Raw genomic sequence first — 57,671 nt, forward strand, 5'->3', positions numbered from 1 at the left:
GATCTGGGGGCCACGGAACTGTATACCTTCCGGAAGATCATCTTCCCTCTCAGCCTTCCCGGCGTGGTGAGCGGTGTCATCATGGTATTTGTGCCTGCTCTCACCACATTTGTCATCTCCGATCTGTTGGGCGGAAGCAAGATCCTGCTCATCGGAAATGTCATTGAACAGAAGTTCAAACAGGGCAGCAACTGGCATGTGGGAAGCGGACTTTCTCTGGTTCTGATGGTCTTTATCCTGATCAGCATGGTGGTCACCACCAAGTATGACAAAGACGGACAAGGAGGTATGTTCTGATGAAGAAGACAGCCAGAAATATATATTTGGCGCTTATTCTGATCCTCATGTACGCGCCGATCGTGACACTTATGATCCTCTCCTTCAATGCCTCCAAATCGCGCTCCAAATGGGGCGGATTTACCCTGCAGTGGTATAGCTCCCTGTTCCGGGATGATGCCATTATGAGTGCCCTTTACAACACCCTTGTCATTGCATTTTTATCGGCAATACTGGCGACTCTCATCGGAACCTGTGCTTCCATCGGCATTAATTCCATGAAGAGCAGATGGCGTACGGTATTTATGGGAGTCACCAATATTCCCATACTGAATTCTGACATTGTGACCGGTATTTCCCTCATGCTTCTGTTTATTGCATGCAGGTTTACCCTGGGCTTTTCCACCATTTTAATGGCACACATAACCTTCAATATCCCCTATGTGATCCTGAGCGTTATGCCGAAGCTGAAGCAGACCAACAAGAGCACTTATGAGGCCGCCAGAGACCTGGGCGCAGGCCCTTTCCAGGCATTTATGAAGGTAGTGTTCCCGGATATCCTTCCCGGTGTGCTGTCAGGATTTCTCATGGCTTTTACCATGTCCCTGGATGATTTTATCATCACGCATTTTACCAAGGGACCCGGGGTGGATACCCTGTCCACCAAGATATATTCCGAGGTGCGGAAGGGCATCCGGCCGGAGATGTACGCGCTCTCCACTCTGCTCTTTTTATCTGTCATGGTCATTATGATCCTGGTAAATTCAGCCCCCAAAGAGCCGGATAAAAAGCTCAGCTTAGAGCTTGAAAATGAAAAGAAGAAGCTCCCTCTGCGCCAGGTCATTCCGGCAGCACTTGTCATCCTTGTGGCAGGCGCAGGATTTCTTTTCCATCTGGGAAGCAAAGGAAGCGTGTCAGACGAAAAGCTGATCGTGTATAACTGGGGGGAATATCTGGACCCTGAGGTCATAGATATCTTCGAGGAGGAGACCGGTATAACCGTCACCTATGAGGAGTACGAGACCAATGAGATCATGTATCCGAAAATCATGTCAAAGGCCATTGCCTACGATGTGGTCTGCCCCTCTGATTATATGATCCAGCGTATGCGGGAGAACGATCTGCTGGCCAAGATCAACTGGGACAATGTGCCCAACATTAAGAACATTGACCCCACCTATATGGAACAGTCCAGGAGCTTTGACCCGGAAAACGAATACTCAGTGCCCTACTGTGTCGGCACTGTGGGCATTCTCTACAACAAGACCATGGTCAAAGAAAAGGTGGATAGCTGGGATATCCTCTGGGATGAAAAATACAGGGACAGTATCCTCATGCAGGATTCCGTCCGGGATGCCTTCGCGGTTGCCCTGAAGCGCAGGGGATATTCCCTGAACTCCGTAGTCGTGGACGAGCTGATCCAGGCCACGGATGATCTGATCGCCCAGAAACCTCTGGTCCAGGCCTATGTGGTAGACCAGGTCAGGGATAAGATGATCGGAAATGAGGCTGCGCTGGGCGTTATCTATTCCGGCGAAGCCCTCTATACCCAAAGGGAGAACCCGAATCTGGAATATGTGATTCCCAAAGAGGGGACTAACGTATGGATTGATTCCTGGGTGATCCCATCCAATGCGCAGAATAAGGAAAACGCGGAAAAATTCATCAATTTCCTCTGCCGCCCGGATATTGCGCTGATGAACTTTGAGTACATCACCTACGCAACACCAAACAAAGCTGCCAGAAATCTGATCGAGGATGACAGCATCCGAAACAGCAGAGTGCTCTTCCCCGAAGCAGAAGATCTGAAGGGAAGCGAGACCTTCCAGTTCCTGGGCGATGAAGCAGACTCATACTACAATGAACTGTGGAACAAGGTAAAATCCAAGTAACCGGGAAGGCATTGCCGTACGGCTTATGCGGAACCTTTTCTGCAGCCAAACAGGAGTTTTTATGAATCGGACATTGATCTACAAGATAGAAGAAAAGGATTCCCCCTGCACGGTGGAATCCTTTTTAAAAGCCAGGGGATATTCCCGGCAGATTATCATTCAATTGAAAAAAAACGATGACGGCATAACGGTAAACGGCAGATGGGCCTATGTCAAGACCATGCTCCGTACCGGGGATGAGCTGAAGATCTTTCTGAAGGAAACGCAGTCCTCAGAGCATATCCGGCCGGTTTTGCTGCCCTTAACGAACGTCTGGGAGGATGAGGATATTCTGGTTCTCAATAAGCCCGCCGATATGCCGGTACATCCCTCCGTCAACAATTATGACAATACCCTCGCCAATGCAGTAGCGCATTATTACCGGTCGGCCGGAGAAGAATTTATCTTTCGCTGCATCAACCGCCTGGACCGGGATACCACCGGCCTATTGATCGTGGCTAAAAATGCTCTGAGCGCCTCCGTATTGTCCTCGCAGATGAAAAAGCGGCAGATCCACAGGACTTATCTGGCACTCTGCGACGGTATCCTCCCGTCGTCTCAGGGGACCATAGACGCTCCCATTGCCAGAAAGGAAGGTTCGGCCATTGAGCGGTGTGTGGATCTTGAAAGAGGAGAACGGGCAGTCACACACTACAAAGTGCTGGAAACACGCCGCCATGTAACACTGGCCGAGCTTCATCTGGAGACAGGGCGCACCCACCAGATCCGGGTGCACATGCAGTATCTGGGCGCCCCGCTGCTTGGGGATTATCTCTATCATCCGGATTTCACCTGCATATCCAGGGTTGCCCTGCACTCCTCTGCGCTTGCGTTTACCCATCCCATTACCCGGGAACCCATGCAGTTTCGTGTACCGCTGCCCAAGGACATGGCAGAGGCATTTTATCAAGCCGGATATGGCAGCATCTGAAAAACCGTTCCCGACATGTAACTTTCTGTTTCATTCTCTTCCAGAAGTGCTATAATGAGAATTATAAACTATATCATGTATTTATAACGGTAAACTGTTCTTCCGTCAAAAGCCTGAACAGTCTCACCGGCATCTATCAAGGGAGGAATTCAAATGACTAAAGTTAAGATTGAACCGGGAATCTGTAAATTTTCCACTCTCGTCACTGCCACTGCATCAGAGGATGAAGAGACGGAAGTCACCATCAAAGTCGCAAGCGGCTGTCCCAGTGTGAAGAAAATGATGGAAGAACTGGGAAGTACCTTTGATGCCTACGAAGTCTGTCTTGTAAAACCAGGATCCGGACCCTTCTTCGAGTATGCCAACAAAAACTTTCCGGTACACTCGGGATGCCCGATCATTGCGGGAATCACCAAATGCATTGAGGCTGAGGCCAATCTTGCATTGAAGGCAGATGCCTCCATCAAGTTCCTGGACAACGAATAAAAGGAAATCTCCTGGCGCCAATGGATACCAAATAGGATACCGCACATAGATATCCTATGGCGCACAAAAGCCGGGCGGAACACAATATTCCGCCCGGCTTTTACACGATAACAGCCTGTTGCCGCTGTCACTTTACAGCATTCTGATTCTCGGCACCTCATCAATATGAAGATATCTTCCCAGAGTCTTCACAATGATATCATGATTGATATAGTGGTTCTGGTTGGTCACCATAACAGCACCCACAACACCCACTTCCTCCACGCGTACCGGGAAGCCTCCGCCCATGCAGGAAAATTCTTTTGGGTCCAGAGCAATGTCAACCATGGTCTCCTCGCTTTTCTGCAGTTCAGTGTACACCAGAAGACTGCTCTTCTCCAGTGTGCGGACCGTGTTGAACGTTCTGTCCATCCAGCGGTCATTGTTCAGATTGGTTGTATTCCCCGCGTATTTGAATACTGTGTATCCGTTATTTCTGCGGATGGATACAGCACAGTCCAGACCTCTTCGTCTGCTCTCTGCCACAAGCATCAGCCCCAATTCCCATGCGTCCTCGTTGGTAAAATGTGAAAACTGGAGTATCTCCTCCTGCATACTGAGTACGGTGATCACTTCATCCATTGTCATATACATTCCCTCCTGTACAATTTTCAATTATATGCCGCCGTGTGTCCCCGGCGCGGCTTAACGGATCCTATCCGGAAATCCCACTTTTCTCTGTACCTTGCGCAGGGTTTTATTGGCAAAGTAGCTGGCTTTCTCAGCATTTTCCTTGATAATGGAATCAATGTATGACTTATCTTTTTCCAGTCTTGCAACCTCATCCTGCAGAGGTTTCAGAACACTTACCACGGCCTCACCCACAGCCATTTTCAAGTCACCGTATCCTTTTCCTTCAAACTCGCGCAGCGCTTCATCGGTGGTCTTTTCTGTACATGCGCAGTAGATATCCAGCAGGTTTTTCAGCCCCGGCTGCTCATCCCTGTAGGCGATACATGCCTCAGAATCTGTCACGGCACGTTTGCATTTGCGCATGATGGTGTCCGGGTCATCCATGAGGTAGATGCTTCCGTTTGGATTCTCATCTGACTTGGACATCTTCTTGGACGGCTCCTGAAGGCTCATGATCTTGGCCCCCACTTTGCCGATATATGCCTCCGGAACTGTGAACACATCCCCGTAAATGTTGTTAAATCGGATGGCAATGTCACGTGTCAATTCCAGATGCTGCATCTGGTCAATTCCCACCGGAACCACATCTGCCTGATACAGCAGGATATCAGCCGCCATCAGTACCGGGTAGGTGAAAAGTCCTGCGTTGATATTGTCCGCATGTTTGGCGGATTTGTCCTTAAACTGTGTCATACGGCTCAGCTCACCCATATAGGTAAAGCAGTTTAAGATCCATGAAAGCTCTGCATGTCCTGATACATGGGACTGGTAATAAATACAGTTTTTCTTCGGGTCCAATCCTGCCGCAATATATAAAGTCAGAAGCGCACGGGCTCTCTTGCGAAGAGTAGCCGGGTCCTGGCGCACTGTGATGGAATGCATGTCCACTACACTGTAAAAGCACTCATATTCATCACTCAATGTCACCCAGTTTTTCAGCGCTCCCAGATAATTTCCAAGTGTCAGGTTTCCGGTTGCCTGCATACCGCTGAATAATACTTTTTTATCGTTAATCATTTTAATGTCCTCCAGAAATTTACTACGATAAATTGTATCATTCTGCCCGTACAAAGTCAAATCTTTATAATCAAATCCCTATAAAATGGTCCACTGGGAGGGAGAATATCAGTCCTTTTGCCTCTGTCTTCAGACCGCATGCTGTGTTGACAGCCTGCATGATCCTGGTATACGCGTCAATACCGGACAAAATCATGACCACATCCTTCTCTCCCTGCAGTCTTATCCCCAGAAAGGAAGAGGCATCCTCATCGTGCAGGGAACGGGCATGAAATACCGTACCCCCTGTGGCATCCGCCGCTTTTGCGGCAACCATCACCTGATCCTGAAAGCCGTGGTCCACCACTGCAACCACCAGTTCATATTTTCTTTCCGCCTGCTCCATATACTCCTCCTTTTCCGCGCCCCGGAACAAAACTTTCTGCTGGAATAATGTACTGATACCGCTCAATGGAATTGTGAACATAATACCATGTCCAGGTTTCTTGATATTGATTTTCGCGGCTATTTCATTCATGATATCACGTTCCATACAGGCCGGCAGGAAGCAGAACAGCAATTCCTTGTCTGTCTCCCCGATTCCCAGATAATCCAGAAGCTCACTTCCCGCAGTTCCAAGCGCCAGTGTCCCGCATGTAAAGCAGATCTGACGGCTTCTGCAGATATCAGCTACTAGCCTGCCCTTTCCACGGTTAACAATAGCGACCAAACATTTTACTTTTTGTTTACTCATCTGAAACCTCCTCAAAGGCAAGAATCCCATCCTCTTCCTGAGCTGAAGATACTGCCCTTTTCTTTCTCCTCATCATCAATCCCAGAATTTGAATGGTAACAAGCGGTGTCATGGCAACCATTGCCACGATTCCAAAGGCATCCATCATCACATCCCCGCCCAGGCTTTCACACGCCCCCATTGCCAGAGGCAGCAGAAAGGTTGCCGTCATGGGCCCGCTGGCCACTCCGCCGGAATCAAAGGCGATGCCGGTAAACACCTTCGGCACAAAAAAGCTCAGCAGCAGAGCAGTGAAATAGCCCGGAATAAGAAAATACATGATGCTGATTCCCGTCAGCACACGAAGCATGGCGATTCCCAGTGAAATCCCCACACCCACAGAGAGGGAATAGAGCATCCCCTTAGAGGAAATAGCACCGGATGACACCTCCTCCACCTGGCGGTTCAGCACATGTACCGCAGGCTCTGCCTTTACAATGTAAAACCCTATAACCATGCCCACAGGCACCAAAACCCAGTTATAGGACAGGGCCGCCAGCTCGGAACCGATAAAATATCCCGCCGGCATAAATCCCACATTGACACCGCACAAAAACAGGATCAGCCCCATATAAGTATACAGAGTTCCCACCAGTATTTTAATGACCGATTTCTTTTTAAAGTACCTGGTTATCATCTGGAAGAAAAAGAAAAAGCAGAGAATGGGAAACAATGCCTTACTCACCTCCCTGACATACCGGGGCATCTCTGCCAGGAATGTCTTAGCCACGTCCTTTGTGGTCTCAACATGCACCATCTGAAAAGGCGTATAGGAAGCCCCTTTAGGGTGATACAGAATTCCCAAAAGCAGAACTGCAAGAATAGGACCGATACTGCCCAGAGCAACCAGACCAAAACTGTCCTCCTCCGCGTGGCTGTTCCTCATATGAGCCATGCCGATCCCCAGCGCCATGATGAACGGAACGGTAATAGGTCCGGTGGTAACGCCCCCGCTGTCAAAAGCCACTGCCATAAAGCTGTCCATAGAAAAAAACGCCAGGATAAAGACAACTATGTAAAAGAAGATCAGCATATACTTCAAATCCACGCCAAAGGTAATACGTATCCATGAAAACATCAGAAAGAGTCCCACACCGCAGGCCACAGTCCAGATAAGTATCTGATCCGGTATGCCGGGAACCTGATGTGCCAGAACAGTCAGGTCAGGCTCTGCAATGGTAACTATAAATCCGATTGCAAAGGTAACAAGAAACATAACCAGCTTTTTCTTTGATGACACAAGAGCATTACCAATACCGTCCCCCATAGGCATCATGGACATATCCGCTCCCAGTGAAAAAAATCCCATACCCACCACAAGCAGAACCGCCCCCAGCACAAACAGCAGAATGGTCCCTATGGGCATGGGCGTGATCGTGATACTTAACAAAAATACAATGCAGGTGATAGGCAGTACAGAGGATAATGCCTCATTGATCTTCTCTTTTAATTTTGTCATCCATTCACCTCTTTTCTAATAAATATTATGCGCGTGCGGCTCTCTGTGACTTTACGCAGATGCATTCATTTCATACTTAATTTCAGGGTTTCATTGATTCAGATAAGATGAATAGCAAAAGAATGTTAAGAATATAAGAAAAACAGAATTTATAGATAAAGTTTAGCATAAATACTTTCTCATTTCAATTGTTTATTTCAATGAAGTAAAAAAGCGGGTTACAATTCAGTCTTTCTGCTTCACAGCGGCAAAAGGATGCTGCCCTCAAAAGGCATGCATCCTGTCCGCCGCGTACCCGCCGGTCAGCCAGAAGCATGCCCAGAACCAGACACGTTTCTCCCCCGCCAGGTAAAGGCCGCTGTCCCCCAAAAAGCAGATGACCCCCAGCAGTAAGATCCAGGACAATAATATCCCCGCCAAAACTTCCGCTGTACCTGCATTTTTTTCCCATCTGTACCCCACAGCATATAGCAGCCAGGCCATAACACAGTATTTCAGGCAGGAAAAGAACGGGCGGAGTACAAGCAGATCCAGACTTGTCTTTTTCGTCTGAAGCAGCAGTTCCAGATTATTCTGTATCTGCTGTATGGTCTGTCTCCAAAAGTTAAAATCCGACCATTTTGTAGGCATCATATCCCTGGTCACTCCAAGAGAGGGCCGAAAAAGCCAGTAAAACAGAACTGCCATAAGAACGGGCACTGCATACATGCCTGCTGTCCGTATTCTGGTGTTTCTCTGCCTCCCGTCTTTCCCGGCGCGTGTCCGCAGACTGCGGGAATGCATTTTCCGGCATGCATCTGCCGTCCTGCCGGCCATTCTCAAAAATATGATCAGAGGAAGAAGAAATACCAGAAGCTCTGCGCACACTGCAAAATACCTCCACGGCTGGACTTTTCCCTGTATCCCATGGCGCATCAGAAATGCCTGCACCGGACTTTCCAGGGAATCTCCCTCCGTGTTCGCCTCATACGCTATGGTGTCCAGAACGCTGTCCCCCTCCTTTTCTGCCTGTACGGCGGCAGTCCCCTCCATCCCTCTCAAGATCCCACGGACCGTCAGGGTCCTTCCCCGATAGGAAATCTCTTCCCCCATCACATATTTACTTCCGAAAAGTCTGCAGGCCAAATCCTCGGACAAAAGACAGCCATCCTCATCCTCCTCATACAGAGGTGCCGTGGCCGCAAGAAGCCCCTGTGTATCTCCCAGAACCTCTATGACAGAAGCCTGCTCCATTCTGTCCAGTTTCTCATTTTCCAGAACCTCCTCTTCCCGCTCTCCCCAAAATATACAGGAATCGGGGAACTCCTGCTCTGACTCCTCCTGCCGGATGGAATCCGCCTCCGCCGGGGACCAGGTACCCTTCGTCTTTCTTACGGAAACCCCTTCGCTGTATTTTTCTGTACCGGCTGCAGCGGCTTTTGCCAAAAAACAGCATAAAAGCAGCAGCCCTAAAATCCCAAGTCTGCAGACAGCCTTCCTTCCCCCTCTCATGGTTCCCGCAGGCGCACTCTGCTGCCCGCATCTATGGTCCTGTCAGATTCTGTGATCACCCGGTCATCCGGCAGAAGACTGCCGCTTTCCAGGGCAGCATAGGAACTGTTTTTGTCCTTCACCGCCACATCCTTTCTCACGGCTGTCAGCTCTGTTCCCAGGACCGTCTTTTTTTCCTCCGCCACCAGAACATAATATTTTGAATTTTCCACATGCAGAGCCTCCACGGGAATACAGTTATCCTGTACCTTTGTTCTGCGCATACAGGTCATGGTGGCTGCCGTGCCAATCTCCATGGAATCTGCGGGGAGCAGAACCGTCACATTGAGTTTTGTCTTGTCCTCCGCATCCGGTGTAATGCTCTCCACCTCCAGATTTTCTATGTCCTTTTTACTGCCCTCCGCGGACAGCTTAACAGGATCTTTTCTGGCTATATATTTTTCCAGACTCTTGTCGATCTGCGCCACAAACCTGCATCCGGAGCTTACATCCGCCAGTGTCATAAGCGCCGTATCCGGTGTATTGTCACCTGCCCCCACTCTCACTTCCGTCACAACCCCCTTCACCGGTGACAGAATCTGCCCCTGATCCTCTTTCAGCTTCTCCAGCTTCTCAAGACTCTTTTTCTTAGCGTCCAGATCCAGCGCATTGATCTTCTCCGTACTGTCACTGCCATCCGAAGCCTCCGCATCCTCCAGCGCTCTCTGGGCCTGTGTCTGGCTGTCCTCTTTTGCCTTTTCCGCCTCCTGGCAGGCCTGTCTTTTCGCCTCGATGTCAGCCAGAAGCTGCTCTTCCCGGGCTTTGGCACTCTGTTCCCCGGCAGTCTGCCCCAGACTTTCGGCCTCTGCAAGGGCACTTCGTGCCTCCTCAAGAGCCTGCTTTGCTGCCTCCGCGTCCTCTCTTGCCGCTGCAAGCTCCCGGGCATTCTCCTCTTCTATGCGTGTCCTGATCTCTTCTTTCTGTGCCTCAGTCAGAGAACCGTTTTCTTCCTCCGCGGCGCCAATCTCTTTTAAGATCTCTTCCTCAATTTTCTCCCACAGGGCGTCTGCTTTGGCTTCAAGGACGGAGAGTGCTTCCTCCCTCTCCTTACACAGCTCCTGCAGAGTGGAAACCGTCAGCTCCTCACCGCCGCTCTCTTCCTGCCCGGCCTGATAAAATTCCTCCAGCTCTGCCTCCGCCCGGGCAAGCGATGCCTGTGCCTGGGCCACGCGGTTTCCGCCTTCCGTCTCGGCCCTGTCGTAATCCTCTCTGGCCCTCTGGGCCTGTACGGATTTTTTCTGCTGTTCGGATTGCTTCCTGCTTCCGAGATCCTGGTTGTTCAGCTCCAGCTTCTTTATCTCCGTATTCAGATTCTCAATCTGTTCCTCAATATCTGCCATCCTAAGCTGCATGAGAAGCTCCCCTTCTTCCACCTGGCTGCCCTGTGCCGCATACAGCGTCTCCACCATGATATTTGGCTCTGTGCTTATGGCCTTCTCCAGATTCTCTTTTACCGTCCCCTCACCCACCACAGGGTGCTCAATCGCCTTTGAGGACATATTCTCCACATCCACCTGCGCTATGGTCACACTGTCGGCAGCTCTTGATATGACCGTAAATGCCATCATCATGACCAGAAAAACGGCAAGCATAAAAAATGCTTTTTGTCTCAGGCTTTTTCTCCCTTTTCCTCGTATCATCTCTCCACCTCTATTCCTTCACTGCCGCTGCCACGATCCCCTGTTCCAGATAATCCTGCCCGCCCAAAAAAATGAAAAGAGCCGGCAGAAGAACCACCACGGAAGCCGCAAACGCTGCCGGCGCTTCCAAAAGCCCGATATCCGGCAGATACAGGGAAAGGGGCCATAATTCTTTATTTTTCAAAAATGTAAGGGGCTGTTCAATGAGATTCCAGCACTCCAGAAATCCCAGTACCATGGCGGAACAGATACCCCCGGATCCCAAGGGAAGCCCCAGATGCAGGAATATCTTCCACTCTCCTGCCCCGTCTATCCTTGCAGATTCCACCACAGCCTCCGGTATGCCCGTAAAGAACCGGTACATGATAAACACCGGAAATGTGGAGAACGCCCCCGGAAGGATCACTGCCCAGAGGGTATCCATAAGCCCCATCTGATCTAGCACCAGATAATTGGAGAGCATGGTCACCTGGAAGGGCATCATCATCAGTGTCACATACACGGTGAACACTGCTCTCTTAAACGGAAATTCAAATCTGGCAAATCCCCATGCCGCAGGCACACCTGCCAGGAGCTGTCCCAAAAGGATTCCTGCTGTAATACGAACGGAATTCCAAAACATTATAAAATATCCGGGAGAATCCAGCAAAAGTTCCACATATGCCCGCAGGGTGGGATACATGGGAAAGAGACGAAATGCCGCGTACCCATCCCCTTTTGCCAGAACCGGCGCCAGATATCCGGCCAGCTCCTGCTTTCCCATCAGGGAACCTGCCGCAAGAAACAACACCGGATACGCTGCCAGCAGTGCAAAGAATCCCAGAATAACCAAAATAACTTTCTTCATTCCTCCATCAACCCTCTCTCCAGGCTCTCTGCAGAAGCAGGATAAGTATCAGAACAGCCAGAAACGTAAGCACTGCCCCGGCTGCCATCTTATCAAGCGAAAGCTCCCTGAACCAGTTGTTAAACACATGCTGCAGCAGATACATACTGTCATGGGGATAATCCCCGGCCACCAGATATGCCTCCCGGAACACCTTAAAGGAATTCAGGAAAGAGAGCACCGTGATGGTATAGAATACAGGCAGAAGATTCGGCAGTGTGATCCTGAAAAAGCAGTCCAGACTGCCGGCACCATCCACCCTTGCCGCCTCATACAGATTGTCCGGTATAGCAGCCAGACCTGCACTCCACAGTATAATGTCATACCCCATATTCTTCCACAGATAACTGACAACCAGCACCCAGAACGCTGCGCTGCTGTTCATCCAGTCCATTGACGGCAGGCGCACCATACTGCAGAAGGCACTCAAAAACCCCTGGCTGTGAAATAAAAACTTCCATAAAAGTACTATGGACGCCACCGGGACCGCCATGGGAATCAGATAAAAGTTTTTCAAAAGCTTCCCCCTTTTCCCTGCGCCTGTGAGCAGCACCGCGATTCCCAGGGAGAGAAGCAGCAGAACCGGAATACAGATAAACGCAAACCGCATGGTATTCTTCACTGCCAGCAGAAAGGCTGAATTGCGAAACAGCTCCAGATAATTGCCGATTCCTTTAAACTCCATCCCCATGGCATCCAGAAAGGACCGCCTGATCACATCCGCAAAGGGTATCAGGACAAACAGCGCCACACCGCCGAGGCTTGGCAGCAGAAAGACTGCTGCCACCCTGTTCTTTTTCCTTATTCCCGCTTTCTTTCTGCCGTGACGCCTCATTGCCTTCTCCCCTTTACTCAGCCAGATAGAGATTGACCTTCTGTATGATATTGCTGCATGCCTCGTCCAGGCCCAGGCCTTCATTCAGGTATTTTTCCCCCTGCTCTTTGACCGCGTTCCATATGGTATCATCCGTGGAAGCCGGTACCTCCGCCTGTTCAAGAAGCGCTTTCAGCCCGTCCAGTTCTTCTTCGCCGGGCCATCCTAAGTTTACGGATGACATACTGCCTGAACTGTCAGACATCGTGATGGACGCACCTCCTGCTGCGTCATCCCCTCCGCCGCCGTAGGTGGTTTTCGCAAATTCCATTGCCTTCTCATACCCCTTCTGATTGATGGGGAAGGCTGCGTTTAAGGTGCCCTGTACCTCCACGCCCAGCAGGGCTTTCAGGAAATCGGAGGCAAGCTCTTTCTCCTTGCTCTTGCTGCTGATTCCCACACTCTGGTAGGGAAGAAATACACTTTTACCCTCTGATTTCAGTTCTGTGTAGTCCAGACCACAGGCTTCATTTACCCCCAGGATCTCCACAAGCTGTGACACGGAGCCGATCCACCCCGCGCCCGCCTTGGACTGCTGGGAGAGCAGCACCATAGACTGCAGGCGCAGTCCGTCCAAGTTTGACGCGACCCCTTCTGCTGCACTGAAGTACCCTATGGTATTTTCCTGTTCTTCCTGGGTGATGGGTTCCCCATATAGTTTTTTCATGTTTTCCAGAAAAGCTTTCAGCGCCTCTTCATTCAGAGTGCCGTCCTCATTTCTCATAGCCGCGTTCTCCAGGTTGTAGAATATCTCCAGAAAATCAGAGGAATCTGTGGGAATCATAATGCGCCCTGTATGGGGATTTTCTTCCCTTATCTCTGCGATCTGCTCTGCCAGTGTATTCATGCTTTCGGCTGCATTTACAACGGCTTCGTCACCCTGGACAACAGGGAGTAAGAAGCCCAGCGGCACTGCGTAGATCTTGTCATCCTTCTCAAAGGTCCTCATGATATTTTCAAACAGTCCGTCTTCCCGGCTGACTGCTTCCACAGTGTCTGTAATATCCTCCAGAAGCCCCTTCTGAATATAATTCTCCACAGGCATGCCGTCCAGGATCAGGATATCCGGTCCCTTTCCTGCCATGATATCGGTATTCAGGGTGCGCAGGGCATCGGAAGCTGTGACGGAATCCTCGCCGCTCATACCAATCTCCAGGTCCACATACACATCCGGATTCTGCTTCTGGTATACGGAGATTGCCTGTCTCAGCACAGAGCAGTCTTCCAGAGAATACACCTTGATCTCCTTTTCCGGCACAGAAGACGTGTCAGCGGAGTAAGAATAGCGGTAAATCTTGTACTCCGCGTCCACGGAGCAGGCCACAAGGAAGCTGTCATCATCCATAACGGCCAGGGAAATGAGCATGGTCTTTGGATTTCCGATGGATGTCAGGCTTCCGTTCACTGCCTGCTCTACCACCGTGCCGCCCAAAATGTGCCGGTAAATGCCGCTCCCTGCACAGTAGAACAGCTTATCTTCCTCTTTCCCATACCCAAAGACCACGCTGTTTCTCAACTTTTTCTGTTCGGTCTCCATCTCTTTTAAAAGCTCATCAGAAAGCGCCTGATCTGCCTCCGCGGATTCCCCGGTGTTCATATCATAGGCTTTCAGCCCCTTGTCTGTGAGCAGCAGCAGCGTATCTTCTGTATTGGTAACCTGTTGGATTGTCTCACCCGGCTGGATGTTCTGCTCCACATGTCCGCTTTCCGGGTCGATCACGCACACCGTTCCATATGTATATGTGGCGATCAGCTTTCCGCTGTCAGAAAATGCGATCCCGGTGATGACTTTCATGTCATCTGTCTTTTCCCCATCAAGGTTCAGGGCTTTCAGGGATTCCCCCTTCTTTGCATACAGAAGGGAAAAGCTCTGGGATACCATTACCTCAGACGCCTCAGGCATGGCAGATACGGCTATATCTCCCTCTTTACTGATGCAGGCCCAGTCTATGTAAGCACAGTCGGCAAGTCCCAGTCCTCCCGGCAGCGTATCCTCCTCCCAGCTTTTGCCCAAATCCGCTGACTTCCACAGACAGCGCTCACCCGTCTCCTTATCCTCTGTCAAAAGTGACAGGCTGTTGTCATTCAGTCTCTCCATTGCCAGGACCCTGCCTGTATTTCCCGGAAGGGATATCTCCTCCTCCAGATAACGGCCCATGGCGCCTTTCCCGCTCTCATCCTCTGTTTGTTTTCCGCACCCTGCAAGCCCTGCCACGGCAATGGCAAGAGCTGCTGTCAGACAGACTGCTTTTTTGATATATCGGTTCATGTTTCTCCTCCTGTCTTTCATTTGCGCTTATCTTATCATTCCATTCTCTAAACATTCTCTAAGATTCCCTCTAATTTTTCTTTCATTTTTAGAGATAACTTAAAGATTCCTGTGTTATACTTCTAAATAAAATGAAAGACCGGAGGATATTTTTCTCATGAGAATATTGATAATAGAAGACGACCGCAAGCTCTGTGACTCCCTGAAATTCCAGTTGGAAAAGGAGGGGATACTGACGGATCTGTGTTACGACGGGGAAGATGGCCTGGATTATATCAGGCAGCGCACCCATGATCTGGTCCTTCTGGACCGAATGCTCCCCTCTATGGACGGCCTTACTGTCCTGGAAAAAATACGCGCGGAGGGTATTTCCACTCCTGTCATCCTTGTCACCGCACTGGGAGAACTCTCCGATAAGATCACAGGACTCAACCGGGGGGCAGATGATTATCTGGTAAAACCCTATGATTTCCAGGAACTTCTGGCGCGCATCCGCTGTATTGCCCGCCGTCCGGTCAACCTGGAGCTGTCCGATGAGATCACCTTTGGGGATGTGACATACCGCCCTGCTCCAAAACAGCTCCTCTGCGGTTCCAAGGTTCTGGTACTGTCAAAACGTGAAGGCGCGCTTCTTGAGTTTCTGCTCCGTAATCCGGGACAGACGCTTCCCAGGCTCACCATCCTGTCCCGCGTCTGGGGCCCCAACGCGGAGGTGGAGGAGGGCAATCTGGATAACTATATCCACTTTATCCGCCGCCGTCTCCGGACAGTCGGAAGCGCACTCACTCTGCGCACAGTCCGGGGCATCGGCTACTGCCTGGAGGTAACCCATGAATAAAAAAGAAGACCGTCCCCCCCATCCCCTGCTGTTCCGCAAAATGCGGATACGCCTCACCCTTCTCTGCCTTGCGGTCACAGGCGTTATTCTGGCTGCCGCCACCTGTCTGTGTCTCTATTTCTCCGAGTCAGGCATTGCGAAAAACGGCAGCACTTCCTTTACCAACAGCCTGAATTCCATGCTCACCCAGTTGGAAAGCCAGAACACCATTACCCTTCAGTGGATCGCCGGTATCGAGAAGAACCACAATACCATTCTCTCCCTGTTCGACAACGGCCAGCCCCTCTTTTACCAGGAGCTGCGCAGAACCCGGGAGGAAAAGGATGTCATATCCCTTGCAAAAGAAACCGCCTCCCGGGACTACGGGCTGGATCTGGATGCCGCGAATGCCTCCTCCCTTTTGTCCAAACATGTGGAATTCCGGTTAAAACCAAAGGGCGGGCAGGAGTATTACGCCTCCGTCATACTGCTTCCCAGGACAAACGGCCATTTAAGCGCTGTCATCCTGCAGTCTCTGGAGGCACAGAAAACCCAGATTTATGGACAGCGCCTTGTCTTTCTGGGGGCAGACAGCGCTGCGCTTCTCCTCCTCGCCGTCTTTTTCTGGTTCTTCACAGGAAGGACCCTGGCTCCTCTGGAAGAAAACCGCAGACAGCAGGCACAGTTCATAGCCTCTGCCTCCCATGAACTCCGCTCCCCCCTGGCAGTTATACTCTCCTGCCTGACTGCCTCCCAGAAAGCTGCACCTGAGGAGGCCGCCCGCTTTACAGAGACTATCCAGCTTGAGGGAAAGCGTATGTCACGCCTGATTGATGACATGCTGCAGCTTGCCGGTGCGGATGCCTGCTCCTGGAATCTGGAGCCGGCTCCGGTACCGCCCGACACCCTGCTCCTGGAGACGTATGAAAAATATGAGTATCTTGCCAGGGAAAAGGGACTCTGCCTAAGTATCCGTCTGCCTGAGGAGGAATGCCCGCCTGTTCTCTGCGACGAAGAACGGATCTCCCAGGTACTCTCCATCCTCATGGACAATGCCCTCAGTTACACACCTGCGTCCGGCCATATCACCCTTACACTGTCCTTTACTGCCAATCATGTCTCCCTGTCTGTTGCCGATGACGGCCCCGGTATTCCGGACTCGTTTAAAAAGCAGGTGTTCCAGCGTTTTTTCCGCCAGGACAAGGCCCACACCAGCAAAGAACATTTCGGACTTGGCTTAAGCATTGCCAGGGAGATCATAAAGATTCACAGAGGACGGCTGATCCTGTCCGATACACCGGGCGGAGGGGCCACCTTTACCATTATTTTAAGGACAGCACCATCCTGATTCTGCTTGCATCCTGCCGGCATACGGATTATAATTATTTTACCGGAAAAAGAATGAGATAAGTAAAAGGAGAAAACAAATGGAAAAAATCGCAAGCTTTACCATTGACCATATAAAACTGCAGCCGGGCATCTATGTTTCCCGGAAAGATTACGTGGGACAGGAAGTCATCACCACCTTTGACATCCGCATGACCTCCCCCAATGAGGAGCCTGTCATGAACACAGCGGAAGTCCACACGATCGAACACCTGGCCGCCACCTTCCTGAGAAATCACGGGGAATTCGGAAGCAAGATCATCTATTTCGGTCCTATGGGCTGCCGCACAGGTTTTTATCTGCTGTTGGCAGGAGATTATGAGTCTTCTGATATTGTGGAGCTTTTAAAAGAAATGTTTGCATTTATCCGCGATTTTAAAGATGAGGTTCCCGGAGCGTCCCCAAAAGACTGCGGCAATTATCTGGATATGAATCTGGGTATGGCCAATTATCTGGCGAAAAAATATCTGGATGAGGTGCTGGACCATATCGGCCCTGACCGTCTTGTATATCCCAATTAAATAAGAGTCCGCATCGGACTCCACATTCTAACCCTTCCGGCCACGGTGTCTCACCTGACCGGAAGGGCTGCTGTTTTCACTGCGTACCCGGCAGCACGCTTCGCGATGTTTTCAAAACTCCCCCATCTCGTCACAGTAAAAGCAGTAGCTGTCCTTACCGGATTCCTTAGCCTTATAGAGGGCCACATCTGCATATTTTCCTATGGAATTCTTATCCCCTGTGCGGTGCTTTGGATAAAAAGCCACCCCCACGGACAAGGAAAGCTGCATTCCCCCGTACTCTTCCTTCTTTACATGCGCCAGAATCTCTTTCAGAATGGGTTCCAGTTGTTCTTCCCTGTCCATCCCCGGCAGAAACATGCAGAATTCATCGCCTCCGTATCTGGCGGTGATGGTTCCTTCCGGAACAGATTCCGTGAGTATTTTGGCTATCTTCATCAGAGCGATATCCCCATAAGCATGGCCTCTTGTGTCATTGATCCGTTTAAAATCATCCACATCCATCAGGCAGTACGCGCCGCATTTTCCTCCCTGCATAAAATAGGAAAACACTGCCCGCTCAAACGCCTGGCGGTTCAGCAGATTTGTCATGGCATCATGAGACGCCTGATGCTGCATCTCCAGTTCATGCATTTTTTTATCGTGGATATCCAGAATCGCTCCCACCGCGCCGCCTGCCCCGTGTGGCAGCATGAGGCTCATGGTAAACCAGCGATATTCCTGGTTTCCTTCCGGCCTGAGGCGGAAATCACATGTGATATTCTCTCTCTTATTTACGGAAGCGCTTCTGAGCGCCTCGATATTAAAATTCTGGTAGAGGTCTATCTTCTCCTCTTCATAGACATTATCCAGAATAAACTGTTCCAGGAATTTCTCGTAATCGTACAGGATTCCCGCTTTCAGCTTTACCGACAGGGAGCCTGTATGAAAAAATAATATCTGGTTATTCTTTATGTCCACCTCAAAAATCACGGTATAGACCAATCCTGTCACCACCTTTCAAATCAACATATCTCGTAACTGCTCTTATGCACGGCCGGCGCATGTGTTGTGCCGGCCTGTCCGGACAATCACCGAATATCTATTATAATACAACAATATAACACTATTGTAAACAACAATTGTTGGCTTATAATTTTATACCCATTGGAGCATAATATAGTGCATATACTGGTATATGAATGATCCGAACAGTGTCATAAATGGCATGTGCCATATTTACCATATTTTATGCAATGCTGTATATGTATCTCATAGAAAAGGGAGGTTTCTTATGAACATTGGTGAAAATCTGGCCCGGCTGCGCAAAGATAAACAGATAAGTGTCTATAAGCTCTCTCAATTAAGCGATGTCTCCATTAACTATATCAGGAGAGTGGAAAAGGGTGAGAGTGTACCCAGCATAGAAATTCTAACCGCACTGCTGTCTCCCCTTGGAATGCGTCTCTCGGAATTTTTCAATGAGGAATCTGAAAAATCCAATATTCTTTACCCCTCACCCTGTGAAGCGGAACTGGTTCGTCTCTATCGCCAGTTAAACAAAGAACAGGCAGGGGTACTTCTCAATCTGGCAAAGCTTCTCGCACAAAAATGAGCAGAAAGTATGCTGTGCACACTTTCTGCCCATAATCTCATTCTGCATTTCCTTTTATTCTTCTGTCTTCCAATGACTGTCTGCTGTCATAGTCATGGAGCTGCAGTTCTTCGCCCACATCACAGAGAAATACTTCCTCCGGATGCCTTTTCAGCACTTTCTTCCCTCCTGTATCTCCCTTTAGACCCATCAGCTCCGGTACATAACTCTCATGAAAAATAACCGGATTTCCCGTCGTGTCTCCGCTTGCAAGACATCCGATCTTCTTTCCGCTCCTTAAAAATCCATCCAGAAAACGGTTCACGGTATCTGCCCTCAGATGGGGCTGGTCAGCCACAAAAAAGCAGTAAAAATGTTCCTCTGTCCCGTCAGTTTTGTCCGCCTCCCTGCTTTTTTTAATGCCCAGCTTCAAAGAGGAGGAAATACCCTCCGCACTCTCCTGGTTTTCCGCGGGACAAAATCCGTATTCTCCGGCTGTCTCCAGAATCCGGGCATACTGGCTCACCACGCAGACAGAGGCAATATCCCTTCTGACCGCCTTCAGTGTCCTGAAGATTTCCATGGGATACTGATACATGGGCCTGCCATCCAGTTCAAAGAGCAGTTTATTCTCCCCAAACCGCCTGGAAAAGCCTGCGGCCAGAAGAATCAGATGGATTCTCCCATTGGCCCGCACAGGGTCAGAAGGCCTTCCAAACACAGGTACACTGGTACTTTTCTGCAGTTCCTCCACAGCCGCCGCGTCCTCTGTCTGGTTCAGCAGGATCATCTGCGCCGCATCCGGAAACTGCCTTTTCAGGGGCTGTACATATCCCGCCTCCAAAAGCCGCCCGGCAAGTCCCGGTGTCAGTATCCGTTCTGCCAAAGAACCGTCCCTGCCGTCTTCTGCCGGACCTCTGTTTTCTGTCTCCAAGAGCAGTTTTTCTGCCTCCTCCATTCGGAAGCAGACCCGGCAAAGAGGCCTGCCCATTGCAGGCATACCCGCCAGGATCATAATATGCGTTGTCTCCTTTCTGATCACCGGTTCATGGGAGGCCGGAACTTTAAAGGGATGGCGCTTTGAGCCGTCCGCCTCTATGACAGCCGCGTCAAAATAAGGCAGCACTGCGCCAAAAACCTCCTCCGGCAGTGCCCGCATCTTCATGCCTCCCGGGCCGGACGTGCCGGCTGTCACGATGGGGGATCTCTCCAGAGCTGCCGCTATCTCTTCCGGGGATTGGTCAATGGCGCCGTTTCTCCCCAAAAAGTTCGGATGCTCCATATGAGTGGTGGTAGTGACCAGAACCTTTTTCCCTTCTCCTGCCAGTTCCTCCGCCAACAGATAGGCGCAGGTGGTCTTCCCCCCTGCGCCCACAAGGGAGATCACCGGTTTTTCCGGCCATCTCCCTGTACTTTTCAGCATATCCAACAGCATTTTCTTCATTTCAATACACCCTTTTCAAAGGCACTGACCAGTTCCAGTACACTGCCCGCAATACATCTGGCTTTATCTGAGATCAGGGTACAGTGCGCCCCGGATTCCTCCCTGGGATCCACATCCGCGGACTTGAAATGCTCTGTCACCCGGTAGCCGTCCGGCAGTATACCCCGGAGCACACCGGAAATCACGGTTCTCTGCGGATAACGCTGTCCATCCGAAGTCTCCACATATCCTACCGGGGTTCCTGCCTCCACCCAGTCACCGATGGATGCCTCTGCCCAAAATACACCGGCCCGGTCCGAGTGGATCACCCTCTCTTTTCCGCAGCCGCCGATCATTCCCGGAACCCCTGTATTTGGTATGGCAAAGCCCTTATTCAGTATTCTGCCCAGATAATGCCCCCGCTTTGTCTCAACCACATAATCCACATCACGCCCGGCCTCAAATCCCGGCCCAAGGGCAATGGTCAGTTCTGCCATATCCCTTGTGGTACCCAGATTCCGTTTTGCCAGAATCCCATCCACAAGAACCTCCGGCCGCAATGTATCAAGAGAGCTGCACGCAGGGTCCACTAAAAGGACAGGGGCCAGAGGCGCCGCCAAAGCGAGAGCCGCCTCAGCACTCTCCACCCTTCTGCACACCATACCCTCCACTTCTGTCTCCCCGTCATAAACAGCCTGGGAAAAAGCCACCAGCCTGCGGATCGCGGATGGCCTGTCAGTCTCCAGAATGACGACAGGATATCCGCTTCTGCTGAGACGATGAATGGTCCCTGTTGCCAGATCGCCGCCTCCTCTTACTACAATTGGTCTCATAATCCGTTCTCCTAACCAGTCTTATGCTGCTCTATGGACGTATGATCTTACCGGCATCTGCCTGTTTTTCCACAATCTCATACATATTAGTCACTCTGCCCACTGCCAGTTTTTCCGTGATTCCGTAATGGTTCAGACAGGTTCCGCAGGTGAGGATCTCCACGCCTTCCCCGTCCAGCTTTTTCAAATCTTCCAGAGACTCAGAATCCTCACAGGACAGATAGGCACCGCCATTGTATAACAGTACCGTTTTCGGAAGTTTCGGAAGCTGTGTCAGGGCATAGATAAATCCTTTCATCAGTATTTTCCCCAGAACCTCATCCCCGTTTCCCATCTCTCTCGAGGAGATGACCACAACGGTATTGTCCGCGGCGGGAATCGAACAGGTCACCGGGATTTCTGTCTGCGTCTTATTTTCATTTTCCCCGGTCACGGTTATTCTCACGCTGTATTCTTTTTCCCCCAGCTTTTCGGAGGCATATTCCGCACCTTGTGATGCCGCCAGTTTTCGCAGATTTTCCACTGCCATCTCATTGTCCACTGTGATGAGGACTACATCATTCCGGCCGCAGGCGTCCATGGCCTTTTTTGCTAATATCACCGGCTTCGGGCAGGCAAGTCCTTTTGCGTCTATTCTCTGTTCCATATGTCACCCTTTCGTAACCGTTCAGATACCTGAGCTGTTACACCTTTTTCTATTTTACTGAGGCGCCGTATACTTCTGTCTGGGCACATATCTGCCCGCTTTTTTCACCTGTACGGTACCTTCGTCTACTACAAGAGTACCATGCAAATAAACTTTGTCAATACATCCTTTTATTTTTGTTCCCTCAAAGGGGGCATAATCCATGGCATAGTGCTGGGTATCTGCGGAGATCACAGCTTCCTTTTCCGGGTCCAGTATGACCAGATCCGCTGTGCTTCCCGCGGCGATGCATCCCTTCTGCGGGTACATGCCATAGAGTTTAGCCGGGTTTTCAGACAGAACGCGGCACATCTGTTCCGGGGATATCCTTCCTTCCCTCACCCCGTATGTGTAGAGTAAAGTTCCCCTTGTCTCCACACCCGGCATGCCGTTTGGTATCTTTGTAAAGTCCTCTTTTCCCATGGCTTTCTGCCCGGTGGTAAAACTGCAGTGGTCCGTGGATACGGTCTGGATACGGTCCTCCTTTAATGCTTTCCAGAGGCATTCCTGATCCTTTTTCTTGCGGAGAGGCGGAGAGATGACGTATTTTGCCGCCTCCGCGCCGCCCTGCACATAGAGGCTGTCATCCATGAGCAGATACTGGGGACAGGTCTCCGCGTACACTTCCTGCCCGCCGGCTCTGGCCTGCTCGATCTCCCGGTACGCCTCCTCACAGGTGAGATGCACCACAATAATGGGTGTTCCCGCAGTCCGCGCTGTCACAAGCAGGCGGTGCACAGCCTCAGCTTCAAGCTGGGCAGGGCGCACCCTGGGATGTGTGTCGGCATCCAGCCTGCCCTGTGATCTTGCTTCCCGGATCAGAGCGTCAATGATATCCGCATTCTCACAGTGCACTCCGGCGATTCCGCCCATATCGTGCAGCCGTTTCAGGACCTCGTAGATCTCACCGTCATTCAGCTTCATGGCAGGATATGTCATATACAGCTTAAAGGTCGTTACCCCCGCCTCGATCATATCCTTTATCTGGGCCGATGTCTCCTCATTCCAGTCAGAAATAGCCATGTGGAATCCGTAATCACAGGAAGATCTTCCGTCTGCCTTTTTATGCCAGTTTGCAAGGGCCTCCCGCAGCGTCTCCCCCTTATTCTGTGTGGCAAAGTCAACGATGGTGGTGGTCCCTCCGGCTATGGCGGCAAGGGTTCCGCTTTCAAAATCATCCGCCGTTACGGTGCCGGACACCTCCAGGTCAAAATGGGTATGAGCGTCTATGAATCCCGGAAACACCAGCTTTCCTTCCAGATCCACCACTTCATCCGCTTCCTCAGGAGATATCTCCGTATCCACCCTGCAGATAATCTCCCCGTCAAGAAGGATATCTTTTTTTCCGCTTTCCTGTCCGCTTACAACCGTTCCGTTCTGTAAAAGCAGCTTCATATGACCTCACCCTTTCTTCTTTTCTTTCCTGTAAAATGTATTCTCCAGGGGCAACTTTCTCCGCTCCACCCCATCCAGTCTGTAATAGGCATGGGCACATGCAGGAGCCGTGGGAACAGTGGAGATCTCTCCCACCCCCTTCGCCCCGTATGCCTCTGTGAGCACCTCCGGGGAGGTGACAAGAATGGTTTTGATATCCGGCGCGGCGGTTGCCCTGAAAAGCCCCAGCTTTCCGTAGCTCAGCACAGGCCTTCCGTCCACCATGGGGAAATCCTCCGTGAAGGCATAGCCCAGTCCCATGACTACGCCGCCTTCCACCTGTCCCTCACAGGACTGTACATTGATCACAGTGCCCACATCGTGTGCTGCCACAACCTCTGTCACTTTTCCGTTCTCATCCAGAATCACCACCTGGGTCGCATATCCATACGCTATGTGGCTGACAGGATGCTCTTTCGGTGAACCCATGGCATCCGTCTCACCTGTATATTCTGCATAGAACTCCTCTCCCTCCAGCGCTTCCAGGGAACCCTTATCCTGCAGGGCATCCTTTAATTGAAGCGCAGCTCTCCGGGTGGCCTCCCCGGTAAAAAGAGTCTGGCGGGATGCTGTGCTGGTGCCGGAATCCGGCGTGTCTATGGTGTTTGCCTTCTTATGTGTCACCTGGTCTGCTTTCAGTCCTGTGGTCTCACAGACGATCTGGATCGCCACTGTGCCGACACCTTGGCCCATACAGGCAGCGGAGGTGAGCACCTGGACTTTTCCGTCCCGTATCCTCAGGTTACAGCGGCCCACATCGGGGTTCCCCACACCGATTCCGCTGTTCTTCATACAGGAGGCGATTCCCGCATAGGGATGGGAATCATAGACTTCCTTTACCGCCTCCAGGGTCTGCGCCAGAGCACAGTCCGGTGTGGCGATCTGTCCGTTGGGAAGCGTCTGTCCCGGACGGATGGCATTTCTGTAACGGATCTCCCAGGGGGTAATACCAACCTGCTCTGCCAGCAGGTCCAGATTGAACTCTGTGGCAAAGCAGCTCTGGGTCACGCCAAACCCCCGGTATGCGCCTGCAGGAATGTTGTTAGTGTATACACCATATCCGATGATCTCCACATCCTGATAATTATAAGGTCCTGCTGCATGGGTACAGGCGCGCTCCAGTACCGGGCTTCCCAAAGAAGCGTAAGCTCCCGTATCCGCATAGAGCACTGCTTTCATACCGGTCAGATACCCGTTTTCATCGCAGGCAGTGGTGAAGTCCATTTCCATGGCATGACGCTTCACATGGCACATCAGGCTCTCCGCCCTTGAAAAACGTACTTTCACCGGCCGCTTTAAGAGCCAGGCACAGAGGGCTGCGTGATGCTGCACGCTCATATCCTCCTTGCCGCCGAAGCCGCCGCCTACCAGCATGGATTCCACAACCACCTTCTCCTGGGGAATCTGCAGGATCCCGGATATCTCCCTCTGTTCATCATACACAGACTGTCCTGAGGTGTACAGATGCACACCGTCCTCCCCTTCAGGGAAAGCAATGGCACATTCCGGTTCCATAAACGCGTGGTCTGTAAAAGGAAGACTGTAGTGGCGTGTCACAACATATTTGGAATTTTTGATGGCAGTGTCCGCATCCCCGCGGATACACTGTTTCTTTGCCAGCAGATTGCCTTCCTCATGCACCCTGGGTGCATCTTCCTCCAGCGCCTTTCTGGGATCTGTCACCGGCTGCAGTTCCTCCGCATCCAGTTCTATGAGGCTTAACACTTCATCCAGATTTTCCTTATGGTTCACAACGGCAAGCGCCAGGGCATCCCCCACGTATCTTGTGATCCCGCCTACGGGGATCATCACATCCCAGTCCTTCTTAATATGACCGCAGATATTTTCCGGCACATTCTCTGCCGTATAGACAGCCACACAGTCCGGATGGGCCAGCGCTTTTTCTATATGAATGCCGTTGATCCTGCACCTGGGGTATGGGGAACGGAGAGCCTTTGCATAGGCCATATCCGGAAGTACGATGTCATCCACATATTTTCCCGTGCCCCGGACCTTTTCCTCTGCGTCCACACGCTTGAATCTGCGGGTTATGCCGCCATCTTCCTCTGCCCCAGGTACTTCACGTTTTTCCCGGAAAAAGTCTGCTGCCATGAGAATGGCATCCTCTATCTTCTTATATCCTGTACAGCGGCAGATATTGCCGTGGATGGCCTTTTTCACATCTTGTCTTGAGGGGTTTAAGTTCACATCCAGCAGAGACTTGGCGGAGATGATCATGCCCGGTATACAGAAACCACACTGTACAGCTCCTGCTTCCGCAAAGCAGTGCACATACACTTTCATCTCCTCTTCCGGGATTCCCTCCACAGTCGTCACATGCCTGCCGTCCGCCTTGGAAAGCTTGACCACACAGGCTTTCATCTTCTTCCCGTCCACCAGCACGGTACAGGTTCCGCAGGCACCCTCGCTGCATCCTTCCTTGACCGCGGTAAGGCCCAGCTCATCCCTTAGATAATCCAGAAGCCTGCCCTCCTTCTCGGTTCTGCACTCTTTTCCATTTACATAGAACGTATACATAAAAACCTCCCATCCGGAACCTCCCATATGGTTCCCATTTCCTACACCAATACTTCGTAAACACCCTCATACAGGAGACCCTGCTCCTGCATCATTTTCTCCGTTCTTTCTCTTTCCTGAACCTCTGTGCACCAGGACAAGCCGCATCCGGCTGACACTGCTCTCGGCAGAGGGATCAGCCTTCCGGGAAGCCCCTGTTCCCTGCACATTTTCTCCATTGCCATAGCCCTGGTTGTGGTTCCGAACGTGACCACCAGCTTCAGTGTTCTCTCTCTCATAATTCTGCCTTCCTTTCGCTGCATACGCTGGCTTTGATAGTCTAACTATAACACCTGCAGACCCTTATTACAAGGGATTCGGGACACTTTTTAAAAAATATTTTAGTTAACCTAAAAATTTTTGTAAAAACTTCTTGCAATCTCCAAAAAGTATGCTATGATGGAATTAACAAGAAAAAATGAACCCTGTCAGAAAGGAGCTTTCTTATGGGCAGATTGAAATTACTGAAACAGGTGGCAGCCGGTCTTGCCAGACAGTTCGGACCGGACTGCGAAATCGTCATACATGACTTAAAGACCAAAGACCTGGAACACTCCATCGTCTATCTGGAAAACGGTCATGTCTCCGGCAGACAACTTGGGGACGGCCCGTCGAATGTGGTGCTGAAAGCGTTAAAGGAAACACATCCGGAAAATCTGACGGACAGGGCCGGTTATCTGACCCGGACGGCAGACGGAAGAGTTTTAAAATCTTCCACTTTCTACATAAAAGACGAAGCGGAGGAGCTTCACTACATTCTCGGTATTAATTATGATATTACCAAGCTTCTCACCTTAGAAGCCGCCATCCACAACCTGACGGACACGGATGAGGAGAAAGAAAAAGAAGCTGCCCCGGAGATCACCCACAATGTAAATGACCTTTTAGACCACCTCATTGAGGAGTCCGTAAACCTGGTAGGCAAACCGGTGGCACTGATGACCAAGGAAGACAAGGTAAAAGCCATCCAGTTTCTGAATGACTCCGGCGCCTTCCTCATCACCAAGTCAGGCGACAAGGTGGCAAATTATTTCGGCATTTCCAAATATACTTTATATAGCTATACCGATGTGAACAAAGAAAAGGGGGAACTAAAAAAATGAAAGAAATCCAATGGGCAGAGAACCGTATGCCGAAGACGGCAGACACCTCTCTTCCGATCATGTCACTGGAAAATGTAGCAAAAGCCAGAGCTTTCCACCAGAGCTTTCCGCAGTACAGCAAAACACCGCTTGCAAAGCTTGACCACATGGCCGAATATCTGGGCCTGGGAGGACTCTTCGTAAAGGATGAATCCTACCGCTTCGGCCTGAATGCCTTCAAGGTGCTGGGCGGGTCCTTCGCCATGGCAAACTACATTGCCAAACAGACCCACAGGGATGTAAGCGAACTGCCCTACGCAGTCCTCACCTCTGAGGAGCTCAGAAAAGAATTCGGGCAGGCCACATTCTTCACCGCAACGGACGGCAATCACGGACGCGGCGTTGCCTGGGCGGCAAACAGGCTGGGACAGAAATCTGTAGTCCTCATGCCAAAAGGCTCCACCCAGACACGTCTTGAAAATATCTTAAAAGAAGGCGCAGATGCCACCATCACAGATGTCAATTATGACGAATGTGTCCGCCGGGCAAACGCCATGGCAGAGCAGACACCAAACGGTGTCATGGTGCAGGATACTGCATGGGACGGCTATGAGGAGATTCCATCCTGGATCATGCAGGGTTACGGAACCATGGCTTCCGAGGCCGACGAACAGCTCGGCGAATACGGCTGTGACCGCCCCACCCACATCTTCATCCAGGCAGGCGTGGGTTCCCTGGCCGGAGCCGTACAGGGATATTTCGCAAACCGCTATCCCGACAATCCGCCTGTAGTCGTAGTCATGGAAGCGGATTCAGCCGCCTGCCTCTACAAAGGCGCCAAGGCTGCTGACGGCCAGATCCGTATTGTGGACGGCGATATGCCAACCATTATGGCAGGTCTTGCATGCGGAGAGCCGAACACCATTTCATGGGATATCTTAAAGAACCATGTATCTGTATTTACATCCTGTCCTGACTGGGTATCCGCCAGAGGCATGCGCATGCTGGCAGCTCCCGTAAAAGGAGACCCCCAGGTGACAAGCGGGGAATCCGGTGCTGTGGGTATGGGACTTCTCAGCGCCATCATGGAGCAGGAAGAATACAGGGAACTGCGGGACTTCCTGAAACTGGATGAGAACGCAAAGGTGCTTCTCTTCTCAACAGAGGGAGACACAGACCCCCAGCGTTATAAAGAAATCGTGTGGGACGGAAAACAGTATAATTGATATAGGAAACCATTTTATAATTAAGAATAAATGTATTGGGAGGATATGATTATGGATTACGGTAAAATCAAAGAAGCAGCACAGGGTTACGAGCAGGCTATGACAAAATTTTTAAGGGACCTGGTAAGGATTCCCGGCGAAAGTGTCGGCGAGGAAGGCCATGTAAAACGAATCGAGCAGGAAATGAACGCCCTGGGATTTGACAAAGTTGTCATTGACCCCATGGGAAACATTTTAGGATATATGGGAAGCGGCAAAACACTCATCGGCTTTGACGCCCACATTGATACCGTTGGCATCGGCAACCGTGACAACTGGGATTTTGATCCCTATGAAGGTTTCGAATCCGACACGGAGATTGGCGGCCGCGGTACCTCTGACCAGCTCGGCGGCATTGTCTCCGCTGTGTACGGCGCCAAGATCATGAAGGATCAGGGACTGTTGGATGACCGCTATACCGTTCTGGTAACAGGAACTGTTCAGGAGGAGGACTGTGACGGTCTGTGCTGGCAGTATATTGTAAACGAAGACAAAGTAAGACCTGAATTCGTAGTTTCCACAGAGCCTACAGACGGCGGCATCTACAGAGGCCAGAGGGGCCGTATGGAGATCCGCATAGATGTGACCGGTGTTTCCTGCCACGGTTCCGCTCCGGAGCGCGGTGACAATGCCATCTACAAAATGGCTGACATCCTCCAGGAAGTGCGCGCCCTCAATGAAAACGACGCTGAGGACTCCACAGAGATCAAAGGTCTTGTAAAAATGCTGGACGAAAAATACAACAAAGAGTGGAAAGAAGCCCGTTTCCTCGGCCGCGGCACAGTGACCACATCCGAAATCTTCTTCACCTCCCCAAGCCGCTGTGCAGTTGCAGACTCCTGTGCTGTCTCTCTTGACCGCCGCATGACTGCAGGTGAGACCTGGGAAAGCTGCCTGGATGAGATCCGTGCCCTTCCGTCCGTGAAGAAATACGGCGCAAAGGTATCCATGTACAACTATGAGCGCCCGTCCTGGACCGGACTTTCCTATCCTACCGAGTGCTACTTCCCCACATGGGTCATTCCCCAGGACCACAAAGTGACAGAGGCTATGGCAGCCGCTTACACAGAGCTGTACGGAGAGCCGCGCATTGACAAATGGACCTTCTCCACCAACGGTGTTTCCATTATGGGCCGTTTCGGCATCCCATGCATCGGCTTTGGCCCGGGCAAGGAAGCGCAGGCGCACGCACCCAATGAGAAGACCTGGAAAGAAGACCTTGTAAGATGTGCTGCCGTGTACGCTGCACTCCCCTCTGAATACTGCAGATAACTGCTGCCGAATCATTTGAATTTATATAAAGAAAGGATATCCATACCATGAAAACATTACAGGATTATATTGATAAATTAAACAAACTGAACTTCAAAGAAATGTACGAAAACGACTTCTTCCTCACCTGGGAGAAGACAGATGATGAGCTGGAAGCTGTATTTACCCTGGCAGACGCCCTTCGTTTCATGCGCCAGAACAACATCTCCACAAAAGTATTCGAGAGCGGCCTCGGCATCTCCCTGTTCCGTGACAACTCCACCCGTACACGTTTCTCCTTTGCTTCCGCCTGCAACCTGCTGGGCCTGGAAGTACAGGACCTGGACGAGGGCAAATCCCAGATCGCACACGGGGAAACGGTCCGCGAGACAGCCAACATGATCTCCTTTATGGCTGATGTGATCGGTATCCGTGATGATATGTATATCGGAAAAGGAAATGCTTACATGCATCAGGTTTCCGATTCTGTCAAAGAGGGCTACGAGGACGGCATTCTGGAGCAGCGCCCCACACTTGTAAACCTGCAGTGCGATATTGACCATCCTACCCAGTGTATGGCTGATATGCTCCACATCATCCACGAGTTCGGCGGAGTGGAGAACTTAAAAGGCAAAAAGCTTGCCATGACATGGGCTTATTCTCCGTCCTACGGCAAACCCCTGTCTGTTCCCCAGGGTGTGATCGGCCTGATGACACGTTTCGGCATGGACGTGGTTCTGGCGCATCCGGAAGGATACGAGGTTATGCCGGAAGTTGAGGAAGTGGCTAAGAAGAACGCAGAAAAGACAGGCGGCAGCTTCAAGCGCACCAACAGCATGGAAGAAGCATTCAAAGACGCAGACATCGTATATCCCAAGAGCTGGGCACCATTTGCAGCTATGGAAGAGAGAACCGACTTATACGGAAAAGGTGACTTTGAAGGAATTGATAAATTGGAAAAAGAACTTCTGGCACAGAATGCACAGCACAAAGACTGGGCATGCACAGAGGAACTGATGAAGACCACAAAGGACGGCAAGGCCCTCTATCTGCACTGCCTGCCTGCTGATATCACAGGCTTAAGCTGTGAATCCGGTGAGGTGGATGCCTCTGTATTTGACCGCTACCGCACACCGCTTTACAAGGAAGCCAGCTTCAAGCCATACATCATTGCAGCCATGATCATGCTCAGCAAATTTGATGACCCGGCAGAAGTTTTAAAGAAACTGGAAGAACGCGACCAGCCGCGTAAATTCAAATAAAACAGGTTACTCTGAAAGAAACCGGGACGGGGTCAGGACACCATTACCCTGTCCCTTTCTCTTTTCAAAATGTCAATTGTAAGAACAGGGGGTTTTTACTATGCAGAAACAAAAAATCGTTATCGCTCTGGGCGGCAATGCCCTGGGCAATACCCTTCCGGAACAGATGGCGGCTGTGAAAGTGACAGCCAAAGCCATTGTAGACCTGATCGAGGAGGGCCACCAGGTCATTATCACACACGGCAACGGCCCTCAGGTGGGCATGATCAACAATGCCATGGCTGCCCTTTCAAGGGAAGACGCAGCACAGCCCAACACTCCGCTTTCGGTCTGCGTTGCCATGAGCCAGGCTTATATCGGATATGATCTGCAGAATGCGCTCCGGGAAGAACTGCTGAACCGGGGTATTGACAACATTCCCGTATCCACCATGGTCACACAGGTACGTGTCAATGAAGATGATCCGGCATTTTCCTCTCCTTCCAAGCCGATCGGAAAGTTTTTGGGCGAGGAGGAGGCAAAGGTCATTGCCGAAAAATACGGCCACATCATGCGTGAGGATGCAGGCAGAGGCTGGCGCCGCTTCGTCGCCTCCCCGAAACCTCAGGAGATCGTGGAGATCGGCGCGATCCGCTCCCTGGTGGACTCCGGTGAAGTTGTCATAGCCTGCGGCGGCGGCGGAATCCCCGTGACGCTGAAGGGAAACCACTTAAAAGGCGCCAGCGCAGTGATCGACAAGGACTTTGCAAGCTGCCTGCTGGCTAAGGAACTGGATGCTGACTATCTCATCATCCTTACAGCCGTGGAAAAAGTAGCCATCAATTTCGGCAAAGAGGATGAGACCTGGCTGTCCGCTGTCTCCACCTCTGAGGCCAAGAAATATGCCCGGGAGGGACAGCTTGCCCCCGGCTCCATGCTTCCCAAGGTGGAAGCAGCCATTGACTTCGCTTCCTCGAAGCCGGGGAGAAAAGCTCTGATCACTCTGCTTCAGAAAGCAAAAGACGGAATTGAAGGCAGAACAGGAACTGTCATCTGCGACAGACTGTGACTGCAGATAAAAACACCCGGAAGGCTCATTTCTCCGCTTTGTGCCTGCCGGGTGTTTTTTTACAGACATCCCCGGACATGGCAGTACCCGGGGATGTTATCGGAATCACTTTATTAGGTTGATATTTCTGAATTTTACTTATTTACCACATTTATGGGATGACCCTCCACAAATGCTTTCAGGTCCTCCACTGCAATATCCATGAGCCTCTGTCTGGATTCTCTCGGCGCCCAGGAAATATGCGGTGTAATGATACAATTCTTTGCCTTAAGCAGCGGGTTGTCCCCTCTGATGGGTTCAGTGGATACCACATCCAAACCGGCACCGGCAACTTTACCGCTGTTCAGCGCATCTTTTAGATCCTCTTCCACGATCAGCGGCCCTCTGGAATTATTGATAATGATCACGCCGTCTTTCATCCTTGCGATACTCTCCTTGTTCACCAGCCCCTGTGTGGAGGGAAACAGAGGGCAGTGCAGGGCGATCACGTCCGACCTGGCAAATAACTCGTCCCTGGTCACATATTCCGCGATCTCTCTCCCGCTGTCATTCGGGTATTCATCATTGGCAATGACCTTCATTCCAAGAGCCTTGGCAATACGCCCTGTTGCCTGTCCGATTCTTCCGAATCCCACGATACCCATGGTCTTGTCAGCCAACTCGATCAGCGGATAATCCCAGAAGCACCAGTCAGGATTATTTTCCCATCTGCCCTCATGGACAGCTTTGTCATGATGACCGATGTGATGGCAGATTTCCAGCAGCAGGGCAATGGCAAACTGTCCCACAGCCGCTGTACCATAGGTTGGAATGTTGCACACCGGAATGCCTCTCTCCTTTGCCGTTTCCACATCTACCACATTGTATCCAGTGGCAAGGACTCCCACATACCTGATATTTCTGCAGGCATCAAACACTTCCCTGGGAAGCGGTGTTTTATTGGTTATAACAGCCTCCGCATCACCGATCCTGTCTATGACCTCCTGCATATCCGTAAGGGATGTGCGGTCATAAACCGTCAGTTCCCCCAGTGCCTCCATATCTTTCCAGGATAAATCTCCCGGATTTTCCGTATAACCGTCCAAAACAACAATTTTCATACTCATTTCTTCCTTTCCAAAAAAGCTTCTTTGTGTCAGATCTGTGGATTCTCCGGATGCAGCATAGTGGCAATGACCTTATCCAGCACTTCATCTTTCCAGATATCTTTCCAGTTTTCCCTCATGACCAGACGGTTCCCCAGTCCGATCGCCACTTTGCAGGCATCTGAAACCGGCGGATTTCCGGGAATATATCCCAGGAAGTTTGCGGACAGATTATAAATATGGCCTGTCAGGAAGGAGACTGCTGCCTCCTTGGGTATTCCCCTCTTCACTGCTTCCTCCACGGTCTCCGCCATGGCATACAGACAGGTGGCTCCCAAAAGCTCCACAAGGGTCGGCTCCAAAAATGCGATCTGCTCTGAGGACATGACATATGCATGCTCCACAGGGGCATACATCTGTTTTGCCACCTCCACACACTGGGCAAAACGGTCATCATCGCCCTGGATTTTTGACATGACAATGTCCTGTTTTCCGCCCATTCCGCCAAAGCGGTCCTGGCGCGCCTCAAAGGTATCCTGATCCAGGAAATAGGACGGGTGGCAGGGATGAGCCACACCAAACGTGCAGTCTTCTCTCAGGGTCAGTTCTCTTGCAACCGCTGCTGCAGGGTCCAGGATAATGAATCCGGTTCCCGGTTTTAACTGTGGCACATAAACAGCGGAGAGTTTGCCGATCAGAGTATCCGGCACAGCAAATACCACCACATCAGCCTTTGCCAGGGCCTCCTCCACAGGAACAGGCTCAAATCCCCTTTCTTTGATGCTCTTAATTCCCGCGTCCGTGGCTTCCACCAGAAGCAGCTCAAATTCTTCCGGTTTCTTTGCCAGATTGTTGCTTGTCCTTGTTCCCATTTTACCGCCTGCACCGATTACACTAACTACGATTTTACTCATTTTATTTTCCTCTTTTCCAATTCCTATATTCTGTCTTTCATTCCTGTCCGGAACGATCCTGCCTGTTACAGATTTTCTTTTACTGTCTTTGCAATGTTCTCGGGAGAGAATCCATAGGCATCAGCCAGCTCTTTTGCAGGGCCGGATTCCCCGAAAGTGGTTAGACCTATGCGTTTTACGAATTTCGGCGCGTTCTCTGCTGAAAGCCTGCTTATGTATGCACCCAGACCGCCGTTAATATTGTGGTCCTCCACTGTCACGATCTTCTCCGCTTTCCTGATAGCCTCAATGATCTTCTCCGGATTCTTTCCATATAAGATGTTAATATCCCCAACCGTTACATTTACACCCTGCTCTTTTAACAGATCCGCTGCTGCCAGGACACGGTCCAGAACAAATCCGCTGGATAACAGAAGTGTGTCATTTCCGTATTCTCTTAAGACAGTAATGCCGTCCGAAGAGAAGGGTGCGTCTTTTTCATACACATTTGCCTCTCTTCCGCTGCCTGCCCTTACATATACAGGTCCATTGATCTTAGCTGCCATCTGTACTGCTTTGTATGTCTGGTAACCGTCTGCCGGAGTCAGGATCGTGTAATTGGGAATGTTGGAAAGGATCCCCAGGTCTTCATAGAACTGATGGGTAACCCCCTCTCTCTCGCCTCCCAAAAGGCCGGAATTGATGCCCACAAACTTTACGTTCAGATTCGGATACGCAACAAAGGTGCGCATCTGCTCACAGGCACGCATGGTCATAAACCCTGCATATGTACCTACAAAAGGGGTCAATCCTGCCGCCGCCAGACCTGCTGCGGTGTCCACTGCATTCTGCTCTGATATTCCCACTTCCACATACTGCTCAGGATACAGCTCTGCAAATTTTGTTGCACGCATCGCTTTTAATGAGTCGGGTGAAACAAACATGATCTTATCGTCATTTGCTGCCAGATCTATAAGCGCCGCAGCAAAGGCCTCCCGCGTTCCCTTGAATTCTGCCATTATTCTGCACCTCCTAATTCTTTTACTGCCTGCTGATACTGTTCCTCTGTGGGAACGCCCTTGTGCCATGCGTTATCATTTTCCATAAAGGAGAGTCCTTTTCCCTTCACACAGTCGCATACAATGACACTTGGTTTTCCCTTTGTCTCTTTTGCTTTTGCAATGGCCGCTTTGATCGCGTCCGCGTCGTGGCCGTCAATCTCCTGGGCATCCCACTGGAACGCCTCAAAACGCTCTTTTATATTGTTGGAGCCAATGGTCTCCTGTACAGAAGCACCGCTCTGCCATCCGTTCTTGTCCACGAATACGATCAGGTTATCAAGCTTGTGGGCCGCTGCGGAATTGATTCCCTCCCAGCACACACCCTCCTGAAGCTCACCGTCCCCGGCAATCACATACACATTGTAGTCTTTCCTTCTGTATTTTCCCGCCAGTGCCATACCTCCGGCGATGGAAATGCCGTTCCCCAGGGAGCCGGATGTCATATCCACACCTTTTGTCTTGTTCATGACCGGATGCCCCTGGAATTTACTTCCCAGTGCTCTCAGCTTAAAGTCCTTAATTTTCTCTCCGAAATAACCTCTCTCAGATAATGCCGCATAGTAAATAGGGCATGCATGGCCTTTTGACAGGATAAAACGGTCTCTGTCCTCCCAGTCGGGGTTGGCAGGATCTATTCTCATCTCATCGAAGAAGAGGACTGCCATAATGTCCGCTATTGACAGTGCCGGGCCCGGATGTCCGTCCTTTCCTTTATAGACCATATCCACGGCTGTCATCCGAAGATGATCTGCCACCTGTTTCAGTTCTGCGCTGTTCATACGAAAACCTCCTTGAATTTTTATATATTTTATCAGTTACTATCAAACTCCCATAATACCCGGAAGCCAGGTGATAATTGCCGGAATGAAGGTCATTACCAGCAGTGTTGCCACTTCAATGCACAGGTAGGGAATAATCCGTTTACTGATCTTCCCTATACTGGTATTGGCTATACCCGAAGCGACAAACAGGTTCACTGCCATCGGCGGTGTGATCATACCGATGGAGGTATTGATAATAATGATGATACCTAAAGCGACTGGTGATAATCCCAGGGAAGCTGCAATGGGCAGCAGAATCGGGGTTACCAGCAGAATGATGGACTGTGTCTCCAGGAAACATCCCAAAAACAGCAGGATCACATTGATCATCAGCAGCAGTGCCACTTTATTGGTAAACAGGCCCAGTACGCTGGACGCGATAAAAGTGGGGATATTCTGGTTCGTCATAAACCAGGCAAAGGGTGCTGACATGCTGACCACAAACAATACCACCGCTGAACTCACGGTAGATTTACGGAAAATCTCGTAGATATCCTTTAATGTCAGTTCTTTATATACAAATACACTGATGATAAAAGCATACACACAGGCAACCGCCGCGGATTCCGTAGGTGTAAATAAACCGCCGTAAATGCCTCCCAGAATGATCACAGGCATAAAAATGGCGAGGAGTGCCTCTTTAAAAGAGTGAGCAAAGGCTTTTAAAGTAACCTTGCCATTCTCTGCGGCGTCGTATTTTTTACAGATCACAATATTGGTTGCGATCAGCACTGCCGCAAGCAAAAGCCCCGGAATGACACCTGCCATGAACATGGTTCCCACAGATACGGATGCTGTCACCGCATAAGTTACCATGGGAATACTGGGCGGAATGACAACTCCCAGTGTTCCGCCGGATGCTGCAACGGCTGCAGCCACATCTTCCGGGTACCCCTTCTGCTTCATCCTCGGAACTGTGATACCGCCGATGGCAGCGACTGTTGCCGGATTGGAACCGGAGATGGCACCAAAGAACGCGGAGGCCACGACTGTGATACAGGACAGACGCCCGGGTATTCTTCTCATCAGTATTTCAATAAAATCTATGAGCCGTTTGGAAATGCCTCCCTTTTCCATAATGTTTCCGGCCAGTATAAAGAAGGGAACAGCCATCAGAGTAAAATTATCCGCCTGGGTAAACATTCTCTGGGCAACTGCAGGGAGCAGATTCAGGTTCCCGCTGGCTACGATCGCCACGCACACGGCTATTCCCAGGCAGATGGCAATGGGGACTCCCAGAAACAGCATGACAAATAAAACTCCGAACAACATTCCTATAATCATTTTTTCTCTTCCTCCTTCTGCCCAATCTCTTCTGGTTTTTCTTTTCCCGTGACCTTCTCAAATGTATGCCATGCGTAGCAGAGAGCCATAAGGATCAATCCCAGAGGAATGGAGAGATACATGATCCACATAGGCCACCGAAGGCTCGGCGTCACCTGCCCGCTTGCCATCTGTTTCTGCAGAATGGTCACTCCATAATAGGAAGCGAAGATACTGAACGCAACCACCAGGACAGAGTCCAGCACATAAATGATTTTCAGCACTGTCCCGGAGCAGAACAACTCCAGGGCCTCCACGCAGAAATGTTCCCCATTGCATGCCGCAACACCGATTCCGAGAAAAATCACCCATATCATACAGTACCTTGCCAGCTCTTCTGCCCATGGGATCACAAACAAACCGGTGAAACGTGCCACTGTGGCAATAAATATAACTGCGCACATAATAACCATTAACACTACCAGAAGTATTTCTTCCGCTTTCTTTAGTCCGTTAAATAGCTTTTCCAAAATGTCCACTCCTTCTGTTTAGTTAGATGACTGAATTTTCTCTACCAGCTCCTTGTTCAGCTTCAGGCTGTCCAACTGGTCATAGACCGCATCCGCTGCACTCTTCCACACTTCTTTATCCACTTCTGTCACCGTAACGCCTGCTTCTTTCATGTTTTCAATTGCTTCTTCATTATAGCTGCTGCTGTATTCCCTCTGATAATCCTTTGCCTCCTCTGCTGCTTTGTCGAAAGCTTCCTTCTGTGCATCCGTAAACCCATCGTAGGTACTCTGGGCGATCATCAGCACACAGGGGGAATAGAAAATATCAATCATGGAAACGTATTTCTGCACTTCATACACCTTGGCGGATTCTATGATGGCAATGGGGTTTTCCTGTCCGTCCACGGTTCCCTGCTGAAGCGCTGTGAAGATCTCACTCCATGCCATTGGTGTTGCTGTGGCACCCAATGTCTGGTAGGTTGCCATATGTACGCTGTTTTCCATGGTACGGATCTTCATTCCTTTTAAGTCTTCCGGTGTTTTGATCTCCTTTTTGTCGTTGGTCACCTCACGGAAACCATTCTCCCAGAAGCCAACGCCCCTGATTCCCTGGCTCTCCAGCTGACCCAGAAGGGAAGTTCCGATTTCACCGTCCAATACTTCATAGGCATGTTGTTCATCTTCAAATAAGTAAGGGAGGTCCAGCACCGCAAAGTCAGAGACAAAGTTCGGTATGGGTCCTGTGGATATGAGGCACATCTCCTGTACTCCCATCCCCACATTTTCCATCATGTCTCTTTCATTTCCCAACTGGGAGTTTGGATAGATATCAAGTGTCATCTCACCGTCGCTGTACTCCTCCAACAGCTTCTGCATTTCCTGCAGACCTTTCACATAATGACCTTCGGGAGCTGTGGTGGTTCCCACCTTCAGGCGCAGTGTGGCGCTGTCCGCCCCAAGCATGGTGTCTTCACTTTTCGTCCCGCTGTCGGATGTACTTTTGGAGGACTGCGTCACAGAGGCATCTGCGTTTCCTCCTCCGCCGTTATTTCCACATGCAGTCATAACGCCTGCCAATGTTACAGTCAGAATTGCTGCTAAGATCTTGTTTTTCATGTCCATTCTCCTTTTCTCTCATTTCATTTGTCGTTCGTTAAACATCTGATGTTTTATGTATATCATTTATCGACTGATTTGTCAATGAATTTTCCAAACTTTTTTCTATTATATGTGTATTTTGTTAAATATAAATAAATTACCCATGGAAATCTTATGCATAATATCTTATATCTAATATTTGACGTATGATGATTCCCCATGATAAGATAGTTACAACAACTAAACATTTTTGACTTTTGAGAATAATAATAGATTCGGAGGTGAATATTTGAGTAATTTATTTGAAGCAAGCAAACGGGAATCCGCTGTCGATCTGGTTGTAAACAGTATTAAACAGCTCTTAATGGAAAGGACCTTAAAACCAGGCGATAAACTTCCCAGTGAGTTGGAGATATCCGAAGAACTGCGGGTGAGCCGCGGGTCCGTCCGGGAGGCGATGAAGATTCTTTCTGCTTTCGGACTGGTGGATATCCGGGTGGGCAACGGTACTTATGTCTGTGAAACACCGGGAAATACCACTATGGATTCCCTTCTGTTCAGTTTCTTTATCTCCAATCCGCAGATTGATGACCTCTATGAGTTCCGACATATCTTTGAAAACGATATTCTTACTATGATTCTGGAACACTACGATGACAATGGAAAAGAGAGAAAAGCGCTCCGTGATAATCTGGAGCAGTTAGAGCGCCTGATGGCCAACGGCGCATCCGACAAAAAGCTGTCAGAAAACGACCTGGAATTCCACAGAATTTTAGGCCAGGCATCCAAAAATCTCCTGGCTGAACGGGTTTATAATTTTATCATAGACTTTATGGAACCCTCCATTGCTGCCACCCATAAGGGCCGCAGCGGAGAGATTGTCTATGAAATTCATCGCGATATTGTGGATTTGATCGAATCAAAAGACGCGGGCAGAATTGATGAAGCCATCACAAAATCCGTAGATACCTGGTCCATACTCCAGCCTTCCCTGAATCCATGGGGAGAATAAGGATTTCCGCCATTTGTTTGACGTATTATGTTTTTTTTGATAGAATAACTATAATTAACAACGATCGGGGTGGAATACATTATGAGTAATTTGTTTGAGGCCAGCAAGCGTGAATCTGCTGTAGATATTGTAGTGAACAGTATCAAGCAGTTATTGATGGAAAGGCGTCTGAAACCGGGGGATAAGCTCCCCAATGAACTGGAAATTTCCGAAGGATTAGGTGTCAGCCGAGGTTCCGTAAGGGAAGCCATGAAAATCCTGTCAGCCTTCGGGCTGGTGGACATCCGGGTGGGTAACGGCACTTATGTCTGTGAAACACCGGGAAATGAGCTGATTGACTCTCTTCTGTTCAGCTTTTTCGTGTCCAATCCTGACATCTCCAATCTCTATGAATTCCGGAAAATATTCGAGACCGATATTCTTGAATTGATTCTGGAGCACTATGACGAGAATGCCGCAGAACGCAAAAAGCTTGCAGAAAACCTGGAAGAGTTAAAAGCGCTGATCGACAGCGGTGCTCCCCAGTCTAAAATAACAGAAAATGATCTGGATTTTCACCGCCTCTTAGGACTTGCCTGCCATAACCAGATTGCTGCCAGGATTTATGCTTTTGTCATGGATTTTATGCAGGCTTCTATCACCAATACCCACAAGCATCAGAATGGGGAGTATGTGTACAATACCCATATGGCGGTTTATGAGGTCATTGAGAAAAGGGATCACACCAGGATTGATGAAGTTGTGGACAGGACGGTGGAGGTTTGGTTTAAACTTCAGGACGCCTGATCAAAAGAGCCATCCGGCTTAAAAGCGGACGGCTCTTTTGCTTTTCTCTCAATCCCTGGAAACCAACAAAACCCGTTTCTCAAACCCGCCCCGCAGCCGCCGTTTTTCTTCTCGGACTTCCTGCAGTTTTTCCACGGTATATCCTCTGGCTTCGCATATGGCATAGATGACCTCCAGGGCGTCGGCGAGCTCTTCCAGCTCCTTGCTCTCCTGGTATTCTGCAATCTCCTCATCCAGCTTCTTGTCAAGCTCTGTTATGTATGCAGCCGCGGACAAAATTTCTGTATGGGGTATTCCGCCTCCCTCTCTTATGATATCCGGAATTTTATCCCGCACCAGTTTATTAAAGATTTTCATTACGCACCTCCGTATAAACACACCGTCCCCTCCGGACGGTTTTCATTTTCCGTAAATAACAAAAAAACCCTTGAAAATTCAAGGGTTTTCATCGAGCTGCCTAGCGGATTTGAACCGCCGACCTCCGCCTTACCAAGGCGACGCTCTACCAACTGAGCCAAGGCAGCATTCCTAGTGATGTGCTGTGTAACTCGTCATCACAATTAAGAATTCTAACAAAAGTTGTGTCAAATGTCAAGATATTTTTGAAAACTTTTTTATTTTTTTGTCGCAGCAGCCAGAACGGTGTAATATGCCCCCTGTGCGGTGCCCGGTTTGTGCACCGCACAGGTCATATTGTCACTGCTGTTTATCAATGCAGCGCTTTATTTTTTGTTTCCGCTGCAGTAGCCTGCCTGGAAATCCATGATGTTTCTGAGCTTCTGTCCCTGCATGTACCGTTTCAGGTTCTCTGTGCAGATATTTACCACCTTATCCAGGGTTTCCGGAAGGTGATAGAAGCCTGACACATGGGGCGTGATAAATACATTGGGATAATCCCACAGTCTGTGGTCAGCCGGAAGCGGCTCAGGTTTTGTCACGTCCAGGGCCACGCCTGCCAGACGGCCCTCATCCAGCACATCGCAGAGGTCCTCTGTACAGACCGCATCGCCGCGGCCGCCGTTCAAAAAGAAGGCACCCGGCTTCATGAGATGGAACAGTTCCTTGTCAAACAGGCCCCTCGTCTCCGGTGTACTGGGCAGGAAGGAGACCACCACATCGGCATGGGGCAGCAGTTCTCTGCAGTCCTTCATCAGATGCGGCTCATCAATGTACTCCGGGCAGTTACCCGGACTTTTCTTCACACCAATGACATAAGCGCCCAGGGCATGGGCCATCTTGGCAAAGTGGCGGCCGATATCCCCCATTCCGAAGATCAGCACTGTAGAGTCCGCAATGGAAGTCACGGTTCCGTGTTCGTCCCAGATATGCTTATTCTGACTGTCACGGTAGAGATGCAGTTTCTTCTGCATGGCTAACAGCATGGCAAACATATGCTCGGAAACAGTCTTTCCGTAGGCTCCGTTTGCTGTTGTGACAACTGTATTTTCATCCAGAATGCCCTGGCCTGTATAAGCGTCAGCTCCGGCAGAGTTTAACTGCAGCCACTGTAGTTTTTTGGAAGCTCCGATTTTATCTGCCGGGACATTTCCCAGAATGATATCCGCCTCCTGCACCTGTTCCCTGCTCACTTCCCTGATCGAGGAATATACAAAATGATTCCCCGGTGCCGCCTCCTCCAGAAGCTCTCTATGTTCTTCTCTCACAGGTATCACTACCAGAATTGTTTTTTCCCTCATGTTGCTACCTCCCGTTCTTTCTGCTGTAACACTTTAATGTTTTAATTATTACTATTTTAACAGGGCAAAGGATTTTCGTCAATCAAATGGAGTGTGGTAGTGCCGATTCTGTGATTTTCCACAGAGTGGACCAGGACCCGCACGCCTGAAAATTCACATTCAAATCTCTCGCCGTTTTTCGGCACCCTTCCTATGATGCTGCAGATAAATCCGTTGAATGTGTCATACGTGTCTGTGGGAAGATGAACACCCAGCGCCTCCGCCACATCGTCCAGCGGGGCACAGCCCTGTACCTTCCACTCCTTGTCACTGATCTTCTCAATTTCCCTGGGGCGCAGCGCTTCCTCCTCCTCGCACAGCTCCCCTACCAGGGCCTCCATCAGGTCATGAAGCGTGATGATGCCGGAAACACCGCCGTATTCGTCCACCAGCACGGCAAAATATGTCCTGTTCTTCTTCATATTGGAAAAAAGCACATCTGCCTTCATGCCGTCCGGCACAAACCAGGCCTTATCCACAGCCTGCTCCATGACAGCCTCACGCGACCTGTCCTCCATGCGGAAATAATCTCTGGTATCCAAAATACCCACAATATCGTCACAGCTCTCACCGCACACAGGATAAAAGGAATGGCGGGTACGTCTTATCATATCCTCCCACTCTGCCATATCATCTTCCAGATACAGCGCATCCACATCAATACGGTGGGTACAGATCTGTTCCGCATCCATATCGTCAAAATCAAATATATTCTGTATCATCTCATTTTCCCGGGCATCAATGGTTCCCTGGGCATTTCCCTCCATGAGAAGCATACGGATCTCCTCCTCAGAAACCTTCTCCTCCTCTTCCTCCGGGTTAATACCCATCAGCTTCAGAATCAGGTTCGTGGATACTGTCAAGAGAAATACCAGCGGCGCAAATGCCCTGGACACTCCATAAAGCATGCCCGACATGGACAGTGCCATGGAATCCGCCTTTTTCATGGCAATACGCTTTGGAACCAGCTCTCCGAATACCAGGTTAAAATAAGCCAGTATCAGTGTGATCAAAAATACGGCAATGGATTTCAGCACGGATTCCGGAATGGCCACCCCTGCTGCCGTCAGCCACCCCACCAGGGGTCCGGCAAAGTTTTCCGCTGCAAACGCACTTCCCAGCAGTCCTGCCAGCGTGATGGCAACCTGAATGGTGGCTAAAAATCTGGCGGGCTGTTCCGTCAGGGCAAACAGCTTCACAGCCCTCTTATCCCCATCCGCAGTCAGCTTGCGCAGCCGTGTCTCATTCATAGAGATCACCGCGATCTCCGCACTGGCAAAAGTCGCATTTAAAAATATCAAAACAACCTGTAAAAGTAAAGCTCCTATCATTATCCTATACCTCCTGAAATCGTATTATGGAATCTTTCTCCCCATCTGTATGGGAAGTATGAAAAAACACAAAAAGGCACAGCCTGTATCCGGATCTCTCCGTATACAGACCACGCCTTATCTATCCATAATACGACATGGGGCAGCTAATCTGCTAAATGCACTATCACTATCGTCGCTATCCTCCATGTGCGCAATCACATCCTTTCCTCTTATTGTGTATTAAGATACCACTAAAACGCGCACCTGTCAATGCTGTTCTTTTGTGACTGTTCACTCTAAGAATTCCCTGATCTTCCCCCGGATTCTCTGCAGGGCATTGTCAATGGACTTGGGGCTTTTCCCCATAGCCTCCGCAATCTGGGTGTAGGTCATACCTTCCAGATAAGAGTCCAGCACCCGGGTTTCAAAACGGCTCAGATGCTGCCGGATCTTCTCCTGCATGACATTTACGTTCTCCCTGTCAATGACAATGGCCTCAGGGTCCTGCTGCTCAAAGGCCAGACTGTCAAGAATGGGACTTTCCTCCTCGCTGAGGGAAATGTAGGAGTTCAGCGGCTTATTTTTAAGCCTTCCCGACATTTCTATGGCCTTATAGATCTGCCGCTCCACACACAGGTTGGCAAAGGTGGCAAAGGTGGCGCTTTTCCCCGGCTGGTAATCTCTCAGGGCCCTGAACAGGCCAATCATGCCCTCCTGGATCAGATCCTCCCGCTCGCCGCCCACAATGAACATGGCATGGGCCTTTTTCAGTACCATCCCCTTGTATTTCTCCATGAGATAGTCCTCCAGCTCCTGCTCACCGTCCCTCAGCCGCTCAATCAATTCTTCGTCCGTAAACTGTTCGTAATTATCCATATTTTATCCCAAAAGCCGCTGTCTCACAATTTCATAAGCCAAAACTCCCGCAGCCACGGAAGCATTCAGGGAATCAATATCACCTTTCATGGGTATGGATGCCACAAAGTCGCATTTCTCCTTAACCATGCGGGATACGCCTTCCCCTTCATTTCCAATCACAAGACCGATCGGCCCTTTCAAATCAAGCTGGTACATGCTGGTGCCGCCCATATCTGCGCAGACAAACCACAGTCCCTCTTTTTTCAGCTCCTCTATGGTCCTGGCAATGTTGGTCACTCTCGCCACAGGCGTGTAATTCAGGGCTCCCGCTGAGGTGCGGGCAACGGTGGCGGTAAGGCCCACTGCTCTGTTTTTCGGTATGATCACTCCGTGGGCGCCTGCCAGATTGGCAGTACGGATGATTGCTCCCAGGTTGTGGGGATCTTCGATGTTGTCAAGGAGCACCACAAAAGGAGCCTCTCCCTTTTCCCTGGCCTTATTCAGAATATCATCCACTTCCGCGTAGTCATAGGCCGCTGTCATGGCAATGACTCCCTGGTGTTTTCCGGTCTCTGACATCTGGTCCAGACGCTCCTTTTTCACGAACCGCACCATGGTATCGTGCTTTTTCGCCTCTCTTAAAATTGTGCGGACAGGACCGTCCTCACATCGCTCCAGCACAAACAGCTTGTCCACCACGCGGCCTGAACGGAATGCCTCCAGCACTGCATTGCGGCCCTCTACTTTACTCTCCTGGAATTTCTCTTCCATCTGCTTCTCCTTCTTCCAAACCTGTTTTTATCAGCTCCAGCATTCTGTCCCACTGCTCCGTAAGATACAGATATCCCATCAGTGCCTCAAAACCGGTTGCTCTTCTGTAATCTGACATACTGGCATTTTTCGCCATGGTATAAGATTTCGCATTTCTGCCGCGCTTGAATACGGCTGCCTCCTCCTCTGTGAGATGCGGTTTCAGCTTCTCGATCATGGAGGACTGGGCAGAGGCCTTTACAAGCCTGCTTGCCCGGTTGTGCAGTTTATTCACCTGTGTATTGCCCTTTTCCACCAGTATGGTGCGGATCACCAGCTCGTAGATAGCGTCCCCGATATAAGCCAGGGTCAGGGGAGAATACGTTCTGATATCCGTATCCTCCAGACAGAACATGTCTTTTAACTTTCTTAAGCTCTCTTCCATTGTACACCTTCTCTTGTATCCTTCAGGATGATGCCCATGGAGGCAAGCTGGTCACGGATCTCATCTGCCCGCGCGAAATCTTTTGCTTTTCTGGCTGCCTGGCGCTCCTCGATCAGGCCTTCCACTACAGAGTCCAGCACTTCTTCTTTTTTATTCACGATCAGGCCAAGTACATCACACAGGCCTGTGATCTTGTCAAAGAGCAGTTTTACAAATGCTTTTGTGCTGCCGCTTCCCGCCTGGGTGTTGGTGAATTTTACAAGCTCAAAAACAGCCGCAATGGCATCTGCTGTATTGAAGTCATCTTCCATGGACTCCTCATATTTCTTCACAAGGCCTTCGATTTCCGGAAGCTGCGCCTTTTCCGCCTCCGTAAGCTCTTCATCCCGGGCATTTTCAAGCAGATGCTTTAACTGGTCCACGCAGGTCACAATACGGTCCAGCGCATTCTTGGAAGCCTCCATCAGCTCGGCACTGAAGTTTAAAGGACTTCTGTAATGGGCATTCAGCATGAAAAAGCGCAGTACCTGCAGGTCATATTTCTCGCCGATCTCACGGACTGTGAAGAAATTGCCCAGAGATTTTGACATCTTTCTGTTATCAATGTTCAGGAATGCATTGTGCATCCAGTATTTTGCAAAGATTTTGCCGTTGCAGCACTCAGACTGGGCAATTTCATTCTCGTGGTGCGGGAATACCAGGTCCTCACCGCCTGCGTGGATATCAATCTCCTCGCCCAGATATTTTTTAGACATGACAGAGCACTCAATGTGCCAGCCCGGCCTTCCCTCACTCCAGGGTGATACCCAGTAAGGCTCCCCTTCTTTTTTCGGCTTCCAGAGAACAAAGTCAAGGGGATCTTCCTTCTGGTCCTCCCCTGATACCTGGATAGAACGGAATCCTGACTGCAGGTCATCCAGATTCTTGTGGGAGAGTTTTCCATACTCGCTGAAATTCTTTACCCGAAAGTAGACAGTGCCGTTCACCGCATAGGCAAATCCTTTGTCAATGAGAGTCTGGATCATGTCGATCATGCCGTCTATCTCCTGGGTTGCCAGGGGATGTGTGGTAGCAGGCTTTACATTCATATCAGCCATGTCCTTTTTGCACTCTTTGATATAGCGCTCGGAGATCTCTTCCGCAGGTACACCCTCCTCAATGGCTTTTGCAATGATCTTGTCATCCACATCCGTGAAATTGGATACATAGTTTACTTCATATCCCTTGTACTCCATATATCTCCTCACTGTGTCGAAGACGATCATGGGTCTGGCATTTCCGATGTGGATAAAATTGTATACGGTAGGACCGCACACATACATTTTTACTTTTCCTTCCTCCAGGGGAACGAAGTCTTCTTTTCTCTTTGTCAGGGTATTGTAAATCTTCATGTCTCTACTCCTTTTCTTCTATTAATTCCTGAAGTTCGTATTCCAGCTTCTGCAGCTTTGACTTCAGGTGTTCATTCTCACTCTGCAGTTTTCTGATATCCTCCAGTACCGGGTCAGGCAGATGAACCTGGTCCATATCACTTCTTGGCACTTTCTGGTTCTCCCGCTTCACAATACGGCCCGGAACACCGACTACGGTACAGTTGGGAGGAATCTCCTCCAGCACTACGCTTCCCGCACCGATTTTGGAATTTTCCCCAATGGTGAAGGAGCCCAGTATTTTCGCCCCGGCACTTACCATCACATTGTCCTTCAGGGTGGGATGGCGCTTGCCGGTCTCTTTGCCGGTACCGCCCAGGGTCACGCCCTGGTAAAGCGTCACATTGTTGCCTATGACTGTTGTCTCACCGATGATAACACCGGTGCCGTGGTCAATAAACAGTCCCTTTCCTATTTTTGCCCCGGGATGGATTTCAATACCTGTTTTTCTGGCTGCCCTCTGGGAAATCCATCTGGCAAGGAAATAGTGGCCTTTTTCATAGAGCTTATGCGCCCTTCTATACTGGATCATGACCCGGAAACTGGGATACAGAAGGACTTCCAGCGGCGTTTTGATGGCCGGGTCCCTTTCCCGGATAACCTGAAATTCTTCTTTTATATGTTTGACAAATCCCATGGTTTATTTCCTTTCTATGGTAAATATGGAATAAAAAACGTCTCTATATGGCTGTTACTGCCATATAGAGACGAAGAAATCACTCCGCGGTTCCACTCTATTTGAGGACATCAGTCCCCCGCTCACACCTTTAACGCAGGTACACGGACCTTCCCGTATGACAGGCTGGTCAGCTCCCGGATGCACTTTCACCTTTTCCTTTTCGGGCAGCTCTCAGCCGGTGACTGTCCTTCTCTGTAAAAATTCCCAGGTTACTCTTTCCGTTCACAGCTTTTTCCATATCTTTCTCTAGTTTATGCATAAATGGACTGTTTGTCAATGGATTTTTTCACTTTACGTTTTCTCTTGCCATCAGCAGACTGGTAAAGGAATCTGCCGGCATAGGTCTTGCATAGTAATAGCCCTGTCCGTATTCACATCCCACAGAGCGCAGAAAATCTCCCTGTTCCTTCGTCTCGATACCCTCTGCAATGGTGCGCATGCCCAGTTTTTTTGCCATGCGTACCAGGGAGGCCAGGATCTCAGGGCCTCTACCGGAGATTCCCTGGTCTTCCAGGAATTTCATGTCCATTTTCAGGATATCCACAGGCACATCCTTCAGCATGTTCAGAGAGGAATATCCGCTTCCGAAATCATCCATCAGCACCTGGAACCCATAGTTCTGCAGTTCTTTCATAGCAGCCAAAAGCTGCTGGGGATTGTCCGTATAGGCACTCTCCGTGATCTCCAGCCGCATCATCTGCGGCTCCAGCCGGTACCTTTCTGTCAGGTCTATGATGCTTCTGCAGAGATTGGGATCATAGAACTCCAGCCTGGATACATTTACAGACACCGGAATGTTTCTTAAGCCGCGGCGCCTGAGCTCCATCATATTCCTGCAGACTTCCTCCCTGATGTAGGCGTCCAGCTTGATGATAAAGCCATTATGCTCAAAAAACGGAATGAAAAATCCGGGCGACACCATACCCTTTTCCGGATGGTTCCACCGCACCAGCGCCTCAGCGCTCACCACATCTCCTGTGTTCAGGTCCACAACCGGCTGGTAATAAACCTCAAACTGTCTCTGGAGAAGTGCCTCCTCCATGGAGTTGGTAAGCTGCTGCTCACTTAAAACGACCTGATGGAGCTCGTCATTATACACTGCGTAAGCACGGTTTGAATTTCCTTTGACTGTACGCAGGGCCAGGTTTGCCCTGTCACACATGAGATCCACGGACATGCCCCTGTCCTCTATGGTGTAAACCCCGTAATAGAGATTGATCTTCTGCTCTATCTTCACAGACGCCAGGCTTTTCTCCATCTGGTCCCGCACCTGCTGCAGCTCCTCTGTCCCTGCCGGAAGGCATACGGCAAAATGGTCTGCCTCCAGTCTTCCGTAGGTCCCCTTACTTTTCAGGCATTTCTGAAGCCCCTCGGCAATCAGAAGCAGTATCCTGTCTCCCATAAAATTGCCGTAAAGCTCGTTGATCACCTTAAAGCGCTCAATATCAAACTGCACCATATTGTAGGTCCCCTCAGGATTCTGTCTCAGGAAATCCGCGGTCTTCCGACAGAAAGTGGAGCGGTTATAAAGGCCTGTGAGGGCATCATGATCCAGCAGGTACCTGAGCTCCTCATTCTTCTGCTCAATGAGAAGTTCATTCTCCCTGCTCTCCGTCACGTCGATATTCACGATGCGGAAGACAGGTACCCCGTCCTCCACCTTGTATTTCAGGGCATTCAGACTGAACCACCGAAGGCTTTTGTCCTTTCTTCTCACCTGATGGACCAGGGAGATCCTGTCATTACTGTCCTTGTTTTCCCGCAGCCGGTTAAGAATATATTCTGTATCGCCGCCAACCCACAGAGCAGTCAGATCACTGCTGAATTTCTCCTGGAACTCCTCCCTGTCATAGCCGAACTGCCGGCAGAATCCGTCATTAAAATACTCCACCTGCACCTTATCCGTCACCTTCCAGACACCAATGCCGCCCGGGACAGAGTCGATCAGGGAGTTCAATTCATTCCTGGTCTCAAAAAGGGCATTTTCCAGCCGTTTCCGCTCCAGAATATGCTTAACCACAATATTTTCTACACGCTTTTTTACCACCATGGCCCGGTACGGCTTGTTGATAAAATCGTCCGCCCCAAGCAGCAGGGCCCGCTCCTCCGAATTTTCCTTCTCTGAAGTTGCCATGATGACCGGAATACCCGAAAGTGTCTCCTCCTCCTTCATGGTTTTCAGGACCTCGAACCCGTCCATGCGCGGCATGACAATATCCAACAGGACAACATCCACCGGCTGGCTGCGAAGGATCTCCATGGCTTCCACTCCGTCTGCAGCCTGAAGAATGCTGTACTCGTCATCAAAGATATTCTCCAGGAGCGCTCTGTTCAATTCTACGTCATCTGCAATCAGCATGGTCTTTTCTCTCTGCATCTGTTTATAACCCTTCCTCGTTTTTCTCCTGTCTGTTCTCAAAAGCTTTTGGTGCCCTGCAGAATCTTTCTATCATATCCTGCATCTTCTCTGCAGTCCTCACTATCTTTTATTATAGCTCACAGTACGCCTGCAAACAAGATTTTTCCGGACAAAAACGGGTACAAAATCCTGCGATTCTGCACCCGTTTCTTACAAGAGGCTGATTTTTGTATTTTTATTTTCAAGGAAGGCTGTTCAAATCACAAAACTTAGCAGATGCCCTGAGCGAGCATTGCTTCTGCAACTTTTTCAAATCCGGCTGCGTTGGCACCGACTACATAGTTGCCCTCGTGGCCGTATTTCTTAGCTGCATCTACCATGTTGTGGCAGATGTTAACCATGATGCCCTGTAATTTTGCATCCACTTCTTCAAAGCTCCAGCTCAGACGCTCGCTGTTCTGGGACATCTCAAGTGCGGATGTGGCAACACCGCCTGCATTGGCAGCTTTGCCCGGTGCGAAGATAATGCCGTTCTCCTGCAGATATTCGGTAGCTTCCAGTGTGGTAGGCATGTTGGCGCCCTCGCATACTGCAAAGCATCCGTTAGCTGCCAACTGTTTTGCATCCTCAAGCTGCAGCTCGTTCTGTGTCGCGCAAGGAAGGGCAACATCCACTTTTACGCTCCACACACCTCTGCCCTCGTGGTATTCTGCATTCGGTCTGTAGTTCTTGTACTCCGTCAGACGGGCACGTTTTACTTCTTTGATCTCTTTTAACGCTGCCAGGTCAATGCCTTCGGGATCATAGATCCAGCCTGCGGAGTCGGAGCAGGTCACCGGTTTTGCACCTAACTGGTATGCTTTTTCAATAGCATAAATGGCAACATTTCCTGCGCCGGATACGGCAACGGTCTTGCCGGCCAGCTCTTTGCCGTTTAATTTCAGCAGCTCTTCTGTCAGGTATAACAGACCGTATCCCGTAGCCTGTGTTCTCACCAGGGAACCGCCGTATGTGAGGCCCTTTCCTGTGAGAACGCCTTCGTAAGCGTTGCGGATTCTCTTATACTGGCCGAACATATAGCCGATTTCTCTTGCGCCTACACCGATATCACCTGCAGGTACGTCAGTGTCTGCACCGATGTGTCTGTACAGCTCTGTCATGAAGCTCTGGCAGAATGCCATAACCTCTCTGTCTGATTTTCCTTTCGGATCAAAATCAGAACCGCCTTTGCCGCCGCCGATGGGAAGTCCGGTGAGTGAGTTTTTGAAAATCTGCTCAAATCCCAGGAACTTGATGATTCCCAGATATACGGACGGATGGAAACGGAGACCACCCTTGTACGGTCCGATGGCACTGTTGAACTGTACGCGGTAACCTTTGTTCACCTGCACATTGCCGTTGTCATCTACCCACGGTACACGGAACATGATTACGCGCTCCGGCTCAACCAGACGCTCCAGCAGTGCTTCTCTGCGGTACTTTTCTTCGTTTGCTTCAACAACAGGTTTCAGGGACTCCAGGACCTCTCTGACAGCCTGATGGAATTCCGGTTCACCTGGATTTTTCTTAACTACTGATTCAATTACCTCATCTACGTATGACATGACGATCCTCCTATAGTGATATGTGTAAAACTTATGTAGGTTATTATAAAACCTGTTGCCAGATTTTGCAAGTTTTATTTTTAGTTCCTGCAGATTTTTTCATAAATTTTACTTTTTCCGGACTTTTCCAAAGAAAAGTGAATCTTTCTTTCGTGAAAGTGTCATATACTTCTTCTATTTAAAGTGATTTATTTGTAGCGTATTGACAATACAAAACAAATGTCAGATTCTGGTCGTCCACTCTGAGCAGTCCCATACCTTGGAAACCAGGCCGTCATAGAACTCAGGCTCGTGGCATACCATGAGAATCGTCCCTTTATATTCCTTTAGGGCGCGCTTTAATTCTGCCTTGGCATCCGCGTCCAGATGGTTGGTAGGCTCATCCAGAAGCAGCAGGTTGGTCTCCCTGTTCAAAATCTTGCAGAGGCGGACCTTGGCCTGCTCCCCGCCGCTCAGTACCCGCACCAGGCTCTCGATATGCTTGGTGGTCAGACCGCATTTTGCCAGGGCTGCTCTCACCTCATACTGGGTATAGGCAGGGAACTCCTCCCAGATTTCCTCAATGCAGGTACGTTTATTTCCCTGGGGCATCTCCTGCTCAAAATAGCCAATCTCCAGATAATCACCCAGATGTACTTTGCCGGACAGCGCGGGGATCAGGCCCAGAATGCTCTTAAGAAGTGTGGTCTTGCCGATGCCGTTGGCACCCACAAGGGCAATCTTCTCTCCCCTCTCCACCGTGAGAGTCAAAGGCTTTGACAGCGGCTCTTCGTAGCCGATCACCAGCTCTTTTGTCTCCACCACAAAACGGCTGGGTGTCCTGGCTGTCAGAAAATGAAATTCCGGCTTCGGCTTTTCCTTTGCCAGCTCAATGACATCCATCTTATCCAGCTTCTTCTGCCTGGACATGGCCATGTTTCTGGTAGCCACACGGGCTTTATTGCGGGCAACAAAATCCTTCAGCTCACTGATCTCCTGCTGCTGCCTTTGGTATGCCGCCTCAAGCTGGGCCTTCTTCACTGCGTAGACCTCCTGGAAGTGGTCATAATCCCCCACATACCGGTTAAGCTGCTGATTGTCCATATGATAGATAAGGTTCACCACCTGATTCAAAAAGGGGATGTCATGGGAAATGAGGATGAACGCATTCTCATATTCCTGGAGATACCGTTTCAGCCATTCAATGTGCACCTCGTCCAGATAGTTGGTTGGCTCATCCAACAGCAGAATGTCCGGTTTTTCCAGCAGCAGCTTGCCCAGAAGCACCTTGGTCCTCTGTCCGCCGCTCAAATCCGTCACATCCTTGTCCAGCCCGATGTCTGAAAGTCCCAGTGCCCTTCCCACTTCCTCCACCTTGGAATCTATGATATAAAAATCGTGCATGGTGAGCATATCCTGGATGGTGCCCAGTTCCTCCATCATTTGGTTCAGCTCCTCCTCAGAGGCGTCCCCCATACGGTCGCAGATGGAATTCATATTCTCCTCCATCTCAAAAAGCCAGGCAAATGCGGATTTCAGCACATCACGGATGGTCATGCCTTTTTCCAGCACGGTGTGCTGGTCCAGATAGCCAACCCGGACATTCTTCGCCCACTCGATCTTACCCTCATCGGGCATCAGTTTGTTGGTGATGATATTCATGAAAGTGGATTTTCCCTCCCCATTGGCACCCACAAGGCCAATATGCTCGCCTTTTAAAAGGCGGAAAGATACGTCCTGAAAAATAGCCCTGTCACCGAAGCCGTGGGACAGATGTTCTACGTTTAAAATACTCATGTTTCCTGATCCTCTCCTGTTGTTTATTACTGCCGCTGGCAGCATCCGCCGCAGCCGCCGCCTGTGCGGTCATCCGGCATCAAATCCCTTGCGTCAGTCAGCGCGCAGATGGCCTGGGCGGAAATTCCCTCGCCGGCTCCCGTGAAGCCGAGTCCCTCCTCTGTGGTCGCTTTTATATTTACCTGGTTTGTCTCCAGATGCAGGACCTCCGCGATGTTCTCTGTCATTTTATCTATATGAGGCAGCATCTTGGGCTTCTGCGCGATGATGGTGGCATCAATATTATTGATCACATACATGTTTTCCTCCAGAAGCTTCCCCACATGCGCCAGCAGTTTCATACTGGATGCCCCCTCGTATTTTGGGTCCGTATCCGGAAAATGCCTGCCGATATCATGAAGGGCCGCAGCGCCCAAAAGTGCGTCCATAACGGCATGCAGCAGCACATCCGCGTCGGAATGCCCCAGAAGTCCCTTCTCCCAGGGAATCTTCACGCCTCCAAGTATCAAATCCCTTCCCTCTACCAGTTTGTGTACATCATATCCCATACCTACACGTATCATAGTGGTTCTCCTTTCTCGCCGTCGTTTTATCTGTTCTGCGGACAGACTGCCCGCATGCTCGATTTGTAACTATCCGGCCCTGCGCTTGTCTGCGCAGATTTCGGCCATACGCAAAGTATAACAGATAAGCTGTCTGCATGACAAGGCCGTTCTGTACATGGCCAAAAAGAGGCAGAATACCGCTTTTTTGGATATTCTGCCTCTTTTCCTCATTCTGTTTTATGAAATGTCTGTTTCTTGCCGTTCAGCCTTCTGCAGTCTGTGTGCATGCTCCGAACGCCTACTCTATTCCTGTCACTTCATAGCCTGCATCCGCAACCGCTTTTTTCAGTGCGTCCCTGGATATGCCTTCGCCTGCTTCCACATACGCAGCTTTGTCCTCCAGGCTTACCTCTGTCTTAGTCACACCCTCCACTGCGTTCAGGGCTTTTGTCACTGCTGCCTGGCAGTGCGGGCACATCATTCCTTCGATTTTCATGGTGATCATATTGGTTTCCTCCTTATTTTCCGGCAGTGTTCTGCCTTTATTTGCTGTGTTGACGGTTTCTGTCTGTTCTTTTTTGACGGGTTTCTTCAGTACATGGAAGAAGCGGAGCCGCAGGGCATTGGTCACAACGAAAAAGCTGCTGAGACTCATAGCCGCCGCGCCGAACATGGGACTTAGCTTTAACCCAAACATGGGATAGAGAAGTCCTGCCGCCAGCGGGATTCCGCAGGCGTTATAGAAAAATGCCCAGAACAGATTCTGTTTAATATTGCGGATCACCGCTTTACTAAGGCCCACGGCGGTCACCACATCCAGAAGATCACTCTTCATCAGCACAATATCTGCGCTCTCAATGGCTACGTCCGTACCTGCGCCGATGGCGATTCCCACATCAGCTCTGGCAAGCGCGGGGGCATCGTTGATTCCGTCGCCTACCATGGCCACTGTCCTTCCGCCCTCCTGAAGCCTTGCCACTTCCCGTTCCTTGTCCTGAGGCAGTACCTCGGCAATGACGGTATCTATATCCAGCTGCCGTTTGATGGCCTCTGCAGTCCTTTTATTGTCCCCTGTGAGCATGATGACCTCTATGCCCAGCTTCTTCATCTCCCGGATGGCCTGGGCGCTTGTCTCCTTCACCACATCGGCGGCGGCGATGATGCCCAGGATTTCCTTTTCGTCAAAGAACAGAAGCGGTGTCTTGCCCTCCTCTGCCAGGCGTTCCATGTCACGCGCCTGCGTCTCTGTGGCAAGTCCCTTTTCCCCGGCGAACTTTTCATTACCTGCAAAGTACAGTTTTCCGTTTATCTCTGCCTGCACGCCCCGGCCTGATATGGCAAGGAAATTCTCCGCTCTGGCAGCTTTTATCCCTTGTGCTCCGGCTCTTTCAAGAATTGCCTCTGCCAGGGGATGTTCACTTTTTTCTTCCAGGGCAGCCGCCACTTGAAGGAGCTCCTCTTCTGTCCGTTTATTTGGAAGGATATCGGTCACCTGGGGTTTGCCCTGGGTGATCGTGCCTGTTTTATCCAGCACCACGCTCTTTATATTGTGGGTGATCTCCAGTGCCTCCCCGGATTTGATAAGGATTCCGTTTTCCGCGCCTTTTCCCGTTCCCACCATGATGGCAACCGGTGTCGCCAGTCCCAGTGCGCAGGGACAGGAGATGACCAGCACGGCAATGGCGCAGGAGAGCGCAAATTCAAAGGTGGCCCCCGCAATGATCCAGGCAGCCGCTGTGATCAGCGCGATTCCCATGACCACCGGCACAAAAATACCTGCTATCTTATCCGCAATCTTGGCAATGGGGGCTTTGCTGGAACTGGCCTCCTCCACCAGGCGGATGATCTGGGAAAAGGTGGTGTCATCCCCTACCTTTGTTCCCCGGAAACGGATAAATCCCGCCTTGTTCATGGTCGCTGCGATCACGGTATCTCCCACGTTCTTCTCCACGGGAATGCTCTCCCCTGTGATGGCGGCCTCATCCACGCTGGTGCTGCCCTCGATTATAATGCCGTCAGCGGGAATGCTGCTGCCCGGTTTTACGATAAAGATATCGCCGGCCACAGCCTCCTCAGCCGGAATCTCTATCTGACGGCCGTCACGTTCCACAACAGCCGTTTTTGGTGCCATATCCATCAGTTTCCGGATCGCCTCGCTGGTCTTTCCTTTGGAACGGGCCTCCAGGTATTTTCCAACATTGATAAATGCCAGGATCATCACGGCAGACTCAAAATAAAGGTCATGCCTGTACTGGTTCACCAAAGCGGTATCCTGCACGCCCAGGCCGTAGCCTATGCGGTATATGGCAAAGATGCCGTAAACCAAAGACGCGGTTGAGCCGATGGCGATCAGGGTATCCATATTGGGCGCCCCGTGCATTAAGGTGGAAAAGCCCTTTGTGTAATAAGCCCGGTTCACATATGCCACCGGAAGACATAAAAGGAACTGGGTCATGGCAAATCCCACCGCATTCTCAGGCCCGCTTAAGAATCCCGGCAGCGGCAGCCCTGCCATATGCCCCATGGAGACATACATAAGCGGGATCAGGAACAGGAAGGAAAGAATCATCCGGTTCTTCATCTCATGCATATGTTTTTCTACCGGTGACTCTCCCGGCTCAGCGGTATCTGCCCGGGATTTCTTTGTTTCGGAGACGTTTCGGGTCTTTTCTGCTGCCTTGTGATCTCCTGCGGCAGCGGCGCCGTAGCCCGCGTGTTCCACCGCATTTTCTATATCCTGCACAGACAGGGCGGACTCATCGAAATCCACCTGCATGCTGTTTGTCAGCAGGTTTACGCTGACATCCTTCGTGCCGGGCAGCTTTCTGACACATTTCTCTACCCGGGACGAGCAGGCGGAACAGGTCATGCCTGTCACGTCAAATTTCTGTTTCATAATATTTCGCTCCCTTCCGCGTGCTCCCGTTACACTGCTGTACGGATTCCGACACGGCAGACCATGGCCTGCACGGAAACCGCAGCGGTATATGGGTTATTTTAATATTTTACCCAGCATAGTCACCAGTTCATCCACCTTTTCTTCTCTTTCCTCATCAGTGTCTGCATTTCGAATACAGTTTTTCAGATGGGCTGTGAGGATCTCCTTGTTCGCTTTGTTCAGAATGGCTTCTGTTGCCATGAGCTGCTGGGAAATGTCAATACAGTACCTGTCTTCCTCCACCATCTTCAGAATCCCGTCTATCTGCCCCCGGGCTGTTTTCAGAAGACGGCTGATCTTCGCTTTATCTGCCTGCATTTGCACAGCTCCTTTCCCTATGTGGACTTCCATTTTACCACTACACCCCTGGGGGGTGTTATCTCTTTCAAAAATACAATAACAAAAAACGGAGCAAAAGTCAACACTTTTACTCCATTTTCTTTCCTACGGCAGTATTTTATTTTAATGTTACTGTTCCCACGCTGCTGCCTCGTCACCATTTATTTCTTACTTTTTCCGCAAATCCCAGCATGTGATGGATTTTCAGCTCAGTACCGTCATCCAGAACTGCTGTACCGTCGAAATGGCCGAACACCTGATGCTGGTCACTTAAGATAATTCCTGCCGAGGTATATGCCCTGCGGTCCAGGACCGGCGTGAAGGTCAGATCCAGCCTGTCATCTGAGGAGGTAAAGTACCAGGGTTTCAGATACTGCTCCCTGCCCTCCTTCTCCCCCGGAATATGGAACCTGACCTGTTCCAGTTTATGGGCGTGACCGTCATAGAACAGCATGTTTTCAGACGCTG

53 protein-coding genes, 1 tRNA gene and 1 other annotated feature (2 of these 55 only partly in view) are annotated in these 57,671 nt (G+C 50.3%); of the genes, 15 read left to right on the plus strand and 39 right to left on the minus strand.

The genetic code is table 11. The features are described from left to right. The 4 genes from MUB35_RS10535 to MUB35_RS10550 form a co-directional block, all read left to right on the plus strand. A protein-coding gene (locus MUB35_RS10535; RefSeq protein ID WP_033142969.1) for an ABC transporter permease crosses the window boundary here: on the plus strand, positions 1-297 show its end. Its footprint begins 519 nt before the window's first position; only the last 297 of its 816 coding nucleotides appear in the window; the start codon falls outside the window, past its left edge; the stop codon is at positions 295-297. Next, positions 297-2,168, plus strand: a complete 1,872-nt coding sequence (locus tag MUB35_RS10540; RefSeq protein ID WP_244806173.1) for an extracellular solute-binding protein — start codon at positions 297-299, stop codon at positions 2,166-2,168. The genes MUB35_RS10535 and MUB35_RS10540 overlap by 1 nt, the downstream gene beginning before the upstream one ends. A 61-nt stretch (positions 2,169-2,229) precedes the next feature. Next, on the plus strand, positions 2,230-3,138 hold the full coding sequence (locus MUB35_RS10545) for an RluA family pseudouridine synthase (RefSeq protein WP_244806174.1): 909 nt from the start codon (positions 2,230-2,232) through the stop codon (positions 3,136-3,138). A gap of 153 nt (positions 3,139-3,291) precedes the next feature. Then, the gene (locus MUB35_RS10550) at positions 3,292-3,624 is read left to right on the plus strand and encodes a DUF6951 family protein (RefSeq protein ID WP_033142966.1); all 333 of its coding nucleotides are present in this window, start codon (positions 3,292-3,294) and stop codon (positions 3,622-3,624) included. 132 nt (positions 3,625-3,756) lie between these two features. Here the strand turns inward: MUB35_RS10550 and MUB35_RS10555 are convergent, their stop codons facing one another. The 9 genes from MUB35_RS10555 to MUB35_RS10595 form a co-directional block, all read right to left on the minus strand. Then, the gene (locus tag MUB35_RS10555; RefSeq protein ID WP_033142965.1) at positions 3,757-4,251 is read right to left on the minus strand and encodes a heme-binding protein; all 495 of its coding nucleotides are present in this window, start codon (positions 4,249-4,251) and stop codon (positions 3,757-3,759) included. A 57-nt stretch (positions 4,252-4,308) separates the two neighbouring features. After that, the gene (gene trpS, locus MUB35_RS10560) at positions 4,309-5,313 is read right to left on the minus strand and encodes a tryptophan--tRNA ligase (protein WP_033142964.1); all 1,005 of its coding nucleotides are present in this window, start codon (positions 5,311-5,313) and stop codon (positions 4,309-4,311) included. 70 nt (positions 5,314-5,383) lie between these two features. Next, positions 5,384-6,046, minus strand: a complete 663-nt coding sequence (locus tag MUB35_RS10565; RefSeq protein WP_244806175.1) for a hypothetical protein — start codon at positions 6,044-6,046, stop codon at positions 5,384-5,386. Beyond that, on the minus strand, positions 6,039-7,544 hold the full coding sequence (locus MUB35_RS10570) for a DUF1538 domain-containing protein (RefSeq protein WP_033142962.1): 1,506 nt from the start codon (positions 7,542-7,544) through the stop codon (positions 6,039-6,041). Before MUB35_RS10570 ends, MUB35_RS10565 begins: the two co-directional genes overlap by 8 nt. Positions 7,545-7,808: 264 nt before the next feature. Next, the gene (locus MUB35_RS10575) at positions 7,809-9,035 is read right to left on the minus strand and encodes an ABC transporter permease (protein ID WP_244806176.1); all 1,227 of its coding nucleotides are present in this window, start codon (positions 9,033-9,035) and stop codon (positions 7,809-7,811) included. Beyond that, positions 9,032-10,714 (minus strand): HlyD family efflux transporter periplasmic adaptor subunit, encoded by a 1,683-nt coding sequence (locus MUB35_RS10580; protein ID WP_244806177.1) that lies wholly within the window; start codon positions 10,712-10,714, stop codon positions 9,032-9,034. The genes MUB35_RS10575 and MUB35_RS10580 overlap by 4 nt, the downstream gene beginning before the upstream one ends. A gap of 10 nt (positions 10,715-10,724) precedes the next feature. Further along, positions 10,725-11,561 carry a carbohydrate ABC transporter permease gene (locus MUB35_RS10585; RefSeq protein ID WP_033142959.1) on the minus strand — a complete coding sequence of 279 codons (837 nt, stop codon included), beginning with the start codon at positions 11,559-11,561 and terminating at the stop codon, positions 10,725-10,727. Positions 11,562-11,568: 7 nt separating this feature from the next. Continuing rightward, positions 11,569-12,435 (minus strand): carbohydrate ABC transporter permease, encoded by an 867-nt coding sequence (locus MUB35_RS10590; protein ID WP_244806178.1) that lies wholly within the window; start codon positions 12,433-12,435, stop codon positions 11,569-11,571. A 13-nt stretch (positions 12,436-12,448) separates the two neighbouring features. Next, on the minus strand, positions 12,449-14,743 hold the full coding sequence (locus MUB35_RS10595) for an ABC transporter substrate-binding protein (RefSeq protein WP_244806179.1): 2,295 nt from the start codon (positions 14,741-14,743) through the stop codon (positions 12,449-12,451). Positions 14,744-14,900: 157 nt separating this feature from the next. Here MUB35_RS10595 and MUB35_RS10600 point away from each other — a divergent pair, with 157 nt between their 5' ends. From MUB35_RS10600 to MUB35_RS10610, 3 genes are all read left to right on the plus strand, one after another. Next, on the plus strand, positions 14,901-15,581 hold the full coding sequence (locus tag MUB35_RS10600; protein ID WP_244806180.1) for a response regulator transcription factor: 681 nt from the start codon (positions 14,901-14,903) through the stop codon (positions 15,579-15,581). Further along, positions 15,574-16,908: a sensor histidine kinase gene (locus MUB35_RS10605; protein WP_227210603.1), complete on the plus strand. Its 1,335-nt coding sequence runs from the start codon at positions 15,574-15,576 to the stop codon at positions 16,906-16,908. Before MUB35_RS10600 ends, MUB35_RS10605 begins: the two co-directional genes overlap by 8 nt. 79 nt (positions 16,909-16,987) lie before the next feature. Further along, the gene (locus MUB35_RS10610; protein WP_033142954.1) at positions 16,988-17,467 is read left to right on the plus strand and encodes an S-ribosylhomocysteine lyase; all 480 of its coding nucleotides are present in this window, start codon (positions 16,988-16,990) and stop codon (positions 17,465-17,467) included. Between the two features lie 111 nt (positions 17,468-17,578). Here the strand turns inward: MUB35_RS10610 and MUB35_RS10615 are convergent, their stop codons facing one another. Next, positions 17,579-18,451, minus strand: coding sequence for a GGDEF domain-containing protein (locus MUB35_RS10615; protein ID WP_244806181.1), 873 nt, complete (start codon positions 18,449-18,451; stop codon positions 17,579-17,581). A 289-nt stretch (positions 18,452-18,740) separates the two neighbouring features. On the opposite strand from MUB35_RS10615, the gene MUB35_RS10620 reads away from it, so the two are divergent. Beyond that, positions 18,741-19,061: a helix-turn-helix domain-containing protein gene (locus MUB35_RS10620; RefSeq protein ID WP_033142952.1), complete on the plus strand. Its 321-nt coding sequence runs from the start codon at positions 18,741-18,743 to the stop codon at positions 19,059-19,061. Positions 19,062-19,098: 37 nt separating this feature from the next. Here the strand turns inward: MUB35_RS10620 and yqeC are convergent, their stop codons facing one another. Genes yqeC through MUB35_RS10650 form a run of 6 tightly spaced genes read right to left on the minus strand, consistent with a single transcriptional unit; the run spans position 19,099 to position 26,231 of the window. Next, positions 19,099-20,484 carry a selenium cofactor biosynthesis protein YqeC gene (yqeC, locus tag MUB35_RS10625; RefSeq protein ID WP_244806182.1) on the minus strand — a complete coding sequence of 462 codons (1,386 nt, stop codon included), beginning with the start codon at positions 20,482-20,484 and terminating at the stop codon, positions 19,099-19,101. Then, positions 20,481-21,296 carry a selenium-dependent molybdenum cofactor biosynthesis protein YqeB gene (gene yqeB, locus MUB35_RS10630; protein WP_103731480.1) on the minus strand — a complete coding sequence of 272 codons (816 nt, stop codon included), beginning with the start codon at positions 21,294-21,296 and terminating at the stop codon, positions 20,481-20,483. The genes yqeC and yqeB overlap by 4 nt, the downstream gene beginning before the upstream one ends. A 31-nt stretch (positions 21,297-21,327) precedes the next feature. Further along, positions 21,328-21,942, minus strand: coding sequence for a sulfurtransferase-like selenium metabolism protein YedF (gene yedF / locus MUB35_RS10635; RefSeq protein ID WP_033142950.1), 615 nt, complete (start codon positions 21,940-21,942; stop codon positions 21,328-21,330). Between the two features lie 54 nt (positions 21,943-21,996). Then, positions 21,997-23,376, minus strand: coding sequence for a dihydropyrimidinase (hydA, locus tag MUB35_RS10640; protein WP_148392194.1), 1,380 nt, complete (start codon positions 23,374-23,376; stop codon positions 21,997-21,999). A gap of 6 nt (positions 23,377-23,382) precedes the next feature. After that, complete coding sequence (gene xdh / locus MUB35_RS10645; protein ID WP_244806183.1) at positions 23,383-25,953, minus strand: selenium-dependent xanthine dehydrogenase; 2,571 nt, start codon at positions 25,951-25,953, stop codon at positions 23,383-23,385. Between the two features lie 41 nt (positions 25,954-25,994). Next, positions 25,995-26,231: a DUF3343 domain-containing protein gene (locus MUB35_RS10650; protein ID WP_033142948.1), complete on the minus strand. Its 237-nt coding sequence runs from the start codon at positions 26,229-26,231 to the stop codon at positions 25,995-25,997. 207 nt (positions 26,232-26,438) lie between these two features. Between MUB35_RS10650 and MUB35_RS10655 the strand changes: the two genes are divergently transcribed. The 5 genes from MUB35_RS10655 (at position 26,439) to arcC (ending at position 31,900) form a co-directional block, all read left to right on the plus strand. Further along, a complete protein-coding gene (locus MUB35_RS10655; protein WP_033142947.1) occupies positions 26,439-27,095 on the plus strand; it encodes a helix-turn-helix transcriptional regulator in 657 nt (218 codons plus the stop codon). Then, positions 27,092-28,300, plus strand: coding sequence for a diaminopropionate ammonia-lyase (dpaL, locus tag MUB35_RS10660; protein ID WP_033142946.1), 1,209 nt, complete (start codon positions 27,092-27,094; stop codon positions 28,298-28,300). The genes MUB35_RS10655 and dpaL overlap by 4 nt, the downstream gene beginning before the upstream one ends. A gap of 45 nt (positions 28,301-28,345) precedes the next feature. Further along, positions 28,346-29,611 carry a YgeY family selenium metabolism-linked hydrolase gene (locus MUB35_RS10665; RefSeq protein WP_334295324.1) on the plus strand — a complete coding sequence of 422 codons (1,266 nt, stop codon included), beginning with the start codon at positions 28,346-28,348 and terminating at the stop codon, positions 29,609-29,611. Between the two features lie 47 nt (positions 29,612-29,658). Next, entirely contained in the window at positions 29,659-30,852 is a 1,194-nt protein-coding gene (gene ygeW, locus MUB35_RS10670; protein ID WP_033142944.1) for a knotted carbamoyltransferase YgeW, read from the plus strand. A gap of 100 nt (positions 30,853-30,952) precedes the next feature. Beyond that, positions 30,953-31,900, plus strand: a complete 948-nt coding sequence (gene arcC, locus MUB35_RS10675) for a carbamate kinase (protein ID WP_244806184.1) — start codon at positions 30,953-30,955, stop codon at positions 31,898-31,900. 134 nt (positions 31,901-32,034) lie between these two features. On the opposite strand, the gene MUB35_RS10680 is transcribed toward arcC, so the two are convergent. The 7 genes from MUB35_RS10680 to MUB35_RS10710 form a co-directional block, all read right to left on the minus strand. Further along, positions 32,035-33,000, minus strand: a complete 966-nt coding sequence (locus MUB35_RS10680; RefSeq protein ID WP_033142942.1) for a D-2-hydroxyacid dehydrogenase — start codon at positions 32,998-33,000, stop codon at positions 32,035-32,037. A gap of 35 nt (positions 33,001-33,035) precedes the next feature. Further along, complete coding sequence (locus tag MUB35_RS10685; protein WP_033142941.1) at positions 33,036-33,899, minus strand: phosphogluconate dehydrogenase C-terminal domain-containing protein; 864 nt, start codon at positions 33,897-33,899, stop codon at positions 33,036-33,038. Between the two features lie 65 nt (positions 33,900-33,964). Beyond that, a complete protein-coding gene (locus tag MUB35_RS10690; protein ID WP_148392189.1) occupies positions 33,965-34,897 on the minus strand; it encodes a transketolase family protein in 933 nt (310 codons plus the stop codon). Continuing rightward, positions 34,897-35,718 carry a transketolase gene (locus MUB35_RS10695; protein WP_244806185.1) on the minus strand — a complete coding sequence of 274 codons (822 nt, stop codon included), beginning with the start codon at positions 35,716-35,718 and terminating at the stop codon, positions 34,897-34,899. The genes MUB35_RS10690 and MUB35_RS10695 overlap by 1 nt, the downstream gene beginning before the upstream one ends. A 42-nt stretch (positions 35,719-35,760) precedes the next feature. Continuing rightward, a complete protein-coding gene (locus MUB35_RS10700; RefSeq protein WP_207727950.1) occupies positions 35,761-37,044 on the minus strand; it encodes a TRAP transporter large permease in 1,284 nt (427 codons plus the stop codon). Beyond that, positions 37,041-37,553: a TRAP transporter small permease gene (locus MUB35_RS10705; RefSeq protein WP_033142599.1), complete on the minus strand. Its 513-nt coding sequence runs from the start codon at positions 37,551-37,553 to the stop codon at positions 37,041-37,043. Before MUB35_RS10705 ends, MUB35_RS10700 begins: the two co-directional genes overlap by 4 nt. Before the next feature lie 18 nt (positions 37,554-37,571). Continuing rightward, positions 37,572-38,651, minus strand: a complete 1,080-nt coding sequence (locus MUB35_RS10710) for a TRAP transporter substrate-binding protein (RefSeq protein ID WP_244806186.1) — start codon at positions 38,649-38,651, stop codon at positions 37,572-37,574. A 271-nt stretch (positions 38,652-38,922) separates the two neighbouring features. Between MUB35_RS10710 and MUB35_RS10715 the strand changes: the two genes are divergently transcribed. Both MUB35_RS10715 and MUB35_RS10720 read left to right on the plus strand, forming a co-directional pair. Beyond that, on the plus strand, positions 38,923-39,645 hold the full coding sequence (locus tag MUB35_RS10715) for a FadR/GntR family transcriptional regulator (RefSeq protein WP_033142597.1): 723 nt from the start codon (positions 38,923-38,925) through the stop codon (positions 39,643-39,645). Between the two features lie 81 nt (positions 39,646-39,726). After that, entirely contained in the window at positions 39,727-40,431 is a 705-nt protein-coding gene (locus MUB35_RS10720) for a FadR/GntR family transcriptional regulator (protein ID WP_148392187.1), read from the plus strand. A 48-nt stretch (positions 40,432-40,479) separates the two neighbouring features. Here the strand turns inward: MUB35_RS10720 and MUB35_RS10725 are convergent, their stop codons facing one another. From MUB35_RS10725 to MUB35_RS10800, 16 genes are all read right to left on the minus strand, one after another. Next, positions 40,480-40,788, minus strand: coding sequence for a nucleoside triphosphate pyrophosphohydrolase (locus MUB35_RS10725; RefSeq protein WP_244806187.1), 309 nt, complete (start codon positions 40,786-40,788; stop codon positions 40,480-40,482). Positions 40,789-40,882: 94 nt separating this feature from the next. After that, positions 40,883-40,955: transfer RNA gene (locus MUB35_RS10730), tRNA-Thr, on the minus strand. Between the two features lie 198 nt (positions 40,956-41,153). Further along, on the minus strand, positions 41,154-42,128 hold the full coding sequence (locus MUB35_RS10735; protein WP_033142584.1) for a D-2-hydroxyacid dehydrogenase: 975 nt from the start codon (positions 42,126-42,128) through the stop codon (positions 41,154-41,156). A gap of 56 nt (positions 42,129-42,184) precedes the next feature. Next, entirely contained in the window at positions 42,185-43,498 is a 1,314-nt protein-coding gene (locus MUB35_RS10740; RefSeq protein ID WP_244806188.1) for a hemolysin family protein, read from the minus strand. A 273-nt stretch (positions 43,499-43,771) separates the two neighbouring features. After that, the gene (locus MUB35_RS10745; RefSeq protein ID WP_148392182.1) at positions 43,772-44,356 is read right to left on the minus strand and encodes a sigma-70 family RNA polymerase sigma factor; all 585 of its coding nucleotides are present in this window, start codon (positions 44,354-44,356) and stop codon (positions 43,772-43,774) included. A gap of 3 nt (positions 44,357-44,359) precedes the next feature. After that, entirely contained in the window at positions 44,360-45,109 is a 750-nt protein-coding gene (gene rlmB, locus MUB35_RS10750; protein WP_033142581.1) for a 23S rRNA (guanosine(2251)-2'-O)-methyltransferase RlmB, read from the minus strand. Further along, on the minus strand, positions 45,084-45,533 hold the full coding sequence (locus MUB35_RS10755; protein WP_033142580.1) for a Mini-ribonuclease 3: 450 nt from the start codon (positions 45,531-45,533) through the stop codon (positions 45,084-45,086). The genes rlmB and MUB35_RS10755 overlap by 26 nt, the downstream gene beginning before the upstream one ends. After that, positions 45,518-46,924 (minus strand): cysteine--tRNA ligase, encoded by a 1,407-nt coding sequence (gene cysS / locus MUB35_RS10760; protein WP_033142579.1) that lies wholly within the window; start codon positions 46,922-46,924, stop codon positions 45,518-45,520. The genes MUB35_RS10755 and cysS overlap by 16 nt, the downstream gene beginning before the upstream one ends. Positions 46,925-46,928: 4 nt before the next feature. Then, positions 46,929-47,600 (minus strand): serine O-acetyltransferase EpsC, encoded by a 672-nt coding sequence (gene epsC / locus MUB35_RS10765; protein WP_103732416.1) that lies wholly within the window; start codon positions 47,598-47,600, stop codon positions 46,929-46,931. Positions 47,601-47,663: 63 nt separating this feature from the next. After that, positions 47,664-47,877 (minus strand) — a binding site (T-box leader). A 51-nt stretch (positions 47,878-47,928) separates the two neighbouring features. Next, positions 47,929-50,019, minus strand: a complete 2,091-nt coding sequence (locus tag MUB35_RS10770) for a two-component system response regulator (RefSeq protein ID WP_033142577.1) — start codon at positions 50,017-50,019, stop codon at positions 47,929-47,931. Between the two features lie 251 nt (positions 50,020-50,270). Further along, positions 50,271-51,605, minus strand: a complete 1,335-nt coding sequence (gdhA, locus tag MUB35_RS10775; protein ID WP_033142576.1) for an NADP-specific glutamate dehydrogenase — start codon at positions 51,603-51,605, stop codon at positions 50,271-50,273. Between the two features lie 222 nt (positions 51,606-51,827). After that, positions 51,828-53,381 carry an ABC-F family ATP-binding cassette domain-containing protein gene (locus tag MUB35_RS10780; protein WP_054352568.1) on the minus strand — a complete coding sequence of 518 codons (1,554 nt, stop codon included), beginning with the start codon at positions 53,379-53,381 and terminating at the stop codon, positions 51,828-51,830. Positions 53,382-53,407: 26 nt separating this feature from the next. Further along, positions 53,408-53,941: a 2-C-methyl-D-erythritol 2,4-cyclodiphosphate synthase gene (ispF, locus tag MUB35_RS10785; RefSeq protein ID WP_334303725.1), complete on the minus strand. Its 534-nt coding sequence runs from the start codon at positions 53,939-53,941 to the stop codon at positions 53,408-53,410. A 283-nt stretch (positions 53,942-54,224) separates the two neighbouring features. Next, positions 54,225-56,822 (minus strand): heavy metal translocating P-type ATPase, encoded by a 2,598-nt coding sequence (locus tag MUB35_RS10790; RefSeq protein WP_244806190.1) that lies wholly within the window; start codon positions 56,820-56,822, stop codon positions 54,225-54,227. A 96-nt stretch (positions 56,823-56,918) separates the two neighbouring features. After that, positions 56,919-57,182 carry a metal-sensing transcriptional repressor gene (locus MUB35_RS10795; protein WP_033142572.1) on the minus strand — a complete coding sequence of 88 codons (264 nt, stop codon included), beginning with the start codon at positions 57,180-57,182 and terminating at the stop codon, positions 56,919-56,921. A 175-nt stretch (positions 57,183-57,357) separates the two neighbouring features. After that, positions 57,358-57,671, minus strand: partial view of a DUF2804 domain-containing protein gene (locus MUB35_RS10800; RefSeq protein WP_033142571.1) — the 3' end only. 715 nt of this gene lie beyond the right edge of the window; 314 of the gene's 1,029 nt are visible here — the last part of the coding sequence; the start codon falls outside the window, past its right edge; the stop codon is at positions 57,358-57,360.

Origin of the sequence: Blautia sp. NSJ-175 (assembly GCF_022867815.1) — a bacterium.
Lineage (GTDB): Bacteria > Bacillota > Clostridia > Lachnospirales > Lachnospiraceae > Blautia > Blautia celeris.

Excerpts from the sequence above, each read along its gene's own strand:
- yedF (WP_033142950.1), bottom strand. The coding sequence starts at position 21,942 with ATGGAACAGAGAATAGACGCAAAAGGACTTGCCTGCCCGAAGCCGGTG.
- MUB35_RS10745 (WP_148392182.1), bottom strand. The coding sequence starts at position 44,356 with ATGGATAATTACGAACAGTTTACGGACGAAGAATTGATTGAGCGGCTG.
- MUB35_RS10725 (WP_244806187.1), bottom strand. The coding sequence starts at position 40,788 with ATGAAAATCTTTAATAAACTGGTGCGGGATAAAATTCCGGATATCATA.
- arcC (WP_244806184.1), top strand. The coding sequence starts at position 30,953 with ATGCAGAAACAAAAAATCGTTATCGCTCTGGGCGGCAATGCCCTGGGC.
- MUB35_RS10720 (WP_148392187.1), top strand. The coding sequence starts at position 39,727 with ATGAGTAATTTGTTTGAGGCCAGCAAGCGTGAATCTGCTGTAGATATT.
- MUB35_RS10710 (WP_244806186.1), bottom strand. The coding sequence starts at position 38,651 with ATGAAAAACAAGATCTTAGCAGCAATTCTGACTGTAACATTGGCAGGC.
- gdhA (WP_033142576.1), bottom strand. The coding sequence starts at position 51,605 with ATGTCATACGTAGATGAGGTAATTGAATCAGTAGTTAAGAAAAATCCA.
- MUB35_RS10770 (WP_033142577.1), bottom strand. The coding sequence starts at position 50,019 with ATGCAGAGAGAAAAGACCATGCTGATTGCAGATGACGTAGAATTGAAC.
- MUB35_RS10735 (WP_033142584.1), bottom strand. The coding sequence starts at position 42,128 with ATGAGGGAAAAAACAATTCTGGTAGTGATACCTGTGAGAGAAGAACAT.
- MUB35_RS10595 (WP_244806179.1), bottom strand. The coding sequence starts at position 14,743 with ATGAACCGATATATCAAAAAAGCAGTCTGTCTGACAGCAGCTCTTGCC.
- MUB35_RS10545 (WP_244806174.1), top strand. The coding sequence starts at position 2,230 with ATGAATCGGACATTGATCTACAAGATAGAAGAAAAGGATTCCCCCTGC.
- MUB35_RS10565 (WP_244806175.1), bottom strand. The coding sequence starts at position 6,046 with ATGAGTAAACAAAAAGTAAAATGTTTGGTCGCTATTGTTAACCGTGGA.
- MUB35_RS10550 (WP_033142966.1), top strand. The coding sequence starts at position 3,292 with ATGACTAAAGTTAAGATTGAACCGGGAATCTGTAAATTTTCCACTCTC.
- epsC (WP_103732416.1), bottom strand. The coding sequence starts at position 47,600 with ATGGGATTTGTCAAACATATAAAAGAAGAATTTCAGGTTATCCGGGAA.
- MUB35_RS10655 (WP_033142947.1), top strand. The coding sequence starts at position 26,439 with ATGGGCAGATTGAAATTACTGAAACAGGTGGCAGCCGGTCTTGCCAGA.
- ygeW (WP_033142944.1), top strand. The coding sequence starts at position 29,659 with ATGAAAACATTACAGGATTATATTGATAAATTAAACAAACTGAACTTC.
- MUB35_RS10790 (WP_244806190.1), bottom strand. The coding sequence starts at position 56,822 with ATGAAACAGAAATTTGACGTGACAGGCATGACCTGTTCCGCCTGCTCG.
- MUB35_RS10690 (WP_148392189.1), bottom strand. The coding sequence starts at position 34,897 with ATGGCAGAATTCAAGGGAACGCGGGAGGCCTTTGCTGCGGCGCTTATA.
- MUB35_RS10580 (WP_244806177.1), bottom strand. The coding sequence starts at position 10,714 with ATGATACGAGGAAAAGGGAGAAAAAGCCTGAGACAAAAAGCATTTTTT.
- yqeB (WP_103731480.1), bottom strand. The coding sequence starts at position 21,296 with ATGAGACCAATTGTAGTAAGAGGAGGCGGCGATCTGGCAACAGGGACC.
- MUB35_RS10795 (WP_033142572.1), bottom strand. The coding sequence starts at position 57,182 with ATGCAGGCAGATAAAGCGAAGATCAGCCGTCTTCTGAAAACAGCCCGG.
- MUB35_RS10570 (WP_033142962.1), bottom strand. The coding sequence starts at position 7,544 with ATGACAAAATTAAAAGAGAAGATCAATGAGGCATTATCCTCTGTACTG.
- MUB35_RS10575 (WP_244806176.1), bottom strand. The coding sequence starts at position 9,035 with ATGAGAGGGGGAAGGAAGGCTGTCTGCAGACTTGGGATTTTAGGGCTG.
- rlmB (WP_033142581.1), bottom strand. The coding sequence starts at position 45,109 with ATGGAAGAGAAATTCCAGGAGAGTAAAGTAGAGGGCCGCAATGCAGTG.
- MUB35_RS10600 (WP_244806180.1), top strand. The coding sequence starts at position 14,901 with ATGAGAATATTGATAATAGAAGACGACCGCAAGCTCTGTGACTCCCTG.
- dpaL (WP_033142946.1), top strand. The coding sequence starts at position 27,092 with ATGAAAGAAATCCAATGGGCAGAGAACCGTATGCCGAAGACGGCAGAC.
- MUB35_RS10695 (WP_244806185.1), bottom strand. The coding sequence starts at position 35,718 with ATGAACAGCGCAGAACTGAAACAGGTGGCAGATCATCTTCGGATGACA.
- MUB35_RS10665 (WP_334295324.1), top strand. The coding sequence starts at position 28,346 with ATGATTATGGATTACGGTAAAATCAAAGAAGCAGCACAGGGTTACGAG.
- MUB35_RS10620 (WP_033142952.1), top strand. The coding sequence starts at position 18,741 with ATGAACATTGGTGAAAATCTGGCCCGGCTGCGCAAAGATAAACAGATA.
- yqeC (WP_244806182.1), bottom strand. The coding sequence starts at position 20,484 with ATGAAGAAAATGCTGTTGGATATGCTGAAAAGTACAGGGAGATGGCCG.
- MUB35_RS10680 (WP_033142942.1), bottom strand. The coding sequence starts at position 33,000 with ATGAAAATTGTTGTTTTGGACGGTTATACGGAAAATCCGGGAGATTTA.
- MUB35_RS10650 (WP_033142948.1), bottom strand. The coding sequence starts at position 26,231 with ATGAGAGAGAGAACACTGAAGCTGGTGGTCACGTTCGGAACCACAACC.
- MUB35_RS10540 (WP_244806173.1), top strand. The coding sequence starts at position 297 with ATGAAGAAGACAGCCAGAAATATATATTTGGCGCTTATTCTGATCCTC.
- MUB35_RS10585 (WP_033142959.1), bottom strand. The coding sequence starts at position 11,561 with ATGAAGAAAGTTATTTTGGTTATTCTGGGATTCTTTGCACTGCTGGCA.
- MUB35_RS10685 (WP_033142941.1), bottom strand. The coding sequence starts at position 33,899 with ATGAGTAAAATCGTAGTTAGTGTAATCGGTGCAGGCGGTAAAATGGGA.
- MUB35_RS10700 (WP_207727950.1), bottom strand. The coding sequence starts at position 37,044 with ATGATTATAGGAATGTTGTTCGGAGTTTTATTTGTCATGCTGTTTCTG.
- trpS (WP_033142964.1), bottom strand. The coding sequence starts at position 5,313 with ATGATTAACGATAAAAAAGTATTATTCAGCGGTATGCAGGCAACCGGA.
- MUB35_RS10590 (WP_244806178.1), bottom strand. The coding sequence starts at position 12,435 with ATGAGGCGTCACGGCAGAAAGAAAGCGGGAATAAGGAAAAAGAACAGG.
- MUB35_RS10780 (WP_054352568.1), bottom strand. The coding sequence starts at position 53,381 with ATGAGTATTTTAAACGTAGAACATCTGTCCCACGGCTTCGGTGACAGG.
- hydA (WP_148392194.1), bottom strand. The coding sequence starts at position 23,376 with ATGAAGCTGCTTTTACAGAACGGAACGGTTGTAAGCGGACAGGAAAGC.
- MUB35_RS10610 (WP_033142954.1), top strand. The coding sequence starts at position 16,988 with ATGGAAAAAATCGCAAGCTTTACCATTGACCATATAAAACTGCAGCCG.
- MUB35_RS10605 (WP_227210603.1), top strand. The coding sequence starts at position 15,574 with ATGAATAAAAAAGAAGACCGTCCCCCCCATCCCCTGCTGTTCCGCAAA.
- MUB35_RS10755 (WP_033142580.1), bottom strand. The coding sequence starts at position 45,533 with ATGGAAGAGAGCTTAAGAAAGTTAAAAGACATGTTCTGTCTGGAGGAT.
- MUB35_RS10740 (WP_244806188.1), bottom strand. The coding sequence starts at position 43,498 with ATGATAGGAGCTTTACTTTTACAGGTTGTTTTGATATTTTTAAATGCG.
- xdh (WP_244806183.1), bottom strand. The coding sequence starts at position 25,953 with ATGTATACGTTCTATGTAAATGGAAAAGAGTGCAGAACCGAGAAGGAG.
- MUB35_RS10555 (WP_033142965.1), bottom strand. The coding sequence starts at position 4,251 with ATGACAATGGATGAAGTGATCACCGTACTCAGTATGCAGGAGGAGATA.
- cysS (WP_033142579.1), bottom strand. The coding sequence starts at position 46,924 with ATGAAGATTTACAATACCCTGACAAAGAGAAAAGAAGACTTCGTTCCC.